At 66.7% G+C, this 56,369-nt stretch carries 52 protein-coding genes and 1 riboswitch (2 of these 53 running past the window's edge); of the genes, 39 read left to right on the forward strand and 13 right to left on the reverse strand.

Features of this window, described 5'->3' with window-relative positions; genetic code table 11:
• The 9 genes from hydA to ACFOOL_RS09760 all read left to right on the forward strand — a co-directional run.
• Positions 1–808, forward strand: the 3' portion of a protein-coding gene (gene hydA / locus ACFOOL_RS09720; protein ID WP_380096761.1) for a dihydropyrimidinase. It extends 596 nt beyond the left edge of the window; only the last 808 of its 1,404 coding nucleotides appear in the window; its start codon lies off the left edge, out of view; the stop codon is at positions 806–808.
• Between the two features lie 121 nt (positions 809–929).
• Positions 930–1,865 carry an allantoinase PuuE gene (locus ACFOOL_RS09725; RefSeq protein WP_380096762.1) on the forward strand — a complete coding sequence of 312 codons (936 nt, stop codon included), beginning with the start codon at positions 930–932 and terminating at the stop codon, positions 1,863–1,865.
• Positions 1,846–2,322, forward strand: a complete 477-nt coding sequence (locus tag ACFOOL_RS09730; protein ID WP_380096763.1) for an ureidoglycolate lyase — start codon at positions 1,846–1,848, stop codon at positions 2,320–2,322. The genes ACFOOL_RS09725 and ACFOOL_RS09730 overlap by 20 nt, the downstream gene beginning before the upstream one ends.
• 291 nt (positions 2,323–2,613) lie before the next feature.
• Positions 2,614–3,603 carry a LacI family DNA-binding transcriptional regulator gene (locus ACFOOL_RS09735; RefSeq protein WP_380096764.1) on the forward strand — a complete coding sequence of 330 codons (990 nt, stop codon included), beginning with the start codon at positions 2,614–2,616 and terminating at the stop codon, positions 3,601–3,603.
• A 104-nt stretch (positions 3,604–3,707) separates the two neighbouring features.
• Positions 3,708–4,994: an ABC transporter substrate-binding protein gene (locus ACFOOL_RS09740; RefSeq protein ID WP_380096765.1), complete on the forward strand. Its 1,287-nt coding sequence runs from the start codon at positions 3,708–3,710 to the stop codon at positions 4,992–4,994.
• A 98-nt stretch (positions 4,995–5,092) separates the two neighbouring features.
• The gene (locus tag ACFOOL_RS09745; protein ID WP_380096766.1) at positions 5,093–5,974 is read left to right on the forward strand and encodes a carbohydrate ABC transporter permease; all 882 of its coding nucleotides are present in this window, start codon (positions 5,093–5,095) and stop codon (positions 5,972–5,974) included.
• The gene (locus tag ACFOOL_RS09750; protein WP_380096767.1) at positions 5,971–6,795 is read left to right on the forward strand and encodes a carbohydrate ABC transporter permease; all 825 of its coding nucleotides are present in this window, start codon (positions 5,971–5,973) and stop codon (positions 6,793–6,795) included. The genes ACFOOL_RS09745 and ACFOOL_RS09750 overlap by 4 nt, the downstream gene beginning before the upstream one ends.
• Positions 6,796–6,802: 7 nt before the next feature.
• Positions 6,803–9,004, forward strand: a complete 2,202-nt coding sequence (locus tag ACFOOL_RS09755; protein ID WP_380096768.1) for a glycoside hydrolase family 2 protein — start codon at positions 6,803–6,805, stop codon at positions 9,002–9,004.
• A gap of 13 nt (positions 9,005–9,017) precedes the next feature.
• Entirely contained in the window at positions 9,018–10,076 is a 1,059-nt protein-coding gene (locus ACFOOL_RS09760; protein WP_380096769.1) for an ABC transporter ATP-binding protein, read from the forward strand.
• 28 nt (positions 10,077–10,104) lie between these two features.
• Here the strand turns inward: ACFOOL_RS09760 and ACFOOL_RS09765 are convergent, their stop codons facing one another.
• Positions 10,105–11,301, reverse strand: coding sequence for an ROK family transcriptional regulator (locus ACFOOL_RS09765; RefSeq protein WP_380096770.1), 1,197 nt, complete (start codon positions 11,299–11,301; stop codon positions 10,105–10,107).
• Positions 11,302–11,501: 200 nt separating this feature from the next.
• Here ACFOOL_RS09765 and ACFOOL_RS09770 point away from each other — a divergent pair, with 200 nt between their 5' ends.
• From ACFOOL_RS09770 to ACFOOL_RS09780, 3 genes are all read left to right on the forward strand, one after another.
• Entirely contained in the window at positions 11,502–12,500 is a 999-nt protein-coding gene (locus ACFOOL_RS09770) for a sugar ABC transporter substrate-binding protein (protein ID WP_380096932.1), read from the forward strand.
• Positions 12,501–12,580: 80 nt separating this feature from the next.
• Positions 12,581–13,639: an ABC transporter permease gene (locus ACFOOL_RS09775; RefSeq protein ID WP_380096771.1), complete on the forward strand. Its 1,059-nt coding sequence runs from the start codon at positions 12,581–12,583 to the stop codon at positions 13,637–13,639.
• Positions 13,639–14,418, forward strand: coding sequence for an ATP-binding cassette domain-containing protein (locus ACFOOL_RS09780; protein ID WP_380096772.1), 780 nt, complete (start codon positions 13,639–13,641; stop codon positions 14,416–14,418). Before ACFOOL_RS09775 ends, ACFOOL_RS09780 begins: the two co-directional genes overlap by 1 nt.
• Before the next feature lie 5 nt (positions 14,419–14,423).
• Here ACFOOL_RS09780 and ACFOOL_RS09785 read toward each other — a convergent pair whose 3' ends face one another.
• Positions 14,424–15,530: a 2'-deoxycytidine 5'-triphosphate deaminase gene (locus ACFOOL_RS09785; RefSeq protein ID WP_380096773.1), complete on the reverse strand. Its 1,107-nt coding sequence runs from the start codon at positions 15,528–15,530 to the stop codon at positions 14,424–14,426.
• A 78-nt stretch (positions 15,531–15,608) separates the two neighbouring features.
• Positions 15,609–15,684, forward strand: a riboswitch (SAM riboswitch).
• Positions 15,685–15,718: 34 nt separating this feature from the next.
• On the opposite strand from ACFOOL_RS09785, the gene metZ reads away from it, so the two are divergent.
• Both metZ and ACFOOL_RS09795 read left to right on the forward strand, forming a co-directional pair.
• Positions 15,719–16,927, forward strand: a complete 1,209-nt coding sequence (gene metZ, locus ACFOOL_RS09790) for an O-succinylhomoserine sulfhydrylase (protein ID WP_380096774.1) — start codon at positions 15,719–15,721, stop codon at positions 16,925–16,927.
• On the forward strand, positions 16,924–17,748 hold the full coding sequence (locus tag ACFOOL_RS09795; RefSeq protein ID WP_380096775.1) for a transporter substrate-binding domain-containing protein: 825 nt from the start codon (positions 16,924–16,926) through the stop codon (positions 17,746–17,748). The genes metZ and ACFOOL_RS09795 overlap by 4 nt, the downstream gene beginning before the upstream one ends.
• Before the next feature lie 24 nt (positions 17,749–17,772).
• Here the strand turns inward: ACFOOL_RS09795 and ACFOOL_RS09800 are convergent, their stop codons facing one another.
• The 3 genes from ACFOOL_RS09800 to ACFOOL_RS09810 form a co-directional block, all read right to left on the reverse strand.
• The gene (locus tag ACFOOL_RS09800; RefSeq protein WP_380096776.1) at positions 17,773–18,534 is read right to left on the reverse strand and encodes a TIGR02186 family protein; all 762 of its coding nucleotides are present in this window, start codon (positions 18,532–18,534) and stop codon (positions 17,773–17,775) included.
• A complete protein-coding gene (locus ACFOOL_RS09805; RefSeq protein ID WP_380096777.1) occupies positions 18,531–19,454 on the reverse strand; it encodes a sulfite exporter TauE/SafE family protein in 924 nt (307 codons plus the stop codon). The genes ACFOOL_RS09800 and ACFOOL_RS09805 overlap by 4 nt, the downstream gene beginning before the upstream one ends.
• Positions 19,455–19,596: 142 nt before the next feature.
• Positions 19,597–23,085 carry a peptidoglycan-binding protein gene (locus tag ACFOOL_RS09810; RefSeq protein WP_380096778.1) on the reverse strand — a complete coding sequence of 1,163 codons (3,489 nt, stop codon included), beginning with the start codon at positions 23,083–23,085 and terminating at the stop codon, positions 19,597–19,599.
• A gap of 176 nt (positions 23,086–23,261) precedes the next feature.
• Between ACFOOL_RS09810 and ACFOOL_RS09815 the strand changes: the two genes are divergently transcribed.
• Together ACFOOL_RS09815 and ACFOOL_RS09820 are read left to right on the forward strand one after the other, a co-directional pair.
• Entirely contained in the window at positions 23,262–23,933 is a 672-nt protein-coding gene (locus ACFOOL_RS09815; RefSeq protein ID WP_380096779.1) for a response regulator, read from the forward strand.
• 3 nt (positions 23,934–23,936) lie between these two features.
• Complete coding sequence (locus tag ACFOOL_RS09820) at positions 23,937–24,335, forward strand: VOC family protein (protein WP_380096780.1); 399 nt, start codon at positions 23,937–23,939, stop codon at positions 24,333–24,335.
• A gap of 182 nt (positions 24,336–24,517) precedes the next feature.
• Here the strand turns inward: ACFOOL_RS09820 and ACFOOL_RS09825 are convergent, their stop codons facing one another.
• Genes ACFOOL_RS09825 through ACFOOL_RS09835 form a run of 3 tightly spaced genes read right to left on the reverse strand, consistent with a single transcriptional unit; the run spans position 24,518 to position 28,230 of the window.
• Positions 24,518–26,026, reverse strand: coding sequence for a hypothetical protein (locus ACFOOL_RS09825; RefSeq protein WP_380096781.1), 1,509 nt, complete (start codon positions 26,024–26,026; stop codon positions 24,518–24,520).
• A 4-nt stretch (positions 26,027–26,030) separates the two neighbouring features.
• Positions 26,031–26,969: a DUF6384 family protein gene (locus ACFOOL_RS09830; protein ID WP_380096782.1), complete on the reverse strand. Its 939-nt coding sequence runs from the start codon at positions 26,967–26,969 to the stop codon at positions 26,031–26,033.
• A 34-nt stretch (positions 26,970–27,003) separates the two neighbouring features.
• Complete coding sequence (locus tag ACFOOL_RS09835; protein WP_380096783.1) at positions 27,004–28,230, reverse strand: cell surface protein; 1,227 nt, start codon at positions 28,228–28,230, stop codon at positions 27,004–27,006.
• Between the two features lie 226 nt (positions 28,231–28,456).
• On the opposite strand from ACFOOL_RS09835, the gene ACFOOL_RS09840 reads away from it, so the two are divergent.
• From ACFOOL_RS09840 to upp, 12 genes are all read left to right on the forward strand, one after another.
• A complete protein-coding gene (locus ACFOOL_RS09840) occupies positions 28,457–28,921 on the forward strand; it encodes a CoxG family protein (protein ID WP_380096784.1) in 465 nt (154 codons plus the stop codon).
• 180 nt (positions 28,922–29,101) lie between these two features.
• Positions 29,102–30,091 (forward strand): BMP family lipoprotein, encoded by a 990-nt coding sequence (locus tag ACFOOL_RS09845; RefSeq protein WP_380096933.1) that lies wholly within the window; start codon positions 29,102–29,104, stop codon positions 30,089–30,091.
• A gap of 11 nt (positions 30,092–30,102) precedes the next feature.
• Positions 30,103–31,716: an ABC transporter ATP-binding protein gene (locus ACFOOL_RS09850; RefSeq protein ID WP_380096785.1), complete on the forward strand. Its 1,614-nt coding sequence runs from the start codon at positions 30,103–30,105 to the stop codon at positions 31,714–31,716.
• The gene (locus ACFOOL_RS09855; RefSeq protein ID WP_380096786.1) at positions 31,713–32,843 is read left to right on the forward strand and encodes an ABC transporter permease; all 1,131 of its coding nucleotides are present in this window, start codon (positions 31,713–31,715) and stop codon (positions 32,841–32,843) included. Before ACFOOL_RS09850 ends, ACFOOL_RS09855 begins: the two co-directional genes overlap by 4 nt.
• 3 nt (positions 32,844–32,846) lie before the next feature.
• Entirely contained in the window at positions 32,847–33,812 is a 966-nt protein-coding gene (locus tag ACFOOL_RS09860; protein WP_380096787.1) for an ABC transporter permease, read from the forward strand.
• Positions 33,813–33,814: 2 nt separating this feature from the next.
• The gene (locus tag ACFOOL_RS09865; protein WP_380096788.1) at positions 33,815–34,219 is read left to right on the forward strand and encodes a cytidine deaminase; all 405 of its coding nucleotides are present in this window, start codon (positions 33,815–33,817) and stop codon (positions 34,217–34,219) included.
• Positions 34,216–35,010 carry a purine-nucleoside phosphorylase gene (locus ACFOOL_RS09870; protein WP_380096789.1) on the forward strand — a complete coding sequence of 265 codons (795 nt, stop codon included), beginning with the start codon at positions 34,216–34,218 and terminating at the stop codon, positions 35,008–35,010. The genes ACFOOL_RS09865 and ACFOOL_RS09870 overlap by 4 nt, the downstream gene beginning before the upstream one ends.
• On the forward strand, positions 35,007–35,996 hold the full coding sequence (gene deoC, locus ACFOOL_RS09875; protein ID WP_380096790.1) for a deoxyribose-phosphate aldolase: 990 nt from the start codon (positions 35,007–35,009) through the stop codon (positions 35,994–35,996). Before ACFOOL_RS09870 ends, deoC begins: the two co-directional genes overlap by 4 nt.
• A gap of 154 nt (positions 35,997–36,150) precedes the next feature.
• Positions 36,151–38,517 (forward strand): aldehyde dehydrogenase family protein, encoded by a 2,367-nt coding sequence (locus ACFOOL_RS09880; protein ID WP_380096791.1) that lies wholly within the window; start codon positions 36,151–36,153, stop codon positions 38,515–38,517.
• A gap of 207 nt (positions 38,518–38,724) precedes the next feature.
• A complete protein-coding gene (gene deoA, locus ACFOOL_RS09885) occupies positions 38,725–40,044 on the forward strand; it encodes a thymidine phosphorylase (RefSeq protein ID WP_380096792.1) in 1,320 nt (439 codons plus the stop codon).
• Positions 40,045–40,096: 52 nt separating this feature from the next.
• On the forward strand, positions 40,097–41,338 hold the full coding sequence (locus ACFOOL_RS09890) for a phosphopentomutase (RefSeq protein WP_380096793.1): 1,242 nt from the start codon (positions 40,097–40,099) through the stop codon (positions 41,336–41,338).
• A complete protein-coding gene (upp, locus tag ACFOOL_RS09895) occupies positions 41,335–41,976 on the forward strand; it encodes a uracil phosphoribosyltransferase (RefSeq protein ID WP_380096794.1) in 642 nt (213 codons plus the stop codon). The genes ACFOOL_RS09890 and upp overlap by 4 nt, the downstream gene beginning before the upstream one ends.
• A gap of 238 nt (positions 41,977–42,214) precedes the next feature.
• Here upp and ACFOOL_RS09900 read toward each other — a convergent pair whose 3' ends face one another.
• From ACFOOL_RS09900 to ACFOOL_RS09915, 4 genes are all read right to left on the reverse strand, one after another.
• On the reverse strand, positions 42,215–42,835 hold the full coding sequence (locus ACFOOL_RS09900; RefSeq protein ID WP_380096795.1) for an HAD family hydrolase: 621 nt from the start codon (positions 42,833–42,835) through the stop codon (positions 42,215–42,217).
• 69 nt (positions 42,836–42,904) lie between these two features.
• Positions 42,905–43,498: a TadE/TadG family type IV pilus assembly protein gene (locus ACFOOL_RS09905; protein WP_380096796.1), complete on the reverse strand. Its 594-nt coding sequence runs from the start codon at positions 43,496–43,498 to the stop codon at positions 42,905–42,907.
• A complete protein-coding gene (locus ACFOOL_RS09910) occupies positions 43,495–44,061 on the reverse strand; it encodes a TadE/TadG family type IV pilus assembly protein (RefSeq protein ID WP_380096797.1) in 567 nt (188 codons plus the stop codon). Before ACFOOL_RS09910 ends, ACFOOL_RS09905 begins: the two co-directional genes overlap by 4 nt.
• Positions 44,062–44,175: 114 nt before the next feature.
• Positions 44,176–44,622, reverse strand: coding sequence for a pilus assembly protein N-terminal domain-containing protein (locus tag ACFOOL_RS09915; protein ID WP_380096798.1), 447 nt, complete (start codon positions 44,620–44,622; stop codon positions 44,176–44,178).
• Between the two features lie 314 nt (positions 44,623–44,936).
• Here ACFOOL_RS09915 and ACFOOL_RS09920 point away from each other — a divergent pair, with 314 nt between their 5' ends.
• The 9 genes from ACFOOL_RS09920 (at position 44,937) to ACFOOL_RS09960 (ending at position 53,361) form a co-directional block, all read left to right on the forward strand.
• On the forward strand, positions 44,937–45,116 hold the full coding sequence (locus ACFOOL_RS09920) for a Flp family type IVb pilin (RefSeq protein ID WP_380096799.1): 180 nt from the start codon (positions 44,937–44,939) through the stop codon (positions 45,114–45,116).
• Between the two features lie 64 nt (positions 45,117–45,180).
• Positions 45,181–45,393: a Flp family type IVb pilin gene (locus ACFOOL_RS09925; protein ID WP_380096800.1), complete on the forward strand. Its 213-nt coding sequence runs from the start codon at positions 45,181–45,183 to the stop codon at positions 45,391–45,393.
• Positions 45,394–45,482: 89 nt separating this feature from the next.
• Positions 45,483–45,986, forward strand: a complete 504-nt coding sequence (locus tag ACFOOL_RS09930; protein WP_380096801.1) for an A24 family peptidase — start codon at positions 45,483–45,485, stop codon at positions 45,984–45,986.
• Between the two features lie 219 nt (positions 45,987–46,205).
• Entirely contained in the window at positions 46,206–47,108 is a 903-nt protein-coding gene (gene cpaB, locus ACFOOL_RS09935) for a Flp pilus assembly protein CpaB (protein ID WP_380096802.1), read from the forward strand.
• A gap of 7 nt (positions 47,109–47,115) precedes the next feature.
• Entirely contained in the window at positions 47,116–48,540 is a 1,425-nt protein-coding gene (locus ACFOOL_RS09940) for a type II and III secretion system protein family protein (RefSeq protein ID WP_380096803.1), read from the forward strand.
• Positions 48,541–48,564: 24 nt separating this feature from the next.
• Entirely contained in the window at positions 48,565–49,839 is a 1,275-nt protein-coding gene (locus ACFOOL_RS09945) for an AAA family ATPase (protein ID WP_380096804.1), read from the forward strand.
• 25 nt (positions 49,840–49,864) lie between these two features.
• Complete coding sequence (locus tag ACFOOL_RS09950) at positions 49,865–51,355, forward strand: CpaF family protein (RefSeq protein WP_380096805.1); 1,491 nt, start codon at positions 49,865–49,867, stop codon at positions 51,353–51,355.
• A 2-nt stretch (positions 51,356–51,357) separates the two neighbouring features.
• Positions 51,358–52,335, forward strand: a complete 978-nt coding sequence (locus ACFOOL_RS09955) for a type II secretion system F family protein (protein WP_380096806.1) — start codon at positions 51,358–51,360, stop codon at positions 52,333–52,335.
• 15 nt (positions 52,336–52,350) lie between these two features.
• Positions 52,351–53,361: a type II secretion system F family protein gene (locus ACFOOL_RS09960; RefSeq protein ID WP_380096807.1), complete on the forward strand. Its 1,011-nt coding sequence runs from the start codon at positions 52,351–52,353 to the stop codon at positions 53,359–53,361.
• A 109-nt stretch (positions 53,362–53,470) separates the two neighbouring features.
• On the opposite strand, the gene ACFOOL_RS09965 is transcribed toward ACFOOL_RS09960, so the two are convergent.
• The gene (locus ACFOOL_RS09965; RefSeq protein ID WP_380096808.1) at positions 53,471–54,235 is read right to left on the reverse strand and encodes a tetratricopeptide repeat protein; all 765 of its coding nucleotides are present in this window, start codon (positions 54,233–54,235) and stop codon (positions 53,471–53,473) included.
• 253 nt (positions 54,236–54,488) lie between these two features.
• On the opposite strand from ACFOOL_RS09965, the gene ACFOOL_RS09970 reads away from it, so the two are divergent.
• Together ACFOOL_RS09970 and ACFOOL_RS09975 are read left to right on the forward strand one after the other, a co-directional pair.
• A complete protein-coding gene (locus ACFOOL_RS09970; RefSeq protein ID WP_380096809.1) occupies positions 54,489–55,838 on the forward strand; it encodes a leucyl aminopeptidase family protein in 1,350 nt (449 codons plus the stop codon).
• 510 nt (positions 55,839–56,348) lie between these two features.
• Positions 56,349–56,369 carry the 5' end (the start) of an IS30 family transposase gene (locus ACFOOL_RS09975; RefSeq protein ID WP_449240189.1) on the forward strand. It continues 984 nt past the right edge of the window, so the window shows 21 of its 1,005 coding nt (coding positions 1–21); it begins with the start codon at positions 56,349–56,351; its stop codon lies beyond the right edge, outside the window.

The following is a 56,369-nucleotide window of genomic DNA, read 5'->3' on the forward strand; positions in this document are numbered from 1 at the left end:
GAAAGTTGCGCCGCTCTACCAGTCACCCAGCCGACCCGCGCGAGTCGAAGCCGAGGCGACGGCCAGAGCCATCGCCCTCGCAGAAGTGGTTGGTGGCTCGCTCTATGTGGTGCATCTTACTTGTGAGGAGGCCCTCGACGAAGTCGTGCGCGGCAAGATGCGCGGGGTCAACGTCATGGCCGAAACCTGCACGCAATACCTCTACACCACCAAGGATGATCTCGACCGGGACGGCTTTGAAGGCGCCAAATTCGTCTTTTGCCCGCCGGGCCGGACCATTCACGATCAGGAGGTACTCTGGCGCGCACTCCGGAACGGATTGCTTGAAACCGTGTCGTCAGACCATTTCGTCACCACCTACGGGGCGCAAAAGGATGTCGGGCGAAACGACTTCACCAAGATTCCCAATGGCGGCCCGGGCATCGAGGAGCGCGTGATGATGCTGTATCAAGGGGTCAATCGGGGGCACATCAGCCTTGCACAGTTCGTTGATCTCGTTTCGACCCGCCCCGCGCGTGTCTTTGGTCTCTACCCCAGCAAGGGCACGATTTCCGTTGGCGCCGACGCCGATATCCTGATCTGGGATCCAAATGCGGAACTGACGATCACCAATGAACGCCTGCATCATGCTGTTGACTACACCAACTACGCCGACCGCGTTGTGAAGGGCATTCCCAAGACTGTGCTCCTGCGCGGTAGGGTGATCGTACAGGATCGCCAATATGTCGGCAGCCCCGGAGAAGGCCGGTTCATAAGGCGCCATCGGACGTCCGACAGTCGTCATCCTGTCCCCAAGCCGGCAGCCTAGGCGAATTTCGTGGCCGCGGCCCATTCTGGATGCCCGCGCGCCACGATCATAAACGAGGAAAGCCGGCGCTCGGATGTCACGGCGATATCTCAAGCTCTGTACCGACACTGGGAGAAAAAACATGATGCCAGCGCCCGAACGCGACCTGGTCGGCTACGGGGCGACACCGCCCAATCCGAACTGGCCGAATAATGCACGCCTCGCGCTGAATTTCGTTCTGAACTATGAGGAGGGATCAGAATACAGTATCGGCGACGGGGATGGCCTGAGCGACTCCAGTCTCGTGGAGATGCCCGGTTCGCCCGTCGCACGCGGGGAGCGCGACCTCGCTGCCGAATCCATGTTTGAATATGGAAGCCGCGTCGGCTTTTGGCGGCTCATGCGAATTTTCGCTGAACGCGATATGCCGATGACGATCTACGCCTGCGCGCTGGCGCTTGAGCGCAATAGAGCCGCTGCGGACGCGATCCTGTCTGCCGGGCATGACATTTGTTGCCACGGCTGGCGCTGGGTCGAACACTTCAAGCTGACAGAGGCGGAAGAGCGCGCCCACATTCGCCGCGCCATCGACAGTTTGAAGCGGATTTTTGGCGAGCGGCCACTGGGCTGGTACTGCCGCTACGGGCCCAGCGTCAACACGCGACGGCTTCTGCTCGAGGAGGGAGGATTTCTCTATGATAGCGACAGCTACAATGACGAACTACCTTATTACGTGACCGTGATGAGCCGTCCGCATCTGGTTATTCCCTACACGCTGGCCAATAACGACGTGAAATATAGCTCGTCGAATTTTGGGACTGGCGAGGATTTCTTCGTCTATCTCAAGGAGAGTTTCGACCTTCTCTATGAAGAAGGACGCACGGCTCCGAAAATGATGAATGTCGGCATGCATATGCGTCTGCTCGGTCACCCCGGCCGCGCCTCGGGGCTGATTCGCTTCATCGACTATGTGACATCGAAACCAGATGTGTGGATCTGCAAGCGGATAGACCTAGCGCGGCACTGGCTCGACCATCATCCCTATCGTGGTGAAGCACATGCCGGCTCTTCATATTGAACAAGTGACCGCACAGGGCTTCGCCCCCTTTGGCCAAGTGTTGTCGCCTCGCTCGGCGACCAAGGCTCGGCTTGATCTCAAGGGCGAACTGGAAAACCTGCGCGAGGACGCGACGCCTCGTGTCAGCCTGCTTTCGATTGCACCGAAAGCGCTGCCCCTGAACGCGATGCAGATGGAGCGCCACGTTTTTTCGTCCCAGACCTTCGTTCCGCTTGAATGCGACGCCTATCTCGCGCTTGTCGCGCCCCACACCTCGGACGGGGGACCGGACATGGCCGCCGCGAAGGCTTTTCATGTACCCGGTAATATTGGCATCAATTACCGTGCAAACATCTGGCACCATCCGTTCACCGTGCTGCACCGGCGCGCTCGTTTTCTTATCCTGACATTTGTAGATGGAACATCGGACGACGAACAGTTTGTGGATTTGCCCGAGCCAATGATCATCAGCCCGTAAATTTCCTGCGGCTACCCATGACGGCTATCACCATCTGGGAGCAGATGCAGCAGCAATAGGCGTCCCTTGCCGCCGCAGACCACATGCAGCTTGGTGGTCAGTCCGCCTCGGCTGCGTCCGATACATCGAGGTAGAGCCCCTTTTTGAGCAGACTGGCTGCGGCGCTTTGAGGCGGGTTGCATCGATCATATTCGCTGACACCCTCCCGCGTCCAGATTGTCATGCCGGAAGAGGTGGTGGCGCGCCGTCCGCAATTGACCGGGCGGCCGGTGCGGCGCTAGCGTGCCGGCCATGGTCACCATCAAGGAAATCGCCGCCGCCGTGGGCGTCTCCAGCGCCACCGTCTCGCGCGTGCTCAATTACGATTCGACGCTGTCGATCTCGACGCGCAAGCGCCAGGCGATCATCGAGACGGCCGAGGCGCTCAGCTATGCCACGCCCCGCGCCCGCAACCGCGCCAACCAGCAGGGCCTGACCAAGCTGGCGCTGGTGCATTTCCTCGCGCCCGAGCGCGAGCTGATCGATCCCTATTACGTCGCCCTGCGGCTGGGCATCGAGCGGCGCTGCGCCATGCTCAAGATCGAGACGGTGAAGGTCTATCACACCGACGCCCGGCCCGACGCGACCCTGTTGCAGGACGCCTCCGGCGTCATCGTCATCGGCCGCCACGACGAGGAGGAGACCGAATGGCTGCGCCGCCATGCGCGCCAGATCGTCTTCGCCGACCACGTGCCGCCCGACGACCGCATCGATTCCGTCGCCGCCGACCTGCCCGCCGCCATGGAAAAGCTGCTCGTCGCCCTGGCGCAGCGCGGCTATCGCCGCATCGCCTATATCGGCTGGGGCGACCGGCGCGCCCAGGCGTTCGTGCAGTGGATGACCGCCGCCGGCTGGTTCGACGACCGCCTGTTCCGCAGCGGCGACAATACCGAGGAGGGCGGCTATCGGCTGACCCGGGAGATCCTGGCCGAACGGCGCCCGCTCGAGGCCATCGTCACCTTCAACGATTCCATGGCCATCGGCACCTATCGCGCCCTCGACGAGGCGGGCCTGGCCATCCCCCAGGACATCGCCGTCGCCAGCTTCAACGACATCTCGGTGGCCCAGTTCCTCAACCCGCCCCTCACTACCGTGCATCTGCCGGCCGAGGAGATCGGGGAGACCGCGGTGGAACTGCTGCTCGAGCGGGTGGGCGGGCGCGAGCTGGCCAAGCGGATCACCCTCGCCTCGCAGATCGTCTGGCGCTCCAGCACCAGGCTCCAGGCCGGAAAAAACCCATAGCGAAACGCCCGCAGTAAATATTTACTAAATTCTTGCCGCGGGTCGAAACTCATATTAGTCTGCTCCCCAGGGTGAAGAGGAAACACCCATAAGGGAGGATTACCATGACTCGTATGTTCACGGGCCGCAAGCGCATGCTCGCACTGGCTCTCGCCTCGGTTTCCATGCTCGGCGTCTCCACCGCCGCGGCGCTCGACGTCACCATCTGGTGCTGGGACACCAATTTCAACGGCGCCGCCATGCGCGAGGCCGCCGAGCGCTACAACGCGCTCAATCCCGACGTGAACATCATCATCGACGACACCGACACCCAGGACAATATCCGCGCCAAGCTCCAGACCCAGCTACTGGCCAACCAGACCCAGGGCCTGCCCGATATCGTGCTGATCCAGGACGACCAGGCCAAGAAATACCTGCTCTCCTTCCCCGGCGCCTTCGAGCCGCTCGGCGACTCCATCGATATGTCCCAATTCGCCAGCTACAAGGTCGCCGCGGCGACGGTGGACGGCAAATCCTATTCGCTCCCCTTCGACTCCGGCGTCACCGGCCTGTTCTATCGCTCCGACTATTTCGAGGAAGCCGGCTTCTCCGAGGCGGATCTGCAGGACCTGACCTGGGACGAGCTCATCGAGATCGGCAAGACGGTCAAGGAGACGACCGGCCACGAGCTGTTCGGCATCGACTATAACGAGGTGGGCTGGATCCGCATGATGCTGAACTCGGCCGGCCAGTGGTATTTCAACGAGGACGGCTCGCTCAACCTGGCCGACAATTCGGCGCTCAAGGAGGCCCTCGAGGTCTATCAGAGCATCTGGACCAACGGGCTGGCCAAGCCGGTCTCGGGCTGGACCGACTTCACCAATTCCTTCACTTCCGGCGACGTCGCCGGTGTGCCGATCGGCGTGTGGATCGTGGGCACCATCAAGGCCAATGCCGCCGACGATGCCGGCAAGTGGCGGGTGGCGCCGGTGCCGCGCCTGGGCGGGGTCGCGGACTCGATCAACGCCTCGAACTGGGGCGGCTCGAGCTGGTACGTGCTCTCCTCCTCCCCCGACGAGGAAAAGGCCGCCGCCATCGACTTCCTCAAGACCGTCTGGGCCGGCGACGTCGACTTCTACCAGGAGATCCTCGTCAACCAGGGCGCCGTCGGTAGCTGGCTGCAGGCGCGCGAAGGCGAGGCCTACCAGTCGAGCGACGAATTCTTCGGCGGCCAGCCGGTCTGGCAGGACTTCTCGACCTGGCTGGCCCAGGTGCCCGACGTCGATTACGGCATCTTTACCTCCGAGGTGGATTCGGCCATCTCGGCGCAACTGCCCACCATCGCCCAGGGCGGCGATATCGACGAGGCCATCCAGGCCATCAACGCCCAGGCCACCCAGGCCACCCAGTAAGGCGCCCGAAACCGGAAGCGGGGGCTCCCCCCGCTTCCTCCGGCCGCGATGGGGAGTCGCGGCCCGGGATCGCGTCGGCAGATGAGGGGGAATTGCGGATGGCCGTGAGCGTCGTGCGCAGGCAACATATCAATGGCTGGCTGTTCATCGCGCCGGCGCTGGTGCTCCTGGGCATCTTCATGATCTATCCGATCGTGTGGTCGCTATGGATGAGCTTCCAGACCGGGCGCGGCATGGCCTTTTCCTTCGGGGGCCTGGCCAATATCGAGCGGCTGACCCAGGACGGCGTGTTCCTCAGGGCGCTGAGCAACACCATGATCTTTCTCGTGGTGCAGGTGCCGATCATGATCGTGCTGGCCCTGCTCTTCGCGGTGGCGCTCAACGACACCAAGCTGTGGGGGCGCAGCTTCTTCCGCACCGCCATCTTCCTGCCCTGCGTCACCTCGCTGGTCGCCTATGCGGTGCTGTTCAAGTCGATGTTCGGCGCCGAGGGGGTGATCAATGCCGGGCTGGGGCTCGTCGGCTTCCGGCCCATTCCCTGGCTCACCGATCCGTTCTGGGCCAAGGTGCTGATCATCCTCGCCATCACCTGGCGCTGGACCGGCTACAACATGATCTTCTATCTCGCGGCGATGCAGAATATCGACCGCTCGATCTATGAGGCCGCCCGCATCGACGGCGTGCCGCCCTGGGCGCGCTTCTGGTATCTCACCCTGCCCATGCTCAAGCCGGTGATCCTGTTCACCACGGTGATCTCCACCATCGGCACGCTGCAATTGTTCGACGAGCCCTACAACATCACCCAGGGCGGACCGTCCGACGCCACGCTGACCCTGAGCTACTACATCTACAATTTGACCTTCCGCTTCATGCCCAGCTTCGGCTATTCGGCGACGGTGTCGTGGGTGATCGTGGTGCTGGTGGGCATATTGAGCTTCGCCCAGTTCATGGTGGCGCGCGACAGGACGGCACGGCGATGAACGCTCACCTGGTCTTTTCCGCCATCCGCCGCGGCCTGCTCTATCTGGGGCTGTCGATCGCCGCCTTCATCTCCATCTTCCCCTTCTACTGGATGGTGGTGGGCGCCACCAACACCTCGCCCGACATCGCCCGCGGCAAGGCCAGCTTCGGGACCTATTTCTTCCAGAACATCGCCGCCTTCTTCGCCACCGTCGACGTGCCGCGCATGTTCTGGAACTCGGCCTTCATCGCGCTGGTGGGGACGGCGCTGACGCTGATCGTCTCCTCGCTCGCCGGCTATGGCTTCGAGATGTTCCGGTCGCGCTTCCGCGAGCGCATCTTCGCGCTGCTTTTGCTGCTGCTTTCCATCCCCTTCGCGGCGCTGATGGTGCCGCTGTTCATCATGATGGCGGGGCTGGGGCAGATCAACACCTATACCGCGGTGATCCTGCCCGGCATCGCCTCGATCTTCATCATCTTCTATTTCCGCCAGGCCACCAAGGCCTTCCCGCACGAGCTGCGCGACGCCGCCCGCATCGACGGGCTCAAGGAATGGCAGATCTTCCTGTTCGTCTACATGCCGGTGATGCGCTCCACCTATGCGGCGGCCACCATCATCGTCTTCATGGCCAACTGGAACAATTATCTCTGGCCGCTGATCGTGCTGCAGACCGGGGACATGAAGACGGTGACGCTGATCGTCTCGGCCCTGTCCTACGCCTATGTGCCCGATTACGGCGTGATCATGGTCGGCGCCATCGCCGCCACCCTGCCCACCCTCATCATCTTCTTCCTGCTCCAGCGCCGCTTCGTCGAAGGCATGCTGGGCGCCGTCAAATAGGTTTTGCATGCGCCCCCTGATCGACTTCAATAGCGGCTGGCTGTTCGAGGGCAGGGAGGAGGTCCGCCTGCCGCATACGGCGCTGGAGCTGCCCTTTTCCTATTTCGACGAGAAGGCCTATCAGCGCCCCTTCACCTATGAAAAGCGCTTCACCGCCGGTCCGGAATGGCAGGGCCGCGAGGTCTCGATACTGTTCGAGGGCGCCATGGCCGATGCGCGGGTCAGTCTCAACGGCGTCGAGATCGCTTCCCACAAGGACGGCTACACGCCCTTCGAGGCGCGCCTGACCGGCCGGCTGGCTCCGGGCGAAAACGTCCTCGGCGTCACTGTTGACGGCAGCGAAAATCCCGAAATCCCGCCTTTTGGCGGCCAGATCGACTATCTGACCTATGCCGGCCTCTATCGCGAGGCCTGGCTGGTGGTGACGGCGCCGGTCTTCATCGCCAATGCCAGGATCGAAACCCCCGAGGTGCTGGCCGCGAAAAAGACGGTCCGCGCGCGTGTCGAGCTTGCCAATCCGCAGGACCTGCCGCTTGCCGGCACGCTGCGGGCACGGCTGCTTGCCGCCGACGGCGCCGAGATCGCCTCGGCCGCGGCCGATATCGCCGGCGCGAGCGTCGAAATCGGTTTTGAGGGCCTGGCCGGGATCGCGCTCTGGGATATCGACGACCCCGTGCTCTACCGGCTCGCCCTCACGCTCGAGAGCCCGCATGGCACGGACGAGGCCGCTTTCCGCTTCGGCTTCCGCAGCGCCGAATTCACCCCCGAGGGGTTCTTTCTCAACGGGCGGCCCCTCAAGCTGCGCGGGCTCAACCGTCATCAGTCCTTCCCCTATGCCGGCTATGCGCTGGGCAAATCGGCGCAGGAGCGCGACGCCGAGATCTTGAAGCGTGAGCTCAAGCTCAACATGGTGCGCACCTCGCACTATCCGCAGAGCCGGTATTTCCTCGACCGCTGCGACGAACTGGGCCTGCTGGTCTTCGAGGAGATCCCCGGCTGGCAGCATATCGGGGGCGCCGCCTGGAAGGACGAGGCGGTGGAGAATGTCCGCCGCATGATCACCCGCGACTGGAACCATCCCGCCATCGTCATCTGGGGCGTGCGCATCAACGAAAGCGGCGACGACCACGAATTCTACCGCCGCACCAATGCGCTGGCCCGCGAACTCGATCCCACCCGCGCCACCGGCGGCGTGCGCTTCATCACCGACAGCGAACTGCTCGAAGACGTCTATACGATGAACGACTTCATCCTCGGGCAGGAGGAATGGGGCGGCAATCGCCCGCGTACGCCTTTGCGCCCGCAACAGGAAGTGACCGGGCTCGACCATGCCGTGCCCTATATGATCACCGAATATGGCGGGCACATGTATCCCACCAAGTCCTGGGACCAGGAGCAGCGCCAGGCCGAGCACGTGCTGCGGCATCTGGAGGTGATGAACGCCGCCTATGGCGATCCCCGGATCGCCGGCTGCATCGGCTGGTGCGCCTTCGACTACAATACCCACAAGGATTTCGGCGCCGGCGACCGCATCTGCCATCATGGTGTCATGGACATGTTCCGCGAGCCCAAATTCGCCGCTGCCGCCTATGCCAGCCAGGGCGATCCCGCGGACGAGCCGATCCTGGTGCCGGTGACCTTCTGGGCGCGCGGCGAGCGCAATATCGGCGGCGTGCTGCCGCTCATCGTCCTCACCAATTGCGACATGGTGGAAATCCGCTATGGCGACAACCCGCCCAAGCGCTTCACCCCCGACCGCGAAACCTTCCCCCATCTGCCCCATGCGCCGGTGGTGCTCCGGCGCGAGCATTTCACCGAGGAGGAGTTGGGGGTATGGGGCATGAGCTGGCAGGACGCCGTCGTGACCGGCTTCGTGGGCGGCCAACCGGTCCGCAGCGTCGCCTTCGTCGCCGATCCGGTCGCCCACCGGCTCGAAGTGGTGCCCGACGCGCACGCCATCGGCGCCGATGGCGACACCACCCGGGTCATGGTGCGGGCGCTGGACCAGTCGGGGCGCAAGCTCCCCTTCTTTCCCGAGCCCGTCGCCATCGAGGTCACCGGTGCCGCCCGGCGGCTCGGCCCCGGCCTCGTGCCGCTGCGCGCCGGCTCGACCGGCTTCTGGCTGCGCTCCACCGGCAAGGGGCCGATCACCGTCACCGTCACCAGCGAACGGCTCGGCCGCGCTGACGTCACGCTCACCGCAAGCTGAGGAAAACCTGCCCATGTCCGGATTGAAGCTGGTCAATGTCAAGAAATCCTTCGGCGCCGTCGAGGTCATCCGGGGCGTGGACCTCGAGATCGCCGACAAGGAATTCGTGGTCTTCGTGGGGCCCTCGGGCTGCGGCAAGTCCACCCTGCTGCGGCTGATCGCCGGGCTCGAGGAGATCACCTCGGGCGAGCTCTATATCGGCGAGGAGCGCATGAACGAGGTCGATCCCTCCCGGCGCGGCATCGCCATGGTGTTCCAGACCTACGCGCTCTATCCGCACATGACGGTGCGCGAGAACATGGGTTTCGCGCTCAAATTCGCCGGCCGGCCCAAGGCCGAGATCGAGCGCCAGGTCGGCGAGGCGGCGCGCATCCTCGAGCTCGATCCGCTGCTCGACCGCTACCCCAAGCAGCTCTCGGGCGGCCAGCGCCAGCGCGTCGCCATCGGCCGCGCCATCGTGCGCCATCCCGACGTCTTCCTGTTCGACGAGCCGCTGAGCAATCTCGATGCCGAGCTGCGCGTGCATATGCGCATCGAACTGGCGCGGCTGCATCAGGAGCTGAAGACCACCATCATCTACGTCACCCACGACCAGGTCGAGGCGATGACCCTGGCCGACAAGATCGTGGTGCTGCGCGACGGCAATATCGAGCAGGCCGGCACCCCGCTCGACCTCTACGACAACCCCGACAATCTGTTCGTGGCCGGCTTCATCGGCTCGCCCAAGATGAACTTCCTCGCCGGCACCGCCGCCGATGGCGGCATCCGCCTCGCCGACCTGCCGGGCCAGGTGGTGCCCGCCCCGGTCGCGCTGGCCGAAGGCACGCCGGTGACGGTGGGCATCCGCCCCGAACATTTCGGGCGCGGCGGCGCCGCCTCGCTCGACGTCGCCGTCGAGATCATCGAGCATCTGGGCGGGGAGACCTATGCCTATGCGCGGGGGGAGGGCGGCAATCTGCTCACCCTCGCCACCGGCAACGACCGCGACCTCAAGCCCGGCGACCGCTACCAGGCCCGCTTCGATCCGGCGGCGCTGCTGGTCTTCGACGATACCGGCCGGCGGGTGCGATAGGGCGCGCAGCGCCGGGTTAGTCCGATCCCTATCCCTGCAGCCGCACATTGCCGTTCATGAAATAGCGCTCGAATAGCGGGCCGGCGGCGGCGCCGATGGCGCGGGCGTTGAACCCGACGCTGCCCGCCTCCACCCGCGGGGCGATGAGCCCGCGCATGTCCTGGTTGACCAGATAGCGCCTGGTGCGCTCCACCAGCTCGTGCTTGACCGGCTCGGGAAAGGCCCCGTCGATCAGGATCGCCTCGAAATCGATGACCGCGCAGGCCGACAGGCTGGCCTTGGCCAGTTCCTGGGCGGTGCGCCCCAGCCAGGGATCGACGAAGCGGGAAAACCGGCTCCAGTCCTGCGGCAGCTCCCAGAGCGCCTGGGGATCGAGCCCGTTCTCGGCCAGCCGCGCCTCCAGCAGATGGATGGAGGCGGTGTCGACCAATTGCTGGCTTTCCCCCTGCGGCCCGTAGCTGCGCAGCGAGCCCAGCGCCCCGGCATTGCCCCGATGTCCCTGATAGACCGAGTGGTTGAGCACGATGCCCCCGCCGACAAAGGCGCCGACGAAGAAATAGGCATAGTCGCGGAACTCCTTGCCGCGCCCGTAGATGTGCTCGGCCTGGCACCCGGCCGTGGCGTCGTTGACCACATGGGCGGGCAGGTCGGTGAACCGCGCCAGCTCCCGGTGGAAATCCACATGCTTCCAGGAGGCGAAGCGATCGGCCGGCGCTCCCGCCATTTCGTTCCACTTCCACAATTCGAACGGAATGGCGATGCCGATGCCGCAGACGCGCTTGCGCTGCGCGGCGGTGGCGCGCGAGAGGATGGTGCCGATGCCCTCTTCGAGAAAGGCCAGGATCGCCTCGGGCAGGGGGTATTTATAGGTGATCTGCAATTGCTGCAGCCCGACGCCGCGAAAATCGGCCAGCAGCAGCACGGCGCTGCGCCGCCCGATCTTGCAGCCCAGCGACAGCACGCCCCCCTCGGCCAGCCGCATGGGCACGGACGGCTTGCCCACCTTGCCCTTGACCGGCGTTCCGCGCGCCAGCAGGCCCGCCTCCTCCATCTCCCGCAGGATGATGGACACCGTTTGCGGCGACAGGTTCGCCAGCCGCGCCAGCTCGCTTCCGGCCATCGGGCCGTGGCGCTGCAACAGGGTCAGCAGCAGCCTTTCATTGTGGTCGCGAACGCCACTCTGATTAACGCCACGACTGAGGGTTCTGATGACTGCTGGGCCCATGGCCGGCACCATAGTGGCTGGTTTCGGGAAGCGGAAGATGGTGCCGGAAATAAATAAATAAATGAGACTTATATATTGACGCAGGGCCGAAATCTCTCCACCATGCCCCCGTTCAAGCATAGAACGCCGGCCCCGGGCGAGGCGGGAGGAGCCTCTTCGCCAGCGCCGGCCAAGGGAGAGACACCGTGAAGAAACTGCTCATGGGCACGGCGCTGTGCCTTGCCGCCATGTCGTCCGCCGCCATGGCCCAGGACGTCACCGCCTGCCTCATCACCAAGACCGACACCAATCCCTTCTTCGTCAAGATGAAGGAGGGCGCCGAGGCCAAGGCCGCCGAGCTCGGGGTGACGCTGAAATCCTTCGCCGGCCGCATCGACGGCGACCACGAAACCCAGGTCGCCGCCATCGAGACCTGCATCGCCGACGGCGCCAGCGGCATCCTGATCGCCGCCTCGGACACCTCCGCCATCGTGCAATCGGTGCAGCAGGCGCGCGACGCCGGCCTCGTGGTCATCGCGCTCGACACGCCCCTGACCCCGATCGACGCCGCCGACGCCACCTTCGCCACCGACAATTTCCTCGCCGGCGAACTGATCGGCAAATGGGCCGCCGGCAAGCTGGGCGACGAGGCCGCCAACGCCAAGATCGCCATGCTCAATCTGGGCATCAGCCAGCCCACCGTCGACGTGCTGCGCAATCAGGGCTTCCTGCAAGGCTTCGGCATCGAGTTGGGCGACCCCAACAAATGGGGCGACGAGACCGATCCGCGCATCGTCGGCCACGATGTGACCGACGGTAACGAGGAGGGCGGCCGCCGGGCCATGGAGAATCTCCTGGCCAAGGACCCCACCATCAACGTGGTGCACACCATCAACGAGCCTTCCGCCGCCGGCGCCTATGAGGCGCTCAAGTCCTTCGGCCGCGAGAACGACGTGCTCATCGTCTCGGTGGATGGCGGCTGCCCGGGCGTCGCCAACGTCAAGGAGGGCGTCATCGGCGCCACCTCCCAGCAATATCCGCTGCAGATGGCCGCGCTCGGCGTCGAGGCCATCCGGGCCTGGGCCGATACCGGCGCCAAGCCCGAGCCCACCCCGGGCAAGGACTTCTTCGACACCGGCGTGGCTCTGGTCACCGACGAGCCGGTCGAGGGCGTCGAGTCCATCGACAGCGACGAGGGCGCGGCCCTCTGCTGGGGCTGATCGGCGCCGCGCGCCATGCTATGACAGGGGGCGGGCAGGCGCCTGCCCCCGCATCGACCGGGAACCGGGGAGGAATGCCCATGTCGAACCAGACCGAGGCGGAAGCCGGCCTCGTCGCCCGCACCGAACCCATTGCCAGCTTCGATCAGCAACTGACCCTGGTTTCGCGGATCCAGCATGCGCTGCACAGCAATCCGGCCCTGGTGCCGCTCATCGTGCTGCTGCTTTCGGTCGCCGTCTTCGGCGCCCTGTTGGGCACCAAGTTCTTCTCGTCCTTCGCCCTGACGCTCATCCTCCAGCAGGTGGCCATCGTGGGCATTGTGGGCGCCGCCCAGTCGCTGGTCATCCTGACCGCCGGCATCGATCTGTCGGTGGGGGCGATCATGGTGCTGAGTTCGGTGATCATGGGCCAGTTCACCTTCCGGCTCGGCCTGCCGCCGGCCCTGGCCGTCGCCTGCGGGCTCGCCGTCGGCACCTTTATCGGCTTCGTCAATGGCTGGCTGGTCGCCCGCGTCCGCCTGCCGCCCTTCATCGTGACGCTCGGCATGTGGCAGATCGCGCTGGCCGCCAATTTCCTCTATTCGGGCAACGAGACCATCCGCGCCCAGGAGATCGAGGCGCATGCGCCGCTGCTGCAGTTCTTCGGCCGCTCCTTCACCATTGGCGGCGCCGTGTTCACCTATGGCGTCATCTTCTTCATCGTCCTGGTGCTGGTGCTCGCCTATGTGCTGCGCCACACCGCCTGGGGGCGGCACGTCTATGCGGTGGGCGACGATCCGGAAGCGGCCGCGCTCTCGGGCGTCAATACCAGGCGCATCCTCATTTCCGTCTATACGCTGACCGGGCTCATCTGCGCCTTTGCCGGCTGGGTGCTGATCGGGCGCATCGGCTCGGTCTCGCCCACCTCGGGCCAGTCGGCCAATATCGAAAGCATCACCGCCGTGGTGATCGGGGGCATATCGCTGTTCGGCGGGCGCGGCTCGATCCTGGGCATGTTCTTCGGCGCGCTCATCGTCGGTGTGTTCTCGCTCGGCCTCAGGCTGCTGGGGGCCGATGCGCAATGGACCTATCTGCTCATCGGCGCGCTCATCATCGGGGCCGTCGCCGTCGACCAGTGGATCAGAAAGGTGTCCGCCTGATGCAAGCCATTCTCTCCGCCCGCGGCCTCGACAAGCGCTATGGAAGGGTGACCGCGCTCGACAATTGCGACTTCGACCTGATGCCCGGGGAAATCCTCGCCGTCATCGGCGACAACGGCGCGGGCAAGTCCTCGCTGATCAAGGTGCTGTCCGGCGCCATCATCCCCGATAGCGGCGAGGTGTTCCTCGACGGGCGCAAGGTGAATTTCTCCTCGCCCATCGATGCGCGCCTGGCGGGGGTGGAAACGGTCTACCAGACCCTCGCCATGTCGCCGGCGCTTTCCATCGCCGACAACATGTTCATGGGCCGCGAGCTGCGCAAGCCGGGCTTTCTCGGCTCCGTGCTGCGCCAGCTCGACCGCGCCGCCATGGAGCGCATCGCCCGCGACAAGCTCTCCGACCTGGGGCTGACCACCATCCAGAACATCAACCAGGCGGTGGAGACGCTTTCGGGCGGCCAGCGCCAGGGCGTCGCGGTGGCCCGCGCCGCCGCCTTCGGCTCCAAGGTCATCATCCTGGACGAGCCCACCGCCGCGCTGGGGGTCAAGGAATCCCGCCGCGTGCTCGATCTCATCCAGGACGTGCGCGGCCGGGGCATCCCCATCATCCTCATCAGCCACAACATGCCGCATGTGTTCGAGGTCGCCGACCGCATCCATGTGCACCGTCTCGGCCGCCGCCTCTGCGTCATCGACCCCAAGGACTACACCATGTCGGACGCCGTGGCCTTCATGACCGGCGCCAAGGCGCCTCCGGACATCGCCGCCAGCGCGGCGTGACGCGCCTATCCCTCGAACGGCCTGAAATGCTTGGAGAGCTTCAGGGTCTGGGCCTGGTAGTTGGAGCCCAGATCGGCGCCATAGAGGCGGTCGGGCGTTTCGGCCAACTGCTCGTAGATCAGCCTGCCGATGATCTGCCCGTGGCCCAGAAGGAACGGCACTTCGCGGCTGCGCACCTCGAGCACGGCGCGGCTGCCGGTGCCCCCGGCGGCCGAATGGCCGAAGCCGGGATCGAAAAAGCCGGCGTAATGCACGCGGAATTCCCCCACCAGCGGATCGAAGGGCACCATTTCGGCGGCATGGGTGGGCGGCACGTGCACCGCCTCGAGGCTGACCAGGATATAGAATTCGTCCGGATCGAGGATCAGCTCGCCCTGGCCGCGGCTGTGCAGCGGCTCCCAGAAATCCAAGACGTCGAGCGCCGCCTTGCGGTCGACATCGATGACGGCGGTATGGCGCTTGGAGCGGAAGCCGATGAGGCCGTTGCGGCCTTCCCCGAGCAGGTCGATGGACAGCGCCACCCCCTCGTCGACCTTCTGGTCGCCCCCGATCACCAGCCGGTCGGAGGCGTGCAGGGCCCGATGCGCCTCGGCCGACAGCCGCGTGTCGCCGCAGCGGAACCGCATCTGCGACAGGCGCGAGCCGGTGCGCACCAGCACCGGAAAGGTGCGCGGGCTGATTTCCAGATAGAGCGGCCCCTGATAGCCGGCCGGCAACTGGTCGAAGCCGCGCGCGCGGTCGCCGATGACGCGGGTGAACACGTCGAGCCGTCCGGTCGAGCTCTTGGGATTGGCCGAGGCGCTGACCTCGGCGGGCAGGACGAGGCTTTCCTCCAGCGGCACCAGATAGACGCAGCCGCGCTCCAGCACCGCTCCTGCGCTCAGATCGATCTCGTGCAGCTTGAGCGCCTCGATGCGCTCGGCGACGGACCGCGCCGGCCCGGGCAGGAAGCTGGAGCGCACGCGATAGGCGGTCCGGCCCAGCCGCAGGTCGAGGCTGGCCGGCTGTACCTGATCGGGATCGAAGGGACGGGCCGCGGCGATGGCGCCGGCCTCGTGCAGCTTCTCGATCAACCGCGCCGGAAAGACGCCCTGCGGCCACGCCTCGCTCATCTGGTCCCGTCCATGGTTGCTTTCGTCCTCCCTAACAAAACGGCGCGATTGACGCCACCGCCTCAATGCCATTAAATCCGACCGTCCAGTGGTGATTTGGCCGGTCGCTTGCCGCCACTCGAAACAACGCGCTAAAGACCGTTCGAACCGGCCGCCCTGCGAGCCGGTTTTTTGTTCGAAGGCTTGCCATGTCCAAAAAGCACAACCCCCTCCGCGACCCCGGTAAACTGTCGCCGGCGACGCTCATGGTGCATGGCGGGGGCCGCCGCTCGCCCTTCAACGAGACCAGCGAGGCGCTCTATCTGTCCTCGGGGTATTCCTATCCCAGCTCCGAGCATTCCGAGCGCCTGTTCCGCGGCGAGATCGAGGGCGGGCACAATTACTCCCGCTTCGCCAATCCCACCGTCGACATGTTCCAGGATCGCATGGCGCTGCTGGAAGGCGCCGAGGCGGGCCGGGCCTTCGCCTCGGGCATGGCCGCCGTCGCCAATGCGGTGATGAGCCAGGTGCGGGCCGGGGATCACATCGTCGCCTCGCGGGCGCTGTTCGGGGGCTGTCGCTATGTGGTGGAGGAATACGCCCCGCGCTTCGGGGTCGCCTCGACGCTGGTGGACGGGCGCGATCCGGCCAATTTCGCCGCCGCCATGCGCCCCGAGACCAAGGTGGTGTTCATCGAGACGCCCACCAATCCCACCCTGGAGCTGGTGGACATCGCCGCCGTCGCCGGGATCGCCCACGCCCATGGCGCCAAGCTCATCGTCGACAATGTCTTTGCCACCGCCCTCCACCAGAAGCCCCTGCAACTGGGCGCCGACCTCGTCACCTATTCGGCCACCAAGCATATCGACGGGCAGGGCCGGGTATTGGGCGGCATGGTGCTGGGCTCGCGCGAGCTGATCGAGGGGGACGTGCACACCTTCCTGCGCCAGACCGGCGCGACGCTGAGCGCCTTCAATGCCTGGGTGCTGCTCAAGGGCCTCGAGACCTTTTCCCTGCGCGTCGAGCGCATGACCCGCAGCGCCGCCGAAATCGCACGGGCGCTGGCCGCCCATCCCAAGATCGAGCGGGTGTTCTACCCCCATCACCCCGACCATCCGCAATATGAGCTGGCGCGGCGCCAGATGCTGGCCGGCTCGACCTTGCTGACCTTCGAGGTCAAGGGCGGGCAGGAGGCGGCCTTCGCGCTCTCGGACGCGCTGGCGGTGATCCTGATCTCCAACAATCTGGGCGATGCCAAGTCGATCATCACCCATCCGCGCACCACCACCCATCAGCGCCTGAGCGAGGAGGCGCGGCTGGCCACCGGCGTCACCCCCGGCCTGCTGCGGCTCTCCGTCGGCCTCGAGGAGCCTGCCGATCTCATCGCCGATCTCGGCTACGGGCTGGAGCAGGCATGATCGCGGCGAGGCGCCCCCTCCTTTGGGGCGCGCTGGCGCTGTCCCTTCTGGCCGCGCCCGCCTGCGCCCAGCCGCTGCCCTATCACGCCGATCCGGATGCGCGCGAAATCCTGCCCGGCGCCGTCTCGGTGCCCGCCATCCGCTTCCTGACCACGGCCGATTTCCCGCCCTTCAACTTCCGTGACGGGGAGGGCGAATTGATCGGCTTCAACATCGATCTGGCCCGGCGCATCTGCACCGAGGTCAATGTCGCCTGCACCATCCAGGCCTGGCCCTGGGACCAGGCCGCCAACGCCCTCGCCGACAGCCAGGGCGATGCGCTGATCGCGGGTCTCGCCATGACGCCGGACAATGGCGAGCGCTTCGATTTCTCCGCCACCTATCTCGCCCTGCCGGGGCGGTTCGTGGCGCAGCGGGAGGCAGCGGCCGGCTTCAATCCCGAAGCGCTGGCGGGCCGGCAGGTGGCGGTGCGCGCGGGCGGCAGCCATGAACGCTTTCTCGAGCGCTATTTGCCCGCGGCCGCGCGGCTCGGCTTCGATAGCGAGATCGCCGCGCTCGAAGCGGTGCGCGACGGCACCGCCGACTTTTATTTCGGCGACGCCATGCGGGCCGCCTTCTGGCTCAACGACGATCCCGGTTGCTGCGCCTTTGCCGGCGAGGCCTATTTCCGCCCGCATCTGTTCGGGGAGGGCCTCACCATCGCCGTACCCGCCGGCAGCGACCCGGTCCGCCATGCCATCGACTGGGCGCTGGTGCGCCTCAAGGAAAACGGCACGCTCGACGAACTCTATCTGCGCTGGTTCCCGGTGGGGTTTTATTGAGGGCGCACCGCCGCGACATTGCGCTCAGCGCCGGAACAGCACCCCGCCCAGCCAGCCGGTGAACAGGGCGAGGACGACGCAGGCGAGCCCGTAAAGGAACGGGTATTGCGCCGCCGACTGGGCGATGAACCGCTCGAAGCCGATCTTGCGCACCGCAAAGCCTTCCGACTTGCGGGCGATGATCTCGCCATTCTTGAACACATAGGTCTGGGCGATATAGGGGCCGGGCGGGGCGTTGCTGGGCAGGGTGAGCTGGGCCGAATAGAAATTGTCGGCAAGGAACTGCACGCCGTTTTCCTGCACCCCGAACAGGCCCTCCTGCGACATCAGCCGGATCAATTCGCGCCCGAAGATCATGGTTCTGGCAAGGCCCGCCGGATTGGGCGCGATGGCATGGGATTCGGGCAGGATGGCGTTTTGGGTGAGGGTGTTGACGTCGGTGATCTCGAGCAGCCGGCCGCTGGAGAGCACGTGGAAATAGCTCGGGAAATGCCGGAACTCCACCTGCTCGGTATTGAGCCAGATGCCGAAATTATTGGTCATCTCGCGCGCCACCCGGTCCTGGTACGGGCCCAGCACCGCCACCACCACCTGGAAGGGGCCTTCCACATAGCGCTGCTCCGAGCCGGTATCGGGCGCGATGGTGCCGAAAAAGGTCAGCCGCTCCCCGTCGAAGCTGGAGGTGACCTGGATGCTTTCGGTGGAGACGCCCGAGATCAGCCGCTCGGCGAAGGCCGGCGCGGTGCTCGCGAAGATGAGGGCGACGAGGACGAGCAGCCGGGTCATCGCGTGCCTATCACGGCCATGCTGAACGTATCGGCCGGGGTCAGCACCAGCGAGAGCCCGAAGCGGATGGCGACGGCCAGCACCAGCAGCGCCAAGAGGCCCCGCAATTGCTCGCCGCGCAGATGCTTGCCGGCGGCGGCGCCGAACTGGGCGCCCGCCGTGCCCCCCACCATGAGGCAGAAGGCGAGCATGATGTCGACACTCTGGCTCTGCACCGCATGCAGCACCGTGGTGGCGGCCATCATCGCCACCACCTGCGCCAGCGAGGTGCCGATCACCACATTGCCCGGAACGCGCAGCAGATAGACCAGCGCCGGCACCATGATGAAGCCGCCGCCCACGCCCAGCAGCGAGCCGACGAACCCGATGAACAGGCCGATGCTCAATACCGGCAGCACGCTGATATAGAGCCGGCTTTTCTTGAAGCGGACGCGCAGCGGCAGGCCGTGGAACCAGTTGTGCTGGTTGGGCAGGCGCTCGCGCACCACCACCCCCTGGCGATGCTTGAGCAGCGCCCGCGCCGATTCCTGCAGCATCAATACGCCCACCGAGCCGAGCAGCAGCAAAAAGCCCAGCGAGATGACCAGGTCGAGCTGGCCGGCATCGCGCAGCAGGGCGAAGGCGGCCACCCCGCCAAAGGCGCCCACCACGCCCGAAACCACCAGATACATGGACAGGTGCAGGTCGACGCCCCCGCGCCGGTAATGGCTGAGCGCCCCCGAGGTCGAGGCGGCCACTACCTGTCCGGTGACCGAGGCCACCGCCACTGCCGTGGGCACGCCCGAAAAGATCAGCAGCGGGGTCAGCAGGAAGCCGCCGCCCACCCCGAACAGTCCGGACAAAAAGCCGACCGCCCCTCCGATCCCCACGAGAAAGAAGAGGTTCACGGAAAGCTCGGCGATCGGCAGGTAGATCTGCAAGATCTTCAGGTCCCGTAGGCATGACGCGGCCCATCCTAGCAGATGGACCGTCAACAAGAGGTAAGGCCCCGCAATGGCGGCGGAAAAATTTGGGCCCGGCGCTCAGGCCGGGCCCCGATCATGGCAGGGATTCGCGCCCGTGTCACACCGGCTGGCTGCCCAGCACCGCCAAAAGACGCGGATTGACGGCGCCGCTTTCGCTCATGCCGGTGGCGCGCTCGAACGCCTTGATGGCCTCGGCGGTCTTGGCGCCGGCCACGCCGTCCGCCGGGCCGGCATCGAAGCCGAGCCGCGAGAGCGCCTGCTGCACGCGCGCGACCACCTCCTTGCCGGCGATCGCCTCGCCCGGGTCGAACCCCTCCGCCCAGGTGCCGATGGGGGCGTAATTGGCCGCCAGGTCCACCTTTTCGGCGCTCCAGCGGCCGAGCTCGTCATTGATCCGGCTCACGGCATCGGCCGAAAGTGACTTGGCGATGTCCTCGCGCGCCTGCGCCGCGTCCTTGTCGCCGCTGCGCGCCGCCAGCGAGAACCATTTGTAGGATTGCTCGAAATCCTGCTCGACGCCCAGCCCCCGCGCATAGAGCATGCCCAGGTTGAACTGGCTGTCGGTCATGCCCCGTGAGGCGGCCTGCGCGAACCATTCGGCGGCCAGCTCGAACTGCTGTTCGCCCAACTCGCCCCCGGCATGGAGCGCGGCCAGATTGTGCATGGCCATGCGGTTGCCGGCCTCGGCGGCGCGCTGATACCAGAGCCGCGCCTGCTCCAGGTCCTTGTCGACGCCGCTGCCGGTCTCGTAGAGATTGCCCAGCCGGTATTGCGCCGGAACGAAGCCCTGCGCCGCCGATCGCTCGTACCAGCGGGCCGATTCTTCCAGGTCCTTGTCCAGCGCGCGTCCCTCGCCATAGATGGCGGCAACCTCGAACTGGGCCTGGGCATTGCCATGGGCCGCTGCCTCGCGCAGCGCCGGCGGCCCCACCGCCTCATCGGGCAATTCGAAACTTTCGGCGTTTCCGGCGACCGGCGCGATGTCGGCCGGCTCGGCAAGCGCGGGCGGCGCCAGCTTTTCCGGGGCGGTGATCGCCGCCCGCGTAAAGCTCATCGGCCGGCCCGGATTGATCGAGCCGGTGGCGGTGGTGTCGACCAGATCGATCACCCGGGGCGGCACCACGGAGGTGTCGTCCTCGAGACCTGCCGGCTGCTCGATGGCGGTTTCGGGCGCCACCTCGGCGGTCGCCGCGCCGGCTGCGGGAGCCTGGCGCTGCAGCACGAGGTTGAGCGCCAGCATGGAGACCGCCACCAGCGCCGCAGTCAGCAGCAGCGGCCGGCGATGGCGGGCGAGGAAACCGGACGGAGCGGCCTCCGTTTCCTCCGCCACTGACGTCGTCGGCGCGGCTGCCGGCGCCGGTTCGGCCTCGGGCTCCGTCTTGCGGGGGCGGCGCAGCCCCGGCAGGCCCCGCCTGGGGGTGCGGGCCCGCGTCTCCTTTTCGGGCATGACCTCCGGCGCGGGGGCTTCGGGCGCCGGCTCGGCATCCTTGGCGGGCCGCACCCGGGCCAGGGCGCGGCCGATGATGGAATTGCCTTCCGCCGCTTCCGCCTGTTCCTGGCGCGCGCGCTGGGCGCGGCGCGCCGCGGCGACGAAGGTGCTGGTGCTGGTGGCGGCCGGGGCCGGCGCCGCTGCCGGCGCGGGGGCAGGCGCGGCGAACGGATCGCGCTCATCGAGGGCGAAGCTGGAGCGCGGGCGCGGCGGCCGCTCCACCCTTGCCGGGTCGAAGGCGGGGGTTCCGGCGGCAGCGGGAGCCTCCGGCGTCCGGCCCATGCTGGCCCTGGCGGCGTCGAGCGCCGTCCGGGCGGGCGCATCGCCGAAGCCGGGGTCCTTGAGCGGCGCCTCCTCGGCGGGATTGGCCGGCATGGCGTCGCGCGTCAGCCCGGCCAGGATGGCGTCGAGCTTGCTCGAACCCTGCCGGGACGGGCGCAGCGCTTCCTCGAACGCCGCATCGGCCGCTGCGGCGCGCGGCGCTTCCACGTCCTGCCGCTCGGGGACGGTCGGGCCTTCGCTGCCGGCGTCGGCGGGCGCGGCGCGGCCGGCCAGCACCGCCTCGAGCCGGGCGAGGCGTTCGGCGGTATCCTTGCCGGCGGTGTTGAACAGGGCCGTCATGCGCTTTTCGAGCGCGTCGATATTTTCCCCGTCGGCCTCACGGGGGGCCGGCACGGCCTTGGCCATGGCCTCCGAGGTGCGGGTGGCGACCAGCTCGGCGAGCTGCTCGTAGTCCGGCGTCTTGCCGGCGGATCTGATCAGGCCGGTCAGGCGGTCCTCGATGCTCTTGAGGCTTTCGGGTCCGAACATGGCCACCGGCGCCGGCGCCTTGCGCGCCACCGCCTCGCTGGTGCGCTCGGCCACCATGTCGGCCAGCGATTCCAGGTCGGGACGGTCCTCGCCGGCGGAATAGAGCCTGGCGAGGCTGTCGAGCTGGGCCCCGGCATCGTCCATGCGCTGCATCAGCGCCTGCAACTGGCTCTCCACCGCCGACCCGTCCATCCGGCCATTGAGGGCCTCGATGCGGCTTTCGATCTGGGAGAAACGCGGCTCCATGCCCGCCAGCACCGCGTCGCGCAGGGCGGCGATATCGAGCTTGAGCGCGGTGACCTCGCCATTGGCGCTGTCGACGTCCTCGAAACGCAGCGCCAGCGCCTCGACCCGGCGCATCAGCGCCTGGGGTGCCTCGGCATTGTCCTTCATCGCCTGGGTGAAGGCGGCCATCTCGCTGGTCAGCCGTTCGAAATCGGCCGAGGACAGCGCCACGTTCCGCTCGATGGCGTCGATCCGGTCATAGACGTTGCGCACGCTGTGCTCGATGGCGTGCATGGCCGGGGTGAGCCCGGCGGCGCCGTCGTCCTCGGCGGCCTGCCGCTCGCGGGCGATCTCGCGCTCCATCTGCTCGGCCTGTAGCTGGGCCAGCTTGCCCACCGTGGCCGAAACGTCGTCGAGCCGCGAATTGATGGCGAGAAGGTCCGGCCGCGCCGCTTCCTCGATCATGGCGCCGAGCGCGGCGATCTGGGCTTCGAGCCGCTTGACCTGCCCGGTTTCGCCCACAGCGCCGGCCAGCAGTTCCACCACCTGGGTGAGCTGCCCGACCTGGCTGGCCACCTCGTGCACCTGGCCGGCATCGGACCGCTGCGCCTTGAGTTCGCCCTCCAGCCGCTCCAGCCGCCGGCTCATGCCCTCCACCATGACCCCCAGATCGCGCAGTTCCGGGCGGTCGCCGGCCCGGCGCATGGGCATGGCGGGCGCGCCCTGGCGGCTGCGGATCTCGGCGATGGCGGCGGTGAGGTCGTCATCCGGCCCGCCGGCATGGCCGGCCTCGGCGGCGTCGCGCTCGCTGAAGCGGTCCACCGTGCGCTTGACCGTGCGCAGCGCCTCGCGGCGGCGCAAAGTGGTGTCGGAAAAACCCATCTGGTCCCGCAGGTGGCGCACCCGCCGGGTCAGCCCGGCATCGTCCTCCCCGGCCTGGCCATAGCGGCTTTCCACCTTGTCGAGCAGCGCCACCAGCTCGCCGCGCAGCGCCTGCCACTCCCCGGAGCCGGGATCGTGGGCCGGGTCGGCATAATCCGAAACTGTATAGGCGCGGGGCATGGCAGGTCCCTGTCATCGAACGACGGAGCCCTCGCGATTCAACACGAAGGTATGACGGCCACTCTTGGGAAAACATGGTAAAGAACCCGTTAAGCATTGCCGCAATATGCAAGGGCAACCGCCGGAAAACCTTGCTATTCCCGCGGGAATCGCCAGTGGAGGAACAGGTTCAGCCCATGACGCGCCGCCGCATCATCATCGTCGACGACCATCCGCTGTTCCGGGCGGCGCTGCGCCAGACCCTGGCCGGGGGTGACGCGACCGTCAATGTCGAGGAAGCCGGCGACCTGGCCGGGCTCAACGCGGCGCTGGAGGCGGACCGCGATTGCGATCTGGTGCTGCTTGACCTCAACATGCCCGGCGTGCGCGGCTTTTCGGGCCTGCTGCTGCTGCGCGCCCAATATCCCGATATCCCGGTGATGATCATCTCGGCCGTCGAGGATGCCACCGTGGTGCGCCGCGCCTTCGAGCTGGGCGCGGCCGGCTATCTGCACAAGTCGGAAGGCCCCACGGAAATCCGCCGCGCCATCGAGACCGTGCTCTCGGGAGAGGTCTTCGTGCCCCCCGGCACCACTCTGGGCGGGGAGGACGGCCAGACCGCGCTGATGAAGCGCCTCGCCACGCTCACCCCGCAGCAGGTGCGGGTGCTGATGATGCTCAGCGACGGGCTGATGAACAAGCAGATCGCCTATGAGCTCTCGATCTCGGAGGCGACGGTCAAGGCCCATGTCTCGGCCATCCTGCAAAAGCTCGATGTCGACAGCCGCACCCAGGCGGTGATCGCCGCCTCCCGCATCGAGGACGGGCAGTTCGAGGCGCTGTTCTCCACCAGTGTCGACAAGGCCTGAGCCATGAAGCCCGAGATTTCCATCATCACCGTCGGGGTCGAGGATCTCGAACGCGCCTTCGCCTTCTACCGGACCCTGTTCGACATCCCCGAGGAGCGGATCGGCGCCGGCGAGGACCACGTCGCCTTCTTCTTCGACGACAAGTTCTCCTTCGTCCTGTTCCCGCGCGGCCAGATCGCCCGGACGGCCGGCAAGCCCGAAAGCCTCGAGGGGACGCCCGGCTTCGTGCTCAGCCACCGGGCCGACAGCCCCGAGGCGGTCGACGCCATCCTCGAGCGCGTCCTCGTCGCCGGCGGCGCCGTCATCACCCCCGGCACGCAGTCGGAATGGGGCTATTCGGCCTATTTCGAGGACAGCGAAGGCAATGTCTGGGAACTGATGGCCCAGCCCCTCGCCAATTGAGGCGGCGAGGGCGCTAAAGCTTTTCATGGTCAGGCGAAATCGGTGCCTTTGCCCCCCTCCCCCTTGAGGGGAGGGTCGGGGGTGGGGGTCCTTCGGTGCTCCGCCAAACCCACCCCCTCCCCAACCCTCCCCTCAAGGGGGAGGGAGCGCTGGTCGCCGCTTCCGTCAAAACATGAAAGCCTCTAGAAGCCGCCGCCGGTCTTGAACCCGCCATGCTTGCGGGTGCCGGAGGAACCGCTGCGCGGCCGGGAGAAGCCGCCGCCCGATTTGCGCGAGCCGGAACCGCTCCGCGACCTGCCGCCCCCGCCGAAGCTGCTGTCCGGCCATTGGAACCCCCCGCCCTGCGGCCAGGGATTGGCGCTGGCCCGCTGACGGGTGCTTTTATAGCCCGCGCCCCATTCGTGGCCGGGGGCCCAGTTCTGGCTGCGCTGCCACTGGTCCCAATAGCTGGCCGCCGAGATGCCGCCGCGCAGGAAATCGTTGAGCAGGTCCCCCACCAGCCGGTCTTCCCCGAAGCTGGAGCGCGGATCGTCGAAGCGCTGCTTCTTGAATTCCCACTGGATGTCCTCGAGCTCGCGCCGCCGCGCCGCCAGCGTCTTGAGGCGTTCGCGCTGCTCGCGGCTTTCCTCGTCCTCTTCGCGCAGCCTTGCCCGCGCCTCGTCGATCTGGGCGACGATGGTGTCGTCCTGGCCGGTGCGGGTCTGGCGCGCTTCGGCCAGCAGCGTCCGGATGTCCTCGCGCCCCAGCGCCCCGGCCAGCTCCGAGGTGGCGTTCTCGAAGGCCGGATTGCGCCCCTCGGCAAGCGCCTGCAAGTCGCTGGCGGCGGCGTCGCGCCGGTCCTCCGCCTCGACGATGGCGGCGTCGAGCCGCTCGATCTCGGCCTGGGCGGCGGCGATGGCCTCGCGGATCGGCCGTCCGCCGGCTTCGTCCACGGCGGCCGTCTCCATGGCCGCAAGTTCGGCCTCCGCCTGCGCCACCCGCTCTTCCTGCCGGTCGGCATGCTCGCGCAGCCGCAGCGGGATTTCGTTCAGCATGGCGTAATTGGGCCGGGCCTTGTGAAAGCCGATCATCCTTGCCACCAGCCCGTCGAGATAGCGCACCAGATTGTTGGCGCGATAGCTGCCGGTGCCGTAGCCGGCCTCCCACAGATAGATGAACAGCGGGTCCTCGCGATAGGGGCGCCCCTTCTCCTGGCGATCGGCCTCGGCCTGTTCGGTCTTGCGGCGCGACTGCTCGGCAACGCGGTCCAGTTCCTCGGCTTCCCGCTTCTTCGCCTGGAAGGCCGCGTCGGCGGCGAGCTTTTCGGCAAGGCCGGCGGTCAGTTTTTCGAGCGCCGCCTGCTGCTGCTCCAGCCGGGCCAGTGCCGCGGCGCGGCTTTCGGTCAGTCCGGCGCGGGCGCCGTCGACCTCTTTCATGGTCTTTTCGGCCGCCTCGACGTCGCGCGCATGGCTGCGGAGCATTTCGCGCGCCTTGGTCTCGGCGCTGGAAATGCGGCCGTCCAGCTCCTGCTGCACCGCCGGGTCGAGGCGCAGCCGGGCCAGTTGGCGGAACAGTTCCGCCTCGCTTTCCTTGATCTTGGTGATGCGCTCGGCGGTGCGGGCCAGCCGGCGCGAGATGTCGTCCTCCTCGCGGCGGATGTCGCGCATCGCCTCCTCGAGGCTGGCCAGGGCCTGGGGTCCAGCTATGCTCATGGTCTCACCACCGGGTCACCGCGCCGCCCAGAACCGGCATGACATATTCCACCTCGAGGAATCCATCCGACTTGCGGCCCACCGTATTGGCCTGGATGATGCCGTCGTCCTGCTTGTCGGCGGCCACGGCATTGTAGACGCTTTCGGGCACGCGCAGGCCCCACAGGGAAACGGTCTCGGTCTCCCCGTTCTCCTCGTTGAGGATCGGCAGCGACAGCGTCCCGCCGTCCGGGCCGATGGCCTCCACCACGATGTAGTAATTGGTGGCCTCGGTATTGATCTCGGGGAAGGTCCAGAAGCCCGAGCGCACGTCCTCGCGATTGACCACGCGCAGCGTATATTGCTGGCGTAGCTGGTCGCGCAGTCCCGTCAGCCGCTCGATCGTCTCCTCGGCGCCTTCCCGGTTGCCCTCGGCGGCGAAGGCCTTGCCGCGGGCGACCAGCGCCTCGGCCTGGATCACCGCCTGCTGCACCTTGGTCTCGTCGTAAATGGTCTGGTAGAGCGCATCCATCTGCGCCGGCAGGCCTTCGCTGAGCTCGATCCGCGCCCGCTCGGCCTGGGCCTGCTGGAAGGGCTGCCAGACGCCGAACCAGCCCACGAGAAGCACCAGGATCGCCGCCAGCCCGATCAGTACCGGCCGGCCCCAGCTCTTGCGCGCCACATAGAGCCGCGCCAGCGCGGTGCCCGGCCCGGGGGCGGGCGGGACATAGGTGAACCGGCTTTCGGCCAGCGCCTCCACGCCCTCCTTGAGGATATGGTCGGGAACCTCGATGCCCTGCTGGTGATAGATGGAGCGCAGCCGCTCGATGAGCTGCTTTTCCCGCGCCGCCCCGTCGAGCTCGCGCGTCACCAGATCCTGCCGGTGACGGAGCGTGTCCACCACGTCCATCGCCAGCATGACTTCATCGAGGGGTGCAGCCGGCCTGGCGGTCGCGTCACTCATGCGGAGCCTTCACCCGTCGCGGTGCCCTTTCGCCTCAGTTGTTGGATTCGAGCAGCAGGGCATTGCCCTCGGCGGCCAAGGTCGCCAGGCGGCGCTTGCCGTCTTCCACCGCGTCGCGGATCTCGGCCGAATTCTTGGTCGAGGCGACGCGCATCTCGTTGATGATGGTGCGGCTCTTTTCCTGGAAATTGACCACCGAATCCACCAGCTTCTTGACCGCATCGGCGCGCACGGTGGGGCCGTATCCGGCCTTGACGGCCTCTTCCTGCACCTTGTCGCCGATCTCCGAGAGCGTTTCGAGGCTCTTGGACATGCCCTCCTTCATGGCGTTCAGCGTCTCGGTGGATTCGTGCAGGCCGAACATGCCGGTGAAGGAGGCGGACAGGGCGGTCAGCACGGTCTCGTTGGTGGAGAAGAACGAGATCGACTGCTGATAGACCCGCTCCTTGGCATTGGTGGTCTGCATCAGCCGCGCCATCACCACTTCCGAAGTGTTGTAGGAGATGGTGAGATTGTCCGAGAGGTCCTTGGCGATCTGGTAGCGCTTTTCCTCGTTCTGCATCTCGCGCAGGCGCTCGTCGCGGGCCATTTCCAGCCGCGCCCGGTCCGCCGGCACGTTCCCTTCATAGGCCGCCAGCTCGTCCGCCGCCCGTTGCAGCACGTTCTTTCTTTCGCCCAGCCGCTGTTCGGCCGTCTGCAGCACTTCCAGCGCCATCACCTCGGCCTGCTTGAGCGCGCCGCGGAAATCGCGATAGGCCTCGAGGATGGTCTGCTCGCGGTCGATCTGGTCCTTGGTGTCCGAGGTGACCTGGAGATAGGTGTCGCGGATCTTGTTGAAGCGGGTGGCGATGTCGCCTCGGCTCACCTTCATCCAGACATTGGAGACGCGCTCGAACAAATCGATGCGGTTGTCCTCGAGCTGGTCGACCATCGCCTTGGCGTCGTCGCGGATGGAATCGAAGCCCTTGGTGATGTCCTCGTAGCGCTCGCCGATCTGCATGGCGGCGACCTGCTCGCGCACCACCTCGTTGAAGGCGCTGGCCTGGCTGAGCGTGCGCCCGATGAGGATGACGCGCGTTTCGTCCAGTTCGGTGATCTGACTCAGCAGCCCGGTGATCGGCGCCTCGCCCTGGCTTTCGGGCCATATTCCCAGGTCGCGGATGGCGTTGACCGCCTTGTCCAGATACTGCAACGGCTTTTCCGCCAGCGTCGCGACGGGCGAGGCGGTCTGGGTCGGTGCGGTGGTCTCTTGGTCGGTCATCAAAGGCTCCCTGGAGAACGGACGGTCCGGCGTTTCGCCCTTCTACCCTAGATTGCGTCTGCGGACCCGCCTGACAATTGCATCCGGCAGGCGGGCCAACTATTTAATCCATATTGGTGCGAAAAAGCCGCACGTAAAGATGTGGGATCTGCCCGATGCGCCTTCGCCGCCGCACCATGTCCTCTTTGCCGCAAAGGCCCTTGCCCGGCCGGCGGCGGTCCGCCCGATGAGGTTCGGCGGCCGCTATCGCGTCGCGGCCGGCCGCATGGCGGTCTGGCAGGCGCTCAACGATCCCGAAATGCTCAAGGCCGCCATTCCCGGCTGCAGCCATATCGGCTGGTCGGGCCCGGCGACGCTCGACCTCGAGATCGCGGTCAATCTCGGCGTCGCCCGCCCGGTCTTCAAGGGCGAGCTGGAACTGTCGGACGTGGTGCCCGCGCGCACCTATACGCTCTCGGGGCGCGGCAAGGGCGGGCTGATGGGGCTGGCCGAGGGCGCCGCCGACATCGCTCTCAGCGATGCGGGAACTGAAACCCTGCTGGTCTTCACCGCCCATGGCGGCGCCTCCGGCCGGATCATGACGCTGGGCAGGGCCATTGTGGGCAATTCGGCGCAAAGGATCATCGACGGCTTCTTCGAGCGCTTCGGCGAGGCCATGGGCGTTGCGGTGGTTTCGCTCGGCCCGGAATGAGCGCCGCAAAGGCGCCGGCGCGGCGCGGTTTTTGACCATCCGGAAAACATTTTGTCCGTGCCCTCTTGCGGGCGGCGTCATTGCACGATTTTATCCCAGGTTAGCGCACTCAGCCGGATCTCGGGCCGGTCCCCGACGCTGGTGCGAGACAGGGAGAACGAAACAATGAGAATTTCCACCATCACCAAGGCTGTCGCGGGCGGCGTCGCCCTGAGTGCCGTGCTTGCCGGCGCGGCTTTTGCCGAACCGGCCCTGATCTACGATCTGGGCGGCAAGTTCGACAAATCCTTCAACGAATCCGCCTATAACGGCGCCGAGCGCTGGAAGGCCGAGACCGGCGGCACCTATGTCGATCTGGAAATGCAGAACGACGCCCAGCGCGAACAGGCCCTGCGCCGCTTCGCCAGCCAGGGTTCCAATCCCATCGTGATGATGAGCTTCATGTGGGAATCGGTGCTGGCCCCGCTCGCCGGCGAGTTTCCCGACACCAATTTCGTGGTGATCGACGCCACCGTCGATGCGCCCAACGTCCAGTCCATCCGCTTCGACGAACATACCGGTTCGTTCCTCGTGGGCGCGCTGGCGGCGATGAAGTCCGATGCCGGGGTCTACGGCTTCGTGGGCGGCATGGACGTGCCGCTGATCCACCGCTTCTATTGCGGCTACGCCCAGGGCGTGCGGGCCATCGATCCCGATGCCAAGCTGATCGAGACCTATACCGGCACCACCCCTGCCGCCTGGAACGATCCGGTGACGGCGGGCGAGCTGGCCAAGGCGGCCATCGACCAGGGCGCCGAAGTGGTCTTCGCCGCCGCCGGCGGCTCGGGCCTGGGCGTGCTCCAGACCATGGCCGATGCCGGCAAATATTCCATCGGCGTCGACAGCAACCAGAACTATCTGCATCCCGGCTCGGTGCTGACCTCGATGGAAAAGCGCGTCGACAACGCGGTGATCGAGGCCTTCAACAAGGCCGGCGACGACGCCACCTTCCAGCCCGGCCCGGTCGATCTGGGCCTCGAGGGCGATTTCGTGGGCTATTCGCTGGACGAATACAACCAGGACCTGATCACCGAGGACATGATCGCCCAGGTCGAGGACCTCAAGGCCAAGATCCTGTCGGGTGAGATCGTCGTTCACGACTACGAAACCGACATGAGCTGCCCGCTCTAAGCGGACGCCACATGAGCGGCAACGACAACATCGCGCAGCGGCCGGAGCCGGCCGCTGCTTCCGCACCGGCGAATGGCTGGGCCATCGAGCTCGAAAACATCAACAAGCGTTTCGGGGCCGTCCACGCCAACAAGGATATCGACCTCAAGGTGGCGCGCGGCACCATCCACGGCATCGTCGGGGAGAATGGCGCGGGCAAGTCCACCCTGATGTCGATCCTTTATGGCTTCTACACCGCCGATAGCGGCACCATCCGCGTCAACGGCACCGAGCGGGCCATCACCGACAGCCGCCACGCCCTGGCGCTGGGCATCGGCATGGTGCACCAGCATTTCATGCTGGTCGACAATTTCTCCGTGCTCGAAAACGTCGTGCTGGGGGCCGAGGATTCCGGCTTTCTCCGGCCCAGCCTCGAACGCGCGCGGCGCGAGCTCGACCGGCTGGAGCAGGAATACGACCTCGAGGTCGATCCCGACGCCACCATCGAGGACATCTCGGTGGGCCAGCAGCAGCGCGTCGAAATCCTCAAGGCGCTCTATCGCGGCGCCGAGACCCTCATCCTGGACGAGCCCACCGGCGTCTTGACGCCGCGCGAGGCCGACGACCTGTTCCGCGTGCTCGAGACCCTGCGCGATCAGGGCAAGACCGTGATCCTCATCACCCACAAGCTGCGCGAGATCATGGCCATCACCGACAATGTCTCGGTCATGCGCCAGGGCGAGATGGTCGCCACCCTCGAGACCGCCAAAACCAATCCCGAGCAGTTGGCCGAGCTGATGGTGGGCCGCCGGGTGCTGCTGCGCGTCGAAAAGGGTGCCGCCAGCCCGGGCGGGACGCTGCTCGAGGTCGAGAACCTCGTGGTCGCGGACGATATGGGCGTGGTCCGCGTCAAGGATGTGAGCTTTTCCGTGCGCGCCGGGGAGATCGTGGGCATTGCCGGGGTTTCGGGCAACGGCCAGTCCGAGCTGCTCGAGGCGGTCACCGGCATGCGCGACCAGAAAGCGGGTGCCGTGCTGCTGGGCGGCAAGCGGATGCAGCTTCGCGGCGATTTCGGTGCCGCCCGCGCCCGCGCCGCCGGCCTCGCCCATGTGCCCGAGGATCGCCAGCGCATGGGCCTGGTCACCGGCTTCATGGAATGGGAGAACGCCATTCTGGGCTATTCCACCAGTCCCGAATACGGGCGCGGCCCGCTGCTCGACATCGCCGCCGCCAAGGCCAGGGCGGCTGAGCAGATGCGCAAATTCGACGTCCGCCCCGCCGACATCATGCTCAAGACTTCGCTGTTTTCCGGCGGCAACCAGCAAAAGATCGTGCTGGCCCGGGAAATGGACCGCGACCCCGACGTGCTGGTGGTGGGCCAGCCGACGCGCGGCGTCGATATCGGCGCCATCGAGTTCATCCACAACCAGATCATCGCCATGCGCGACGCCGGCAAGGCCATTCTGTTGGTCTCGGTCGAGCTCGACGAGATCCGCTCGCTGGCCGACCGGATCCTCGTCATGTTCGACGGCGTCATCGTGGGCGAGGCCGACCCGGCCACCGCCACCGAGGGCGAGCTCGGGCTGATGATGGCCGGCATCGGGGCGGGCGCCGCCGCCGCAGCCGCCCGGGAGGAAACGCCATGAGCGCGCTGAGGCCCCTGCCGCGCTGGGCCGATGTGGTCCTGCTGCCCCTGCTCAACCTGGCGCTGGCCTTCATCGTTTCCGGCCTCGTCGTGCTCGGCATCGGGCACAATCCCTTCATGGCCGTCTGGGCCATCGTCACCGGCGCCTTCGGCACCGGCTACGGCATCGGCTACACGCTTTATTACGCCACCAATTTCGTCTTCGCCGGCCTCGCCGTGGCGGTGGCGGCCCATGGCGGCCTGTTCAATATCGGGGGCAACGGGCAGGCCTATGTCGCCGGGCTCGGCGTCATCCTCGTGGCGCTGGCGCTCCAGGACACCCACTGGCTGCTCATCGCCCCGCTCGCCATCCTCGCGGCCGCGGCCTTTGGCGGCTTCTGGGCCTTCATCCCCGGGTGGCTGCAGGCCAAGCGCGGCAGCCACGTGGTCATCACCACCATCATGTTCAACTTCATCGCCTCGGCGCTGATGATCTACATGCTCAACCGCGTGCTCAAGCCCGCCGGCGTGTCGGGCCCGGAATCGGCGATGATCGCCGAGACCGGCCGCATGCCCAAGCTGGGGCAGTTCTTCGCGCCCTTCAACTACACCCCGGTCAACTTCGCCATCTTCCTGGCCATCGCCGCGCTGATCGGGGTCTATGTGCTGGTCTGGCATACCCGCTTCGGCTACGCCTTGCGGGTCATGGGCCAGAACCCCACCGCCGCGCGCTATGCCGGCATTTCCAATTCCCGGATGATCATGCTGGCCATGGCCCTGTCCGGGGCGCTGGCCGGCATGGTGGCGGTCAACGAAGTGCTGGGCGTGCAGAGCCGGCTGGTGCTCGATTTCATGGGCGATGTCGGCTTCGTCGGCATCGCCGTGGCGCTGATGGGCCGCAACCACCCGATCGGCATCGCCTTTTCGGCGCTGCTGTTCGGCGCGCTCTACCAGGGCGGCAACGAGCTGCAATATGTCATTTCCGGGCTCGACCGCACCGTGGTGGTCATCATCCAGGCGCTGGTCATCCTGTTCACCGGCGCCATGGAGGGGCTGTTCCGCCCCGGCCTGCAACGTACGCTGATGCTGTTCTCGCCCGAGCAATCGGCCGAGGCGCTCGAGCGCGCAACCGTCAAGTCGGAGAGCTGAGCCATGGAGTTCACGGCCCTTCTTTCCCTGCTCGATGCCACCATCCGCCTGTCGACGCCCCTGTTGCTGGCGTGCCTGGCCGGGCTCTACTCGGAGCGCTCCGGCGTCTTCGATATCGGGCTCGAGGGCAAGATGCTGGCCGCCGCCTTCGCCGCCGGCGTCGTGGCCGCCATCACCGGCTCCGCCTGGGCGGGGCTCCTCGCCGCCCTGGCGGTCTCGGTCATGACCTCGCTGCTCCAGGGCGCCGCCGCCATCAGCCTCAAGGGGAACCAGCTCATCGCCGGCGTCGCCATCAACATGCTGGCGGCGGGCCTCACCACCTTTCTGGGCCAGCAATGGTTCCGGCAGGGCGGGCGCACCCCGCAATTGTCCGGCCAGGGTCGCTTCGGCGCCATCGAGCTGCCCTTCGCCCGTGAAATCGGCCAGGTTCCGATCCTCGGGCCGATCTACGAGGAACTGATCTCGGGCCATTACATCCTCGTCTATATCGCCTTCCTCGCCGTGCCGGTTACCGCCTATGTGCTTTATCGCACCCGCTTCGGCCTGCGGCTGCGGGCGGTGGGCGAAAATCCCAAGGCGGTGGACACGGCCGGCATTTCGGTGATCGGGCTGCGCTATCAGGCGGTGCTGATCACCGGCCTGCTCTGCGGCTTTGCCGGCGCCTATTTCTCCATCGCCCAGGGCTCGGGCTTCGGCAACAACATGACCGCCGGCAAGGGCTTCATCGCGCTCGCGGCGCTGATCTTCGCCAAATGGAGGCCGGTGCCGGCCATGTTCACTTGCCTGTTGTTCGGTTTTCTCGATGCGCTGCAAATTCGCTTGCAGGGGGCGCGGCTATTCGATGTCGAAATTCCGGTACAGGCCATTCAGGCACTGCCCTATGTGCTGACCGTCGTGCTGCTCGCCGGCTTTATCGGCAAGGCCGTCGGCCCCAAGGCGGGCGGCGTGCCCTATACCAAGGAGCGCTAGCAGTGAGCGAGATCGACAAGGCCCTGTTCGCTGCCGCCGAGGCGGTCCGAGCCAAGGCCTATGCGCCTTATTCGAAGTTTCCGGTGGGCGCCGCCATCCTCGCCGATGACGGCAATATCTATGCCGGCTGCAATGTCGAGAACGCCGCTTTTCCGGTGGGCAATTGCGCCGAGCCCAGCGCCATCGCCGCCATGCTGGCGGGCGGGGGCAGGCGCATCAGGCGCGTCTATGTCACCGGCCCCGGCGCCATGCCCGTCACCCCTTGCGGCGGCTGCCGCCAGCGCATCCGCGAATTCGCCGATCCCGATGTCGAGGTGATTTCCCACGGCGTCGAGGGCACGCCGCTGGTGCAGACGCTCGACCAGCTTTTGCCGCACAGCTTCGGCCCGGAGTATCTGGAAGAATGACCAAGGCCGCCCGAACCATCCGCAAGATCGCCGGCGCCGAACCCGTCGCCGCCGCTCTCGTGCTCGGCTCGGGCCTGTCCTCCATCGGCGAATTGATGAAGGACACGCTGGCCATCCCCTATTCGGAACTGAAGGGGTTTCCCGGCGGCGGCGTCTCCGGCCATGGCCGCGACCTCCTCATCGGCTGGATGGGCGGCAGGCGCGTCGCCGTCCTCACCGGGCGCGAGCATTATTACGAGCACGGCAATGCCGCCGCCATGCGTCCGGCGCTGGAGACCCTGGCCGAACTGGGCGCCGAGACCCTGCTGCTGACCAATGCCGCCGGCTCGGTGGACGAGCGCTTCCGTCCCGGCGATCTGATGCTGATCGCCGATCACATCAACTATGCCGGCATGAACCCGCTGATCGGGGAGGCGACCGACCGCCGTTTTGTCAACATGGTCGATTGCTATGCTCCCGATCTGCGTGCCCGGGCGGCCGGTCTTGCCGAGCGGCTCGGCTTCCGGCTCGGGGAGGGGATCTACCTGTGGTATTCCGGCCCGAGCTTCGAAACCGTGGCCGAAATCCAGATGGCCATCCGCCTCGGCGCCAATGCCGTGGGCATGTCCACGGCCCCGGAAGTCATTCTGGGGCGGTTTTTGGGGCTGCGGGTCTGGGCCTGCTCGTCCATCACCAATATGGGCGCGGGCCTGTCCAGCGAGAACATCAGCCATGAGCATACCAAGGCCATGGCGGTGCAGGGAGCCGAGAAGCTCCGGCGGCTGATCCCGGCCTTGGTGGAGGAGCTATGAGTCTCAAGATCGTCGACAAGCCGGCCGGCGCTCCGGTCCACAAGCGCAATCCGGGCTATCCGCTCGATCTCGACTGGGTGGAGCGCGTCCGCATGAACCGCTCGGCGCTGGAGCGCCGCGCCAATACCATCGGCGCCCGCCGCACGGTGAAGAAGGATTACCAGCTCGCCTGGCTGCTGCGGGCGATCACCCTGCTCGATCTCACCACCCTCAATTCCGACGATACGCCCGGGCGGGTCGAGCGGCTCTGCGCCAAGGCCCGCAACCCGCTGCGCCGCGACATTCTCGAACAGCTCGGCATGGAGGGCCGGATCATCCGGCCCGGCGCCGTCTGCGTCTATCACGCCTTCGTCAAGACCGCCGTGGGGGCGCTCGAGGGCACCTCCATCCCCGTCGCCGCCGTCTCCACCGGCTTCCCCCATGGCCTCGCCCCGCTCGAAACCCGCCTCGGCGAGATCGAGGCTTCGGTGCAGGACGGCGCGCAGGAGATCGATATCGTCATCGAGCGCGGCATGGTGCTGCGCGGCGACTGGCAGGGGCTTTACGATTCTGTGCGCGCCTTCCGCAAGGCCTGTGGCGCGGCCCATATCAAGACCATTCTGGGCACCGGGGAACTGGCCACCCAGACCAATGTGGCCAAGGCCTCGCTGGTCTGCATGCTGGCCGGCGCCGATTTCATCAAGACCTCGACCGGCAAGGAAAAGGTCAATGCGAACTTGGTGACCAGCCTTACCATGATCCGCATGATCCGCTGGTTCGCCGAGGAAACCGGCATCGAGATCGGCTACAAGCCGGCCGGCGGCATCGCCAAAGCCGCCGATGCGCTGCGCTATATGGCGCTGATGAAGGAGGAGCTGGGCACGCATTGGCTGCAGCCCCACCTCTTCCGCTTCGGCGCCTCCTCTTTGCTGACCGATATCGAGCGGCAACTCGAACACGGCCTCACCGGCCGCTACGCCGCCGACTATCGCCAGCCGATGGTGTGATGTGTGCTGGGCGGTCACGCCCCGCCATTTGCCTTCCCACCGGGTCATTCCCGCGCAAGCGGGAATCCCGGTTTGTGGCGGGCGCAAGCAACTGAGATTCCCGCTTGCGCGGGAATGACCCAGTGGATGAACAGACATCCCGGGAGGACCCGAAATGAACAGGATCGCGCAAATCTTCGACAGTCTCGAATACGGCCCGGCCCCCGAGGCGTCCGACCAGGCCAATGCCTGGCTCGATGGCCGGGGCCGCCGCTTCGGCCATTTCATCGCCGGCCAGTGGACCGGGCCGGGCCAGACCTTTGCCAGCACCAATCCCGCCACCGGGGAGAAGCTGGCCGAATTGACCGATGGCAGCGCCGCCGATGTCGACGCGGCGGTCAAGGCCGCCCGCGCCGCCTTCAAGGGCTGGTCCGCCCTTTCCGGCTATGAGCGCGGCCGCTATCTCTATGCCGTCGCCCGCATGATCCAGAAGCATTCCCGGCTCTTTGCGGTGCTGGAAACCATGGACAACGGCAAGCCGATCCGCGAAAGCCGCGACGCCGACATTCCGCTCGCGGCGCGCCATTTCTATCATCATGCCGGCTGGGCCACGCACCTGGCGCGCGAATTCCCCGGCCATGTCCCCCATGGCGTCTGCGGCCAGATCATCCCGTGGAATTTCCCGCTGCTGATGCTGGCCTGGAAGATCGCGCCGGCGCTGGCGGCGGGCAATACGGTGGTCCTCAAGCCGGCCGAGTTCACTTCGCTGACCGCCCTGCTCTTCGCCGAGATCTGCGAGCGCGTCGGCCTGCCCGCCGGGGTGGTCAATATCGTCACCGGCGAGGGGGAGACCGGCGCCGCCCTTGTCGGGCACGAGGGCGTCGACAAGATCGCCTTCACCGGCTCGACCGAGGTGGGCAGGCTCATCCGGGCCGCCACCGCCGGCTCGGGCAAGGGGCTGACGCTGGAGCTGGGCGGCAAGTCGCCCTATCTCGTCTTCGAGGACGCCGACCTCGACAGCGCCGTCGAGGGGCTGGTGGACGCCATCTGGTTCAACCAGGGGCAGGTCTGCTGCGCCGGCTCGCGCCTGCTGGTGCAGGAAAGCATCGAGGAGCGCTTCCTTGCCAAGGTGCGGGCGCGCATGGCCAAATTGCGCGTCGGCGATCCCCTCGACAAGTCCATCGATATCGGCGCCATGGTCGCCCCGGTGCAAGTCGAGCGCGTCCGCGATTTGATGAAAAAGGGCATTGCCGAAGGCGCCCATGTCTATGAGCCCGATGGCCAGCTTCCCGCCCAGGGCTGTTTCCTGAAACCCGCGCTCGTCACCAATGTCTCGCCGGCCAATACGCTGGTGGCCGAGGAGATTTTCGGGCCCGTGCTCGTTTCCATGAGCTTCCGCACCCCCGAGGAGGCGGTGGCGCTGGCCAACAATACCAGCTACGGCCTCGCCGCCACGCTGTGGAGCGAGAACGTCAATCTCGCCCTCGATATCGCGCCCAGGCTTAAGGCCGGCGTGATCTGGATCAACGGCACCAACCAGTTCGACGCCGCTGTCGGTTTCGGCGGCTACAAGGAGAGCGGTTTCGGGCGCGAGGGTGGCCGCGAGGGCATGGCCGCCTATCTCAAGCCAGGCTGGGAGAAAACGCTGAAAGCGGAGCCGGTGGCCGAACCCGCCGCCGCCGCGCCGCGCAACCCGCTCGATGCCGGCCATCTCGACCGGACCGCCAAGAATTATATCGGCGGCAAGCAGGCCCGCCCCGACAGCGGTTACAACCGTCCGGTCCATGGCCCCTCGGGCGAATTGGTGGGCGAGGTGGGCGAGGGCAACCGCAAGGATATCCGCAATGCCGTCGAGGCGGCGCGCGCGGCTTTGGGCTGGGGCACCACCACCGCCCATGCCCGGGCGCAGATTCTCTATTTCCTCGCCGAAAATCTCGACTATCGCCGCGACGAGTTTGCCGCCCGCATCGCGGCGCAGACCGGGGCGGATGGCGGGGAGGAAGTGGCGCGTGCCGTCGAGCGCCTCTTTGCCTTTGCCGGCTGGGCCGACAAATATGACGGCGCAATGCACAATCCGCCCATGCGCGCCATTGCCGCCGCCATGGTCGAGCCGCTGGGGGTGCTGGGCATCGTCGCGCCCGAGCGGGCCCCGCTGCTCGGCGCCGTTGCCCTGCTCGCCCCGGCCATCGCCATGGGCAACAGCGTCGTGCTGGTCCCCTCGTCGCGCGCGCCGCTGTCGATGACCGATTTCTATCAGGTGCTCGAAACCTCCGACGTCCCCGCCGGCGTCGTCAACATCGTCACCGGCGATGGCGAGGCGCTGGCAAAGACCCTGGCCGAGCATGACGGCGTCGACGGCCTCTGGTTCATGGGGTCGGCCGAAGGGTCGGCCATGGTCGAAAAGGCCTCGGTGGGCAATCTCAAGCAGACCTGGACCAGCCGCGGCCTCGCCTACGACCTCGCCGACGAGCGCTTCGCCGGCGACTATTTCCTCGCCCGCGCCACCCAGGTCAAGAACGTCTGGATTCCCTATGGGGCGTGATTGAAAGGCCGGGGTGAGGGGCCCTGGAGGCTTCACGTTTTGACGGAAGCGGCAGCCAGCGCTCCCTCCCCCTTGAGGGGAGGGCTGGGGAGGGGGTCTTTGCGGATCGACGAAGGACCCCCGCCCCCGAACCCCTCCCCTCAAGGGGGAGGGGAGCAAAAGGCCCTGATTTCGCTTGCCGATGAAAGGCTCTGAAGAGGCATTGCAATGGTTTTCCTCCCCCAGGAAGTGATCGTCCGCAAGCGCGACGGCGAGGCCCTCGCCGCCGCGGACATCGCCGCCTTCATTGCCGGCTTCGCCCGGGGTACCGTATCCGAGGCCCAGGCGGCGGCCTTCGCCATGGCGGTCTATTTCCGCGACATGAGCATGGACGAGCGCGTGGCGCTGACCCTGGCCATGCGCGACAGCGGCAATGTGCTCGACTGGTCCGGCCTCGACGGGCCGGTGGCCGACAAGCATTCGACCGGCGGGGTAGGGGACAATGTCTCGCTCATGCTGGCGCCGCTGCTCGCCGCCATCGGCATTTACGTGCCGATGATTTCCGGCCGGGGCCTGGGCCATACCGGGGGCACGCTCGACAAGTTCGACGCCATTCCCGGCTATGAGACCGGCCCGGACGAGGCGCTGTTCCGGCGCGTGGTGCGCGAGGCCGGCTGCGCCATTATCGGCCAGACCGCCGATCTCGCCCCGGCCGACAAGGCGCTCTATGCCATTCGCGACGTCACCGGCACCGTCGATTCCATCCCCCTCATCACCGCCTCCATCCTCTCCAAGAAGCTCGCCGCCGGGCTCGATGCGCTCGTTCTCGACGTCAAGACCGGCTCGGGCGCCTTCATGACCACGCCGGAAAAGTCCCGGGCGCTGGCGCAAAGCCTGGTTGCCGTCGCCAATGGGGCGGGCCTCCCGACCGCCGCGCTCATCACCGACATGAACCAGCCGCTGGCCAGCGCCGCCGGCAATGGGCTGGAAATGCGCAACGCCGTGGATTTCCTCGCCGGCCGCCACGCCGATCCGCGCCTGCGCGAGGTGACGCTGGCGCTGGGCGCCCGGATCGCCCTGATGACCGGCAAGGCGGCAACGCCGGACGCGGCGCGGCGCCTGCTCGATGCTGCGCTGGACAGCGGCCGCGCGCTCGAGCGTTTCGCGCTCATGGTGGCGGGTCTGGGCGGTCCGGCCGATTTCACGCAGCATCTGGACCGCTATCTCGCGCCCGCCCCCATCGTGCGCGACGTGATGGCGCCGGGCGACGGCGTGGTGGCGCGGATCGACACGCGCGCCGTCGGCATGGCGGTGGTGGTCCTGGGCGGCGGGCGCAAGACGCCTTCCGACGCCATCGATCACCGCGTCGGCTTCGACCGGCTCGCGGGGCTGGGGGCCCGGGTCGATGGCAACACCCCCATCGCCCGGTTGCATGCCGCCGACGAGGCCGCCGCCGCCGAGGCTGCGGCACGGCTGCGCGCCGCCTATATGCTGGGAGAGACCGCTCCCGAACATGAACTGATCGCCGGCCGCATCGGGCCGGGCTGAACCAACGCCAATCGGGACGGCCTCGTCCGTTCCCGCAGCAAGGATGAACCCCATGCCCCGCGCCATTGTCTGCCTGCTCGACAGCGTCGGTATCGGCGGCGCGCCCGACGTCGCCGCCTATGGCGACGAGGGCGCCAATACGGTGGGCCATATCGCCGAATGGGCCGCCGCCGGCAAGGCCGACCGGCCGGGCCTGCGTGCCGGTCCGCTGCACGTGCCCAATCTGGACGCCATGGGGCTGGGCGCGGCGCTGAAGCTCTCGACCGGCGCCGTGCCGCCGGGCCTGTCGGAACATCCCAAGGGTGGGCGCTTCGGCGTGGGGCGGGAAATCTCCAGGGGCAAGGACACCCCTTCGGGCCATTGGGAGATCGCCGGCGTGCCGGTGCCGTTCGAATGGGGCTATTTCCCCCGGCAGCAGCCGGCCTTCCCGCCCGATCTCGTCGCCGAATTCTGCCTTCTGGCCGGCCTGCCCGGCATATTGGGCGACAGGCACGCCTCGGGCACCGCCATCATCGCCGAACTGGGCGAGGAGCATATCAGGACCGGCAAGCCCATCTGCTACACCTCCATCGACAGCGTGTTCCAGATCGCGGCGCACGAGACCCATTTCGGGCTGGAGCGGCTCTATCAGGTCAGCCGCATCGCCTTCGACCTCACCGAAAAGCTCAGGATCGGCCGCGTCATCGCCCGGCCCTTCGTGGGCGAAACCGCCGACACCTTCCGGCGCACCGGCAATCGCCGCGATTTCGCCATCGCCCCGCCCGAGCCGACCCTGCTCGACCGCAATGCCCAGGCCGGCAACCAGGTCTTCGCCATCGGCAAGATTTCCGACATCTATGCCGGCTCGGGCGTCACTCACAAGGTCAAGGGCACGGGCATTCCCCAACTCCTCGACCGGACGCTCGAGGCCATGGAAATGGCCGATGACCGCGCCTTCATCATGACTAATTTCGTCGATTTCGACAGCGAATACGGCCATCGCCGCGACGTGGCCGGCTATGCCGCCGCGCTCGAATTGTTCGATTCCCGCCTGCCCGAGCTGATCGCCGCCATGCGCCACGACGACCTGCTGGTGCTCACCGCCGATCACGGCAACGATCCCACCTGGCCGGGCACCGACCACACGCGCGAGCAGGTGCCGATCCTGGTCTTTTCCCCAGCCCTGCTGCCGGGGGAGATTGGCATTCGCCCCAGCTTCGCCGATATTGGCGAGAGCATTGCCGCCTGGCTGGGCCTCGGCCCCGGCCGGCACGGCAAGTCCTTCCTTCAGGCCAGTGGCGGGGTGATCCGATGAACGAGAGCGTGGGCAATGTGACGGTTCTCGACCATCCCCTGATCCAGCACAAGCTGACCATCATGCGCAACAAGGAGACCTCCATCGCCGGTTTCCGTCGCCTGCTGCGCGAGATCGCCCATTTGATGTGCTACGAGGTCACCCGCGACCTCGAGCTGGAGCTGATCGACATCGAAACGCCCATGGCGCCGATGAAATCCCCCTCGATCAAGGGCAAGAAGCTGGTCTTCGCCTCCATTCTGCGCGCCGGCAACGGCCTGCTCGACGGCATGCTCGACCTGGTGCCCGCCGCCCGCGTCGCCCATATCGGCATGTATCGCGACCACGAGACGCTCGAGCCGGTCGAATATTACTTCAAGGCCCCCTCCAGCCTCGAGGACCGGCTGGTCATCGTCGTCGACCCCATGCTGGCCACCGCCAATTCGGCCACCGCCGCCATCGAAAAGCTCAAGGAGCGCGGCGCCACCGATATCCGCTTCCTGTGCCTGCTGGCCGCGCCCGAAGGCATCAAGCACTTCACCGAGGCCCATCCCGACGTGCCGGTCTTCACCGCCGCCATCGACAGCCATCTCAACGAAAAAGGCTATATCGTGCCCGGCCTTGGCGACGCCGGCGACCGCATGTACGGCACGAAGTAATGTCTTCACGCGCGTAGCGCTCCAGACGGGGCGCGCGACGCGCGGGGTCCTCGCTGCGCTCGTCCGGGGGTATCCCAACCCGCTCCTGCGATGGGAGAAGAGGAAACGTGGCCACCCCGTTACCCCACCCACCGGCGCTGCCCACGGGTCTGACCCGTGGGCCACTCTCAGCCTCGCACAAGCGGCAAAAAGGCCCGCGGGCAGTGCCGGTATTCTTGGAATGAAGAGAGGATACCCCCTACGCCGCCTTGAGCGGCAGCCCCAGCGCGATGAGGTCGCGGCGCAGATGGCCGGGGTCGTGGAAATGGATGCCCTGCATGCCGAATTTGCGCGCCGCCACGATATTGGCCTCGTTGTCGTCGATGAACACGCAGGATTCCGGGGCCAGGCCATAGCGCTCGCAGAACACGCGATAGATGCGCGGATCGGGCTTGACCAGGCCCTCGAGGCCGGAAACGATCACCCCGTCGAATTTTTCTAGGAACGGCCATTCTCCCAGCCGCGTCATCCATTTCTCCCAGGAGAAATTGGTGATGGCGAAGGTGGGGATGTCCTGTTCGACCAGTTCGTTATGGATGTCGATCGTGCCTTGGATATGGGGGCCGAAGGTCTCGGTCCAGCGCTCGTCGAAGGCCTTGATCTCGCGCCAGTATTTGGGGAAGCGCGTCACCAGCTTGGCCACGCCCTCCGAATAGATCTCGCCGGCGTCGAACTCCAGGTTCCAGTCACCGGTGCAGATGTTCTGGTGGAACCAGAGCGCGTCTTCTTCGGTGTCGAACAGCTTGCGGAAGAGATACATCGGGTTCCAGTCGACGAAAACGCCGCCCAGGTCGAAAACGGGGATGATGGTGTCGTTCATGGTCTCACGAGCCGGGGAAAGGATGGTCCGGGGCTTGTGGCATGGCCGCGCCGGAGGGGCAAGCCGGGCTCACTCGAGCGCGATGGCGGCACCGGAGCGGGGCAGGAAGAAGCTCGAGCGGTAGAGGTTGATCTCCTGGTCGAAAACCAGGCCGAACAGGGGCTTGTAGGCATAGGAGGCTTCGGCGGCGATCACCATGCGATCCTTGGAAATGTCGATCGTCGCCTGGGGCAGGGGATAGGTCTCGCCGGCCCGGTGGCGGGTTCCCTCGGACATGGTGCCGCCCACGAAATAGCCCTCCTCATAGGAGCCGCCGGTGAATTCGCGCGACCATTTCACCGAGGTCCCCCCATCGGCGTCGACCGCGATGGCCGTCACCACCTGCACCACCTCATGGGCCGGATAGGGGGCCATGATGCCGCTGGCGGCGGTGAAATAGTCCTGCATCTGGGCGGCGGTGATGGTCTCGTCGGCGCGCGCCACCAGGTCGCCCACCGAGCCGGCCACCGACTGCACCTTGCGGTCCATGCTGATCAGGGCGCTGGCCTCCACCGTGCCGATATAGACCAGCAGCATGACCGGCAGGATCAGCGCGAACTCGACGGCGGCGGCGCCGCTTTCGGTTCGGCGCAGGCGGCGCGCCATGCTGCGCAGCGCCCTCATCCCGAAAACGGCTCGTTCTGGAAGACGGCTGACGAGCCGAGCAGGCGCGTCCCGTCCGGCAGGTTGGCCATGCCGAAGGGGCCCAGCGAAATGGGCACCGGATAGCGGTAGAACACCTGCACCAGGATCACGCTCCGGCCCTCGCCGGGCGTCCAGCGTTCCGGAATGCTCCATTCGCAGGGTCCCTCGCATTCCTCCTCCACCGGAACCGCCACGCTGGCGGCGCGGAAGGTGCCGATTTCCGAGACGCGCACATGCAGCCCCCCGCAATCGCTGAACAGGCCGTAAAGGCGCCCGCACACATCGGCGCGGAAATTGTCGATGGTGAAGCCGGCCTCCTGCGCCTGGCCGGTGCGGATGGCGCGGGCGGCGTCGTGGACGGCGCTTTCCAGCACCTGGTCGGCCAGGAATACTAGCGAGGTCTGCAAGATGGCGGCGATGATGGTGAAGAAGGGCAGGGCCAACAGTCCGAACTCGACCGCCGTGACCCCGCGCTCGTCGCGGCCCAGCGCCCGCCGGCGCCGGTTCAGCCGTCCCCAGATCGTGCCCGTTGCTGTTCTCATGACCCACGCGCGATTGACTGCGCCCGACGATAGCCGCCAGAGAGCTAATTCAAGGTTAGAAGCGTGGGTAAAACGCCGCCGATGCGCCAAAGGGTGAATGCGCCGTTAACGCGCCTAATTCGCCGCCGACTGCACCAGTTGCGAGGAGGCCAACGTCTCCCCGGTGAAGCCGTTGTCGTCGCCCATCATCACCACCGGCTGGCAGACCGGGGCGCAGGCCAGCGTGGTGCGGTTGAGGCCCTGATAGACGGTCATCACCCCGGCGGTCATCTGCATCACCTCGACCATGGTGTCGGCGATCGGCTCGCCGCGGCTGTCCAGCACGATCAGATTGGTCTGCCCATAGCTCTTGCCGGTCAGGATCAGCGTCAGCGGATCCTGGATGGTCACGTCGGCAATGCCCGGATTGCCCACGATCACGGTGGCGGCCGGGGCGCTGATCCGCAGCACGCGGGCCATGTTGACATTGACGTTGATCGGCGCGCCCTCCTGGGAGTGCGCCGGCATCGGTGCGGCCAGGGTCGCGGCAAGCAGCAGGGCAAGGGCGGCGGGTCGGAACATGGCGGGCAATCCGGGGATACTGATACGCTGCCCCATCCTCGCGCCGAATGGTAAACACTTGGCAAACGCCGCCTGTTCCGCGCCCATCCCTTGCATTGTTCCTTGTGCCCCGTGGCGGCAATAATGGAAGTATAAAAGGCGAACTATTTCTTTAACATCCTGATTACCAAGAATAATACAAGCGTTTCCGATGTTGAAGGCGCGGCTCCGATTAACGCTATTTCAACCCGCCGGAGATAGCTTCCGCTCATGTTCGCTGTGTGACGTAGCCCGACGCTACCGTCACTTGAGAACGTGTAAAAAGGAGCCTGGGAATGAACATTTTCGCACGTTTCGCGCAGGACGAGTCGGGCGCGACCGCAATCGAGTACGGCCTCATCGCCGCGCTCATCTCCGTCGGCATCATCGCCGCCGTTTCCATCCTCGGGAACGGTTTGACCGGGGTTTTCGAGACGATCAACGAAGAGCTCGATTTCAACACCACCACCCCGTGACCATCGCTGGCTCCCCCCGTCCCGGGGGGAGCCTTTTTTGAACGTTAGCTGACTGGGAGGTTTCATGCCTGGTAAGCGCGTTGCCTTATCAAATCACTACATCTCGAAGACCGGCTTCCTGCGCGACGAAAGCGGGGCGACGGCCATCGAATATGCGATCATCGCATCGCTTCTATCCGTGGCCGTGGTCGGCTCCGCGTTCCTGCTGGGCGGCGGGTTGCAGGATTTGTGGCTCTACGTCCAGACCGAAGTGACGGCCGGCCTCGCCGCGCGCTGACGACCTCGATCCGGCCGGATTTGCCCTTTATTAAATCCCCCGTGCCACTGTCCGGATGACGGCCGGCAGGCCTTTGTCCGGGGGGCGACATGTTCCAGATCATCGCGCTGTTCTTCTTTCCCTTGCTGATGGCCTTCGCCGCCTCGTCCGATCTGCTCACCATGCGCATTTCCAACAAGCTGGTGCTGCTGCTAGCCGCCGGCTTCGTCGTCATGGCGCTGCTGGTGGAAATGCCGCTGCAGCAATTCGCCCTGCATGTGCTGTGCGCCTTTGTCGTGCTGGTCGTGGCCTTCGGCATGTTCGCCATGCGCTGGATCGGCGGCGGCGATGCCAAGCTGGCCGCGGCGACCACGCTGTGGCTCGGCTTCGGGCTGACGCTGCCCTATCTGGTCTATACGGCGCTGCTGGGCGGCGTACTCACCCTCATGGTGCTGATGCTGCGCCGCCTGCCGCTGATGCCGGCCATCGCCCGGTTCCGCTGGCTCGAGCGCCTGCACGATCCCCGGCAGGGCGTGCCCTATGGCGTGGCCATGGCGGTGGCCGGCCTGCTCACCTATTCCAACACCGCCATCTTCGAGCGCCTCGCTGCCTGAGCCGGATGATCGGGCGCGCCACGGCAATATTGCCGGCGCGCTTTTCCGCCGTTTGCGGTATTCGTTTGCAAAAAGTGAGCATTCTTTGCAAAAAGCGAGCATTCATAGGTTGTTAACGCTTTTCGAAAAGCCCTGGTTAACTAAACTTTGACGCTTTTGCTTTCATAGTCCGGCCGGTGGAATGGGCGCTTGCCGCCCCCAGTGGAACCGGAGTGGGTCATGAGACCGGCGCGCATTATCCTGTTAGTGGTGGCCCTGGTGGCCGGTGGCCTCGCCGCTTTCCTCGTCACCCGCGGCGGCGCGCCCGCCCCGGCCAGCCAGGTCGTCACCCAGGTGGTGCCCGAGGCGAGGGCGCGGATTCTGGTGGCAAGGGCCGCCATCGGCGTGGGGGAACGGCTCAGCGCCGCGACGGTCGAATGGCAGGACTGGCCGCAAGGGGCGCTGCGCCCCGAATATGTCACCATCGCCGCCATGCCCGATGCGCCGGCGGAGCTGACCGGCGCGGTGGCGCGCTTCGAATTCTTCCCCGGCGAGCCCATCCGCGAGGCCAAGCTGGTGCGCTCCGATCAGGGCTATCTCTCGGCGGTGCTCTCCCCGGGCATGCGCGGCGTCTCGGTGGGCGTCACCGCCGCCTCCAGCGCCGGCGGCTTCGTGGTGCCCAACGATCATGTCGACGTGGTGCTGACCACCGCCTCGCCGGTCGGCCAGCGCTCCGAGGTGATCCTGTCGGATGTGCGCGTGCTCGCCATCGGCAAGCGGCTGGGCGAGATGGGCGCCAGCGGCGGCGACGAGAGCGGCGGCGACAGCCCCAGGCCGGTGACCTTCGACAGCAACGCCATCGCCACGCTGGAGCTGGACCCGGGCCAGGCCGAAACCCTCATCAACGCCTCGACGCGCGGCCAGCTCGCCCTGACGCTGCGCTCGGTGGCCGATTTCAACCGCGCCGCGACCGGGCCGGCCACCGCCACCAACCAGGCGGTGCGCGTCATCCGCTACGGCAAGGAGCAGAGCGTCCTCGCCGGCGCCGTCCCCGCCGCGCCCGACAGCACCCTTGCCGCCGGTTATTCCGACGAATTCCATTTCGACCCGGCACCGGACGTGCCCCAGGTCTTGCCGCAATAGGGGCCCGATGACCATGCAGAACGCAAAATCCCCCCTGGTCCGCCTGTTTCCCCGCTGCGCGCTCGCAGCCGGGCTCGCGGCCCTTATGGCGCTGGCGCCCGCTTCCCCGGTCCTGGCCCAGCAGGCATCCGCCCAGGTCTCGATAGCCGCGTCGTCCTATGGGGCCGTTCGCAAGCTCGACATCGAGCTGAACAAGTCCATGATCGTCGATCTGCCAGCCGGTGTCTCCGAAGTGATCGTCTCGCAACCTCACGTGGCGGCGGCGATCATGCGTACGAGAACGCGGGCTATTGTGCAGGGCATCACGGGCGGCGATACCAATATTTTCTTCCTTGACGATAACGGTCGCACCATACAGGTGCTCGACATGCGCGTCATCGAGCAGCCATCCCAGGTTGGCAACGCGCTCGAAGATGCCCTGGCACGCGTCATACCGGGATCGCGCATCAATGTAGAGTCCGTGACGCTGGGCGACGACACCAATCGCGTCGTACTGACCGGAACGGTACTGTCTGCGGAGGACAAGGACCGCGCCTATGCCGTCGCTGTGCAATTTGCCGGCGATGAGAAGAACGTCGCGAGCATTCTTGATATTTCCGGCGCCCAGCAGGTCATGCTGCAGGTGACGGTCTCCGAGGTCAAACGCGACATTGCCAAGCAATTTGGCATCAATTTCGGTGCGTTGCTGAATGTTGGCACCACCAATCTTCTGCAATTCACCAATCGGGTGCTGACCACCGCCTTCCCGGTGGACGGGCTGGACGTCGGCTTTTCGGACGGCAATGGCAATGCCGTCGCTGCCGCGATCCGTGCGCTGGAGGGGCGCGGTGCGCTGCGGGTTCTGGCCCAGCCGACCCTAACCGCGATTTCCGGGCAGGAGGCCAAGTTCCTCGCTGGTGGAGAATTGCCGTATTACACTTGGGATAAGGATGAGGACACCAGGACCGTCATCTTCAAGCCCTATGGGGTTGAGCTCAGCTTCCTGCCCACTGTGAAGTCCAGCGGCACGATCGGCCTCAAGGTGGACACCTCGGTTTCCGAGCCGCAGAGCGGCGGGTCCATCTCCAAGCGTCAAGCGTCGACCACGGTGGAAGTGCCCAGCGGTATGACCCTTGCCATTGGCGGTCTGCTGCAGGAGACGACACGTCAAAAAATCGAGCAATTCCCCTTCCTGGGCGACATTCCTATCCTGGGGGCGCTGTTCCGCTCTCGTGACTATCAGACCGAGCAGACCGAATTGGTCATCCTCGTGACGCCCTATCTCGTTTCCCCCAGCCCCGCCAATTCGCTTCCGGTTCCCACTGATTATTCGGCCATGGCTAGCGATGCCGAAGGGATTTTTCTTGGTCGATTGGAAAAAATCTACGGCGTCGGCGCCACCGGCGAGTTCCGGGGCGGGTTTTCCGGCTCGGTCGGTTTCGTCCTCGATTGATCGCGGCAAAGGAGCAGGTTGAAGATGAGTTTCCTTACCCCCGAGCAGCCTGAAAAGGTCGAGGAGCCCGCCGCCGAGATCGCCTCGGGCGCGCGCCTGGTGCCGCGCATCACCATCCAGGCCTTCTGCGAGCATTCCCAGACCGCCCAACTGGTCGAGAGCGCCCTGCACGACCGGCGCATGTCCAAGGTGGCCCTGACCACGCATAATGGCGGCATCGAGGGGGCGGTGGAGACCTACAAGTCCAACCCCACCCCCAATCTCATCATCGTCGAGACGACGCTGCCGCCCGACCAGATCCCGGTGGCCCTGACGCGGCTGGCCGAGGTCTGCGACGCCTCCACCCGCGTCGTCGTCCTCGGGCATGTCAACGACGTGCTGCTCTATCGCGAGCTGATCCGCTCGGGCATTTCCGAATATATCGTGCTGCCCGCCGGGGCGTCCGAGATCGTCACCGCCATCACCGAGCTCTACGCCTCCGAAAGCGCCGCCCCCATCGGGCGCACCGTGGGGTTCGTCTCCGCCAAGGGCGGGGCGGGGGGCTCCACCGTGGCGCACAACGTCGCCTGGGCCATCGCCACCACGCTGCGGCAGGATTGCCTCATCGTCGACATGGACCTGCCCTTCGGCACCGCCGGGCTCAATTTCAACCAGGACCCGCCCCATGGGCTGGCCGACGCCATGCTGGCCAGCCAGAAGGTCGACCAGACCATGCTCGACCGGCTGATGAGCAAGGCCGCCAACCATATCAACCTGCTCACCGCCCCGGCCACGCTGGAGCGCACCTGGGATTTCGAGGAGCGCGATTTCGAGCAGATCATCGAAATCTGCCAGAAATCGGTGCCCGTCATCATCCTCGACCTGCCCCATGCCTGGAACGGCTGGGTGCGCCAGACGCTGGCCGCCATCGACGAAGTGGTGATCGTGGCCGAGCCGGACCTGGCCAATCTGCGCAACGCCAAGAACCTGGCCGATGCCATCAAGGCCCTGCGCCCCACCGACAGCGCCCCCAAGCTGGTGATCAACAAGCAGGGCCTGCCGCGCCGCCCCGAGATCGGGGCCGGCGAATTCGCCTCCTCGGTGGAATGCAGCCTGATCGGCCAGATCGCCTTCGACGCGGCCCTGTTCGGCACCGCCGCCAATAACGGCCAGATGATCGCCGAGGTGTCGGCCAACAGCAAGGCCAACGAAGTGTTTTCCGCCATCGGCATGCAGGTCACCGGCCGCCAGGTCAGCCATGGCGCGGCGCGGCCGGCCAGCCTGCTCGGCCTGCCGGCCCTGTTCAGGAAGCGGGCCTGAGGGGCAGGGAACGAGGACGATATCCATGTTTGGCAAGCGTACTACATTCGGAGGCAATACGCCGGGCGTCGCCCAGCCGCCGCGCCCCGTCGAGAGCCCGGCGCCCGCCGCCACGGCCGCGGTCCAGCGACGCGCCGGTGATGACGACGCCATGGCCGCGCGCATGCGCACCACCGACGAGGTGCTGGACGTGCGCGATCCTGCCGAGGCCCAGCGCGCCCGGGAATATTTCCAGACCAAGTCCGCCATTTTCAGCGCCCTCATCGACTCGATCGACCTCAGCCAGCTCGCCACCATGGAGAGCCAGGCGGCGCGCGAGGAGATCCGCGACATCGTCGCCGAGATCATCGTGCTCAAATCCATCGTCATGTCGATTTCCGAGCAGGAGGACCTGCTCGAGGACATCTGCAACGACGTGCTGGGCTATGGGCCGCTCGAGCCGCTGCTGGCGCGCGACGACATCGCCGACATCATGGTGAACGGCTCGCAGAAATGCTATATCGAGGTGGGCGGCAAGGTGCGCCTCACCAATGTGCGCTTCCGCGACGATGCCCATCTGATGAATGTGTGCCAGCGCATCGTTTCCCAGGTCGGGCGCCGGGTCGATGAAGGCTCGCCCATCTGCGACGCCCGCCTGCCCGATGGCTCCCGCGTCAACGTCATCGCCCCGCCTCTGGCCATCGACGGGGCCGCGCTCACCATCCGCAAGTTCAAGAAGGACAAGCTGACCCTCCAGCAGCTGGTCAAATATGCCTCCATCTCCCCCGAAGGCGCCGAAGTGCTGCGCATCCTGGGGCGGGTGCGCGCCAATGTGCTGATTTCGGGCGGCACCGGCTCGGGCAAGACCACCCTGCTCAACTGCCTCACCGCCTTCATCGAGAAGGACGAGCGCGTCATCACCTGCGAGGACTCGGCAGAGCTGCAATTGCAGCAGCCCCACGTGGTGCGGCTCGAGACCCGCCCGCCCAATCTGGAGGGCGAGGGCGAGATCACCATGCGCGACCTCATCAAGAACTGCCTGCGCATGCGGCCCGAGCGCATCATCGTGGGCGAGGTGCGCGGCCCCGAGGCCTTCGACCTCCTGCAGGCCATGAATACCGGCCATGACGGCTCCATGGGGACGCTGCACGCCAACTCCCCGCGCGAGGCGCTCTCGCGCCTGGAATCCATGATCACCATGGGCGGCTACGCCCTGCCCAGCCGTACCATCCGCGAGATGATCGTCTCCTCCATCGACGTCATCGTGCAGGCGGCGCGCCTGCGCGACGGCTCGCGCCGCATCACCCATATTTCCGAGGTGCTGGGCATGGAGGGCGACGTCATCGTCACCCAGGACGTCTTCGTCTACGACATCATGGGCGAGGACGCCAACGGCATGCTGATCGGCCGCCACCGCTCCACCGGCATCACCAAGCCGGCCTTCACCGAGCGGGCCCGCTATTTCAACGAGGAAGCCAATCTCGTCGAGGCGCTGGAAAAGGCCAATATCGAGCAGCACGAAATCATGGGCCGCTGATCATGGCAACCACGCTCCTGCTCGTCATCCTGGCCATGGTCACCGTCGGCGCCGCGGGGTTCGCCCTGGTGCCCTCGGCCCTGGGCAGCAAGCGGGCCGACCAGCGCCGCAAGGCCTTTCAGGGCGATATCAGGGCCAATCGGCGCGAGGCCGATGCCAGCCGCACCCGCGAAAGCCGCCGCAAGAGCGTGCAGCAGGCGCTCAAGGCCCAGGCCGAGGAGCTCAACCAGAAAAAGCGCCTGCGCCTCTCGGATCTCGTCTTCCAGGCCGGCATGACCATCGAGCCGGCGGCGTTCATCCGCAACAGCGTCATTTTCGGCGCGGTGCTGTTCGTCGTGCTGTTCCTCGTGCAGGTGCCCTATTATTTTGCCGCGATCTTTGCGGTGGCGGGCGCCTATCTGCTGCCGCGCATGTATCTGCAGTTCCGCCGCAAGCGCTATCAGGACCAGTTCCTCGACGAATTGCCCAATGCCATCGAGGCCATCGTGCGCGGCGTCAAGACCGGCCTGCCGCTCAACGATTCCATGCGCGTCGTGGCCCGGGACGCCAAGGAGCCGGTGAAATCCGAATTCGGCCGCGTGCTCGACCAGCAGAGCTTCGGCTTTTCCATGACCGAGGCGGTGCAGGTGCTGCTCGAGCGGGTGCCGCTGCCCGAGGTCAATTTCTTCGTCGTGGTGATCTCGGTGCAGCAGCAATCGGGCGGCAACCTCTCCGAGGCGCTGGGCAATCTGGCCCGGGTGCTGCGCAACCGTAAGAAGATGAAGGCCAAGGTCAAGGCCATGTCCTCCGAGGCCAAGGCCTCCGCCGGCATCATCGGCTCGCTGCCCATCCTCGTGGCGGTCCTGGTCTCGCTGGTCACCCCCAGCTATCTCCAGCCGCTGTTCACCACGCCCATCGGCAATATCTGCCTCGCCGCCGGGGTGATCATGATGGCCACGGGCATCTTCATCATGAACCGCATGGTGCAGTTCGAGATCTGATCGGAGCGTTGCGCCATGAACATCGTCGACCTGCTGACCCAGCGCGATTTCCTCATTGCCGTTCTCGCGGCGGTGTCGGCGGGCGCGGTGGTCTTCACCTTCGGCTCCTCCTTCATCGTCCGGCAGGAGATGAAGGGGCGCATCCGCCGCGTCGCCATCGAGCGCGACCGCATGCGGGCCGAGGAAATGGCGCGGCTGCGCGGCGGCAATGTGCAGGATGCCCGCGCCTCCATCCGCCGCGGCTCCGAGGCCAGGTCCTATATGAAGCGGGCCGTCGAGCGCTTCGACCTCAAAAAGGCCTTCCAGGACGAGAACACCGTCGACAAGCTGGCCATGGCGGGCCTGAGGGGGCAGGGGGCGCTGACCACTTTCCTCTTTCAGCGCTTCGTCACCCCCATCGCCGTCTTCGCCGTGGCGGTGGTCTATCTGCTCATCCTGGCGCCGGGCGACCGGCCCGTCTATCTCAACCTCGTCTATGCCGTGGGCGCCGGCCTCCTGGGTGCCTATCTGCCGCTGCTGCTGCTCAAGAACCGCACCCAGAAGCGCCAGGCCTCCATCCGCCGCTCCTGGCCCGACTGCCTCGACCTGCTGCTGCTCTGCGTCGAGGCCGGCATGTCCATGGAGCACGCCATGAAGCGCGTCGCCAAGGAGATCGGCGGGCAAAGCCCGGAGCTGGCGGAGGAGCTGACCCTGACCACTGCCGAGCTGTCCTTCCTCGAGGACCGCACCCGTGCCTATGACAATCTGGGGCGCCGCACCGGGCTCGACAATGTGCGCGCGGTGATGACCGCGCTGATCCAGGCCGACCGCTACGGCACCTCGGTGGGCCAGGCCCTGCGCGTCATGGCCGAGGAGGGCCGCGAGGCCCGCATGATGGAAGCCGAGAAAAAGGCCGCCTCCCTGCCGCCCAAGCTCACCGTGCCGCTCATCGTCTTCTTCCTGCCGGTGCTGTTCATCGTCATCCTCTCACCGGCCATGATCAAGGTCTTCACCGGCTCGGTGGCCTCCACCATGGGCGGCGGCTGACGGAAGCGGCGGCCAACGCTCCCTTACTTATGAGGGCAGGCCGGCCCTTCGCCTCCCTCTCCTCAAGAAGGGGAACAAAGGCACCGCTGCCCTCAAAACATGAAAGGCGTCAGCTCTTTTCGATGAGGTCCCAGCGGTTCTGCTGGGTCAGCAGCGCCCGCACATAGGCCATGTTGGCCTCGACCTGGTCGGGCGGCAATTCGGCGCCATAGAGCGCCCGCGCCTCGGCGAAGCGCCCCTGCAGGCCCACCACCAGCGCCAGGTTCTGCCGCGTCTTGCTGGTGGCGCCGCGCATCTGCACCGCCCGGCGCAGATGCTTCTCGGCCTGCGGCAATTCATTGGTCATGGCGTAGGAAAGGCCCAGATTGGTCTCGACCGAAGCCTCGCCCGGGGCGATCACCGCCGCCTGGTTGTAGATGCGGCGCGCCTGGTCGTTGCGGCCCATCTGGTCGAGCGTCGCGCCCAGCACCAGCAGCGCGTTCCAGTCCGGGGCATCGGGGCGGATGACGTTTTCCAGCACCGCCAGCGCCTGCTCGAACCGGCCCGAGGCGGTCAGCGTCCTGGCATATTCCACCGACAGCGCCGCATCGCCCGGACTGCCGGCCAGCGCCTGTTCCAGCGCCGCCGCCGCCTGTTGCGGCTGCCCGGCGGCGCGCAGCGCGGCGCTGTAGTGAAGCACGGTGCCCCGGTCCTTGGGATTGGCCCGATAGCGCGCCGTCAGCGCGCCCAGATCGGCCTGGGCGGCGGGCAGGGCGGCATGGTCGGAGGCGCTCATCGGCCCGCGATTGGAGGCGCAGGCTGCCAGCGCCAGCGCCGCCACCCCGGCCAGCAGCAGGGGGCGCAAAATTCCGTTAAGGCGACGAAGATGCGTCACGGCGAGCTCCCGTCGGCTGGCCGATGGGGCCATTTCCTCCGACTTCGCCAGCAATAGATCATTAACCCTAACGCCCGGTTAAGCCCGCCGGCGGCGATTGCCGCCCCCGCCCCGCCTCGCTAGAGCATCGGACCGAAAAGTGCGAAGCGGTTTTCGGACGCATCCGATGCGATAATAAACAGATAGAGCGCTCGATCCGATTCCATCGGATCGTCCGGCGCTCTAGAACCGTCCGGCAAGAAGGAGTTTTGCCATGACCAGCCCAGCCGCCATCCCGGTCCGCTTCATCGCCGAAGGCGCCTTGGACGCTGCCGGGCTTTCTGCCCGCCACGCCGCCTGGGCCGCCGCGCATGGATTTGCCGGCCAGCGCGGGCGGCTGCTGGCCCTGCCCGACGATGGGGGCGGGGTCGCTTCCTGGCTGTTCGGCGCCGGTCCCGATGCCGGGCGCTCGCCCTTCCTTGCCGGTCTTGCCGCCGCCGCGCTCCCCGAAGGCGCCTATGCCCTCGCCGGCGCCTATGGCGATCCCACCCTGGCCGCCATCGCCTTCCGGCTGGGCGCCTATCGCTTCGACCGCTATCGCGAGCCCCGCCCCGTCGCCACCCTGGCCCTGCCCGAGGGCGCCGATGCGGCGGAGGTCGACCGCCAGGTGGAGGCCGCCAGCCTTGCTCGCGACCTCATCGGCACCCCGGCCAACGATCTGGGCCCCGATGCCATGGAGCGGGAGGCGCGCGCCTTCGCCGCCCGCCATGGCATGCAGGTCGAGGTCATCGCCGGCGACGACTTGCTGGCGAGGAACTTTCCCATGATCCATGCGGTGGGCCGCGCCAGCGCCCAGGCGCCGCGCCTCATCGACCTCACCTGGGGCGCGGCCTCGCACCCCCGGGTGACGCTGGTGGGCAAGGGCGTCACCTTCGACACCGGCGGGCTCGACATCAAGTCGGCGGCCGGCATGCTGATGATGAAAAAGGACATGGGCGGCGCCGCCAACATGCTCGGCCTCGCCCATGCGGTGATGTCGGCCGGGCTCAAGGTGCGGCTGCGCGTGCTGCTGCCGGTGGTAGAAAATTCCATCGCCGCCGCGTCCTTCCGCCCCGGCGACGTGCTGCGCTCCCGCGCCGGGCTCAGCGTCGAAATCGGCAATACCGATGCCGAGGGGCGGCTGATCCTCGCCGATGCGCTGGCGCTGGCCGACGAGGAGGCGCCCGACCTGCTGGCCGACATGGCGACGCTGACCGGGGCGGCGCGCGTCGCGCTCGGCCCGGAACTGCCGGCGCTCTACAGCACCGACGACGATATCGCCCGCCAATTGGTGGCGCTCGGCCTTGCTGCCGAGGACCCGCTCTGGCCCATGCCGCTCTGGGCCGGCTACGATACCCTGCTTTCCTCCAAGATCGCCGATCTGGGCAATACCGGCACCGGCGGCCATGCCGGCTCGGTGGTCGCCGCCCTGTTCCTCAAGCGCTTCGTCAAGCGGGCGGCGGTCTGGACCCATCTCGACATTTTCGGCTGGGCCCCCGACGCCCGCCCCGGCCGCCCCGCCGGCGCCACCGACCAGGGCATCCGCGCCCTCTACGGCCTGCTCCGCCAGCGCTACGGGCAATAGCGGCTTTCATGTTTTGACGGAATCGGCGACCAGCGCTCCCTCCCCCTTGAGGGGAGGGTTGGGGAGGGGGTGGGTTTGGCGGAGCACCGAAGGACCCCCACCCCCGACCCCTCCCCTCAAGGGGGAGGGGAGCAAGAAAGCGCTGATCCACTTGACAGTGAAAGGCTCTAGCGGCGCCGGGGGCTGCCCCGCCATTGCCGGGCTCGTCCAATCCCACAGTGTCATTCCCGCTTCCACAGTGTCATTCCCGCGAACGCGGGAATCTCTGTTTCCGGGTTTGGCGGCAAGAACGGGGATTCCCGCCTGCGCGGGAATGACCCCGCGATGGAGACGCCCGCGCCCCATCCCTCTTTCGTCATTGCCGAGCTCGCCCAATCCCACAGTGTCATTCCCGTTTCCACAGTGTCATTCCCGCGAACGCGGGAATCTCTGTTTCCGGGTTTGGCGGCAAGAACGGGGATTCGCTGCACTCACGTCACAAGTGCAACACCTGCTATGGTGTTTGCCGCGATGGGACAGAATTACGTACAA

Origin of the sequence: Devosia honganensis (assembly GCF_042648785.1) — a bacterium.
GTDB classification, from domain to species: Bacteria; Pseudomonadota; Alphaproteobacteria; order Rhizobiales; family Devosiaceae; genus Devosia; species Devosia honganensis.

Coding starts and splice junctions, on each gene's coding strand:
- ACFOOL_RS09725 (WP_380096762.1), top strand. CDS start 930: ATGATGCCAGCGCCCGAACGCGACCTGGTCGGCTACGGGGCGACACCG.
- ACFOOL_RS09730 (WP_380096763.1), top strand. CDS start 1,846: ATGCCGGCTCTTCATATTGAACAAGTGACCGCACAGGGCTTCGCCCCC.
- ACFOOL_RS09735 (WP_380096764.1), top strand. CDS start 2,614: ATGGTCACCATCAAGGAAATCGCCGCCGCCGTGGGCGTCTCCAGCGCC.
- ACFOOL_RS09740 (WP_380096765.1), top strand. CDS start 3,708: ATGACTCGTATGTTCACGGGCCGCAAGCGCATGCTCGCACTGGCTCTC.
- ACFOOL_RS09745 (WP_380096766.1), top strand. CDS start 5,093: ATGGCCGTGAGCGTCGTGCGCAGGCAACATATCAATGGCTGGCTGTTC.
- ACFOOL_RS09750 (WP_380096767.1), top strand. CDS start 5,971: ATGAACGCTCACCTGGTCTTTTCCGCCATCCGCCGCGGCCTGCTCTAT.
- ACFOOL_RS09755 (WP_380096768.1), top strand. CDS start 6,803: ATGCGCCCCCTGATCGACTTCAATAGCGGCTGGCTGTTCGAGGGCAGG.
- ACFOOL_RS09760 (WP_380096769.1), top strand. CDS start 9,018: ATGTCCGGATTGAAGCTGGTCAATGTCAAGAAATCCTTCGGCGCCGTC.
- ACFOOL_RS09765 (WP_380096770.1), bottom strand. CDS start 11,301: ATGGGCCCAGCAGTCATCAGAACCCTCAGTCGTGGCGTTAATCAGAGT.
- ACFOOL_RS09770 (WP_380096932.1), top strand. CDS start 11,502: ATGGGCACGGCGCTGTGCCTTGCCGCCATGTCGTCCGCCGCCATGGCC.
- ACFOOL_RS09775 (WP_380096771.1), top strand. CDS start 12,581: ATGTCGAACCAGACCGAGGCGGAAGCCGGCCTCGTCGCCCGCACCGAA.
- ACFOOL_RS09780 (WP_380096772.1), top strand. CDS start 13,639: ATGCAAGCCATTCTCTCCGCCCGCGGCCTCGACAAGCGCTATGGAAGG.
- ACFOOL_RS09785 (WP_380096773.1), bottom strand. CDS start 15,530: ATGAGCGAGGCGTGGCCGCAGGGCGTCTTTCCGGCGCGGTTGATCGAG.
- metZ (WP_380096774.1), top strand. CDS start 15,719: ATGTCCAAAAAGCACAACCCCCTCCGCGACCCCGGTAAACTGTCGCCG.
- ACFOOL_RS09795 (WP_380096775.1), top strand. CDS start 16,924: ATGATCGCGGCGAGGCGCCCCCTCCTTTGGGGCGCGCTGGCGCTGTCC.
- ACFOOL_RS09800 (WP_380096776.1), bottom strand. CDS start 18,534: ATGACCCGGCTGCTCGTCCTCGTCGCCCTCATCTTCGCGAGCACCGCG.
- ACFOOL_RS09810 (WP_380096778.1), bottom strand. CDS start 23,085: ATGCCCCGCGCCTATACAGTTTCGGATTATGCCGACCCGGCCCACGAT.
- ACFOOL_RS09815 (WP_380096779.1), top strand. CDS start 23,262: ATGACGCGCCGCCGCATCATCATCGTCGACGACCATCCGCTGTTCCGG.
- ACFOOL_RS09820 (WP_380096780.1), top strand. CDS start 23,937: ATGAAGCCCGAGATTTCCATCATCACCGTCGGGGTCGAGGATCTCGAA.
- ACFOOL_RS09825 (WP_380096781.1), bottom strand. CDS start 26,026: ATGAGCATAGCTGGACCCCAGGCCCTGGCCAGCCTCGAGGAGGCGATG.
- ACFOOL_RS09830 (WP_380096782.1), bottom strand. CDS start 26,969: ATGAGTGACGCGACCGCCAGGCCGGCTGCACCCCTCGATGAAGTCATG.
- ACFOOL_RS09835 (WP_380096783.1), bottom strand. CDS start 28,230: ATGACCGACCAAGAGACCACCGCACCGACCCAGACCGCCTCGCCCGTC.
- ACFOOL_RS09840 (WP_380096784.1), top strand. CDS start 28,457: ATGAGGTTCGGCGGCCGCTATCGCGTCGCGGCCGGCCGCATGGCGGTC.
- ACFOOL_RS09850 (WP_380096785.1), top strand. CDS start 30,103: ATGAGCGGCAACGACAACATCGCGCAGCGGCCGGAGCCGGCCGCTGCT.
- ACFOOL_RS09855 (WP_380096786.1), top strand. CDS start 31,713: ATGAGCGCGCTGAGGCCCCTGCCGCGCTGGGCCGATGTGGTCCTGCTG.
- ACFOOL_RS09860 (WP_380096787.1), top strand. CDS start 32,847: ATGGAGTTCACGGCCCTTCTTTCCCTGCTCGATGCCACCATCCGCCTG.
- ACFOOL_RS09870 (WP_380096789.1), top strand. CDS start 34,216: ATGACCAAGGCCGCCCGAACCATCCGCAAGATCGCCGGCGCCGAACCC.
- deoC (WP_380096790.1), top strand. CDS start 35,007: ATGAGTCTCAAGATCGTCGACAAGCCGGCCGGCGCTCCGGTCCACAAG.
- ACFOOL_RS09880 (WP_380096791.1), top strand. CDS start 36,151: ATGAACAGGATCGCGCAAATCTTCGACAGTCTCGAATACGGCCCGGCC.
- deoA (WP_380096792.1), top strand. CDS start 38,725: ATGGTTTTCCTCCCCCAGGAAGTGATCGTCCGCAAGCGCGACGGCGAG.
- ACFOOL_RS09890 (WP_380096793.1), top strand. CDS start 40,097: ATGCCCCGCGCCATTGTCTGCCTGCTCGACAGCGTCGGTATCGGCGGC.
- upp (WP_380096794.1), top strand. CDS start 41,335: ATGAACGAGAGCGTGGGCAATGTGACGGTTCTCGACCATCCCCTGATC.
- ACFOOL_RS09900 (WP_380096795.1), bottom strand. CDS start 42,835: ATGAACGACACCATCATCCCCGTTTTCGACCTGGGCGGCGTTTTCGTC.
- ACFOOL_RS09905 (WP_380096796.1), bottom strand. CDS start 43,498: ATGAGGGCGCTGCGCAGCATGGCGCGCCGCCTGCGCCGAACCGAAAGC.
- ACFOOL_RS09910 (WP_380096797.1), bottom strand. CDS start 44,061: ATGAGAACAGCAACGGGCACGATCTGGGGACGGCTGAACCGGCGCCGG.
- ACFOOL_RS09915 (WP_380096798.1), bottom strand. CDS start 44,622: ATGTTCCGACCCGCCGCCCTTGCCCTGCTGCTTGCCGCGACCCTGGCC.
- ACFOOL_RS09920 (WP_380096799.1), top strand. CDS start 44,937: ATGAACATTTTCGCACGTTTCGCGCAGGACGAGTCGGGCGCGACCGCA.
- ACFOOL_RS09925 (WP_380096800.1), top strand. CDS start 45,181: ATGCCTGGTAAGCGCGTTGCCTTATCAAATCACTACATCTCGAAGACC.
- ACFOOL_RS09930 (WP_380096801.1), top strand. CDS start 45,483: ATGTTCCAGATCATCGCGCTGTTCTTCTTTCCCTTGCTGATGGCCTTC.
- cpaB (WP_380096802.1), top strand. CDS start 46,206: ATGAGACCGGCGCGCATTATCCTGTTAGTGGTGGCCCTGGTGGCCGGT.
- ACFOOL_RS09940 (WP_380096803.1), top strand. CDS start 47,116: ATGACCATGCAGAACGCAAAATCCCCCCTGGTCCGCCTGTTTCCCCGC.
- ACFOOL_RS09945 (WP_380096804.1), top strand. CDS start 48,565: ATGAGTTTCCTTACCCCCGAGCAGCCTGAAAAGGTCGAGGAGCCCGCC.
- ACFOOL_RS09950 (WP_380096805.1), top strand. CDS start 49,865: ATGTTTGGCAAGCGTACTACATTCGGAGGCAATACGCCGGGCGTCGCC.
- ACFOOL_RS09955 (WP_380096806.1), top strand. CDS start 51,358: ATGGCAACCACGCTCCTGCTCGTCATCCTGGCCATGGTCACCGTCGGC.
- ACFOOL_RS09960 (WP_380096807.1), top strand. CDS start 52,351: ATGAACATCGTCGACCTGCTGACCCAGCGCGATTTCCTCATTGCCGTT.
- ACFOOL_RS09970 (WP_380096809.1), top strand. CDS start 54,489: ATGACCAGCCCAGCCGCCATCCCGGTCCGCTTCATCGCCGAAGGCGCC.